Origin of the sequence: Streptomyces typhae, assembly GCF_009755605.1 — a bacterium.
In the GTDB taxonomy this organism is placed as follows: domain Bacteria; phylum Actinomycetota; class Actinomycetes; order Streptomycetales; family Streptomycetaceae; genus Streptomyces; species Streptomyces typhae.
The window spans coordinates 115,343-171,607 of record NZ_WPNZ01000003.1; the positions used below are offsets into that span (position 1 = coordinate 115,343).

Annotated in this window: 53 protein-coding genes, 1 tRNA gene and 3 pseudogenes (2 of these 57 only partly in view); 35 read left to right on the forward strand and 22 right to left on the reverse strand. The window is 69.4% G+C overall.

The window, feature by feature from the left end; genetic code table 11:
- A protein-coding gene (gene tgmC / locus GPA10_RS07040; RefSeq protein ID WP_058851050.1) for an ATP-grasp peptide maturase system methyltransferase crosses the window boundary here: on the forward strand, positions 1 to 303 show its end. 840 nt of this gene lie to the left of the window's left edge; only the last 303 of its 1,143 coding nucleotides appear in the window; its start codon lies beyond the left edge, outside the window; the stop codon is at positions 301 to 303.
- Between the two features lie 1,235 nt (positions 304 to 1,538).
- Here tgmC and GPA10_RS07045 read toward each other — a convergent pair.
- Positions 1,539 to 2,933, reverse strand: a complete 1,395-nt coding sequence (locus tag GPA10_RS07045) for a tyrosine-type recombinase/integrase (protein ID WP_058851051.1) — start codon at positions 2,931 to 2,933, stop codon at positions 1,539 to 1,541.
- Positions 2,933 to 3,130 (reverse strand): helix-turn-helix transcriptional regulator, encoded by a 198-nt coding sequence (locus tag GPA10_RS07050; RefSeq protein ID WP_079086828.1) that lies wholly within the window; start codon positions 3,128 to 3,130, stop codon positions 2,933 to 2,935. The genes GPA10_RS07045 and GPA10_RS07050 overlap by 1 nt, the downstream gene beginning before the upstream one ends.
- Before the next feature lie 319 nt (positions 3,131 to 3,449).
- Here GPA10_RS07050 and GPA10_RS07055 point away from each other — a divergent pair, with 319 nt between their 5' ends.
- Positions 3,450 to 3,746, forward strand: coding sequence for a hypothetical protein (locus tag GPA10_RS07055; protein WP_157164740.1), 297 nt, complete (start codon positions 3,450 to 3,452; stop codon positions 3,744 to 3,746).
- Between the two features lie 359 nt (positions 3,747 to 4,105).
- On the opposite strand, the gene GPA10_RS07060 is transcribed toward GPA10_RS07055, so the two are convergent.
- Positions 4,106 to 4,420: a DUF6087 family protein gene (locus GPA10_RS07060; protein WP_058851053.1), complete on the reverse strand. Its 315-nt coding sequence runs from the start codon at positions 4,418 to 4,420 to the stop codon at positions 4,106 to 4,108.
- A gap of 1,011 nt (positions 4,421 to 5,431) precedes the next feature.
- Here GPA10_RS07060 and GPA10_RS07065 point away from each other — a divergent pair.
- Entirely contained in the window at positions 5,432 to 5,593 is a 162-nt protein-coding gene (locus GPA10_RS07065) for a hypothetical protein (RefSeq protein ID WP_157164741.1), read from the forward strand.
- Positions 5,594 to 5,648: 55 nt separating this feature from the next.
- On the opposite strand, the gene GPA10_RS41635 is transcribed toward GPA10_RS07065, so the two are convergent.
- Both GPA10_RS41635 and GPA10_RS07075 read right to left on the reverse strand, forming a co-directional pair.
- Entirely contained in the window at positions 5,649 to 6,173 is a 525-nt protein-coding gene (locus GPA10_RS41635) for a hypothetical protein (protein WP_063803674.1), read from the reverse strand.
- A 55-nt stretch (positions 6,174 to 6,228) separates the two neighbouring features.
- Positions 6,229 to 7,518, reverse strand: coding sequence for a helix-turn-helix domain-containing protein (locus tag GPA10_RS07075; RefSeq protein ID WP_058851057.1), 1,290 nt, complete (start codon positions 7,516 to 7,518; stop codon positions 6,229 to 6,231).
- A 195-nt stretch (positions 7,519 to 7,713) separates the two neighbouring features.
- On the opposite strand from GPA10_RS07075, the gene GPA10_RS07080 reads away from it, so the two are divergent.
- On the forward strand, positions 7,714 to 8,154 hold the full coding sequence (locus GPA10_RS07080; RefSeq protein WP_058851058.1) for a glycine-rich domain-containing protein: 441 nt from the start codon (positions 7,714 to 7,716) through the stop codon (positions 8,152 to 8,154).
- Positions 8,155 to 8,310: 156 nt separating this feature from the next.
- On the forward strand, positions 8,311 to 8,985 hold the full coding sequence (locus GPA10_RS07085; protein WP_343040470.1) for a class I SAM-dependent methyltransferase: 675 nt from the start codon (positions 8,311 to 8,313) through the stop codon (positions 8,983 to 8,985).
- Positions 8,986 to 9,127: 142 nt separating this feature from the next.
- Here GPA10_RS07085 and GPA10_RS07090 read toward each other — a convergent pair whose 3' ends face one another.
- From GPA10_RS07090 to GPA10_RS07100, 3 genes are read right to left on the reverse strand one after another with little or no spacing between them, the layout of a single operon-like run.
- Positions 9,128 to 9,286 carry a hypothetical protein gene (locus tag GPA10_RS07090; RefSeq protein ID WP_157164742.1) on the reverse strand — a complete coding sequence of 53 codons (159 nt, stop codon included), beginning with the start codon at positions 9,284 to 9,286 and terminating at the stop codon, positions 9,128 to 9,130.
- Positions 9,287 to 9,291: 5 nt separating this feature from the next.
- On the reverse strand, positions 9,292 to 9,816 hold the full coding sequence (locus tag GPA10_RS07095) for a GNAT family N-acetyltransferase (RefSeq protein ID WP_157164743.1): 525 nt from the start codon (positions 9,814 to 9,816) through the stop codon (positions 9,292 to 9,294).
- Entirely contained in the window at positions 9,813 to 11,078 is a 1,266-nt protein-coding gene (locus tag GPA10_RS07100) for an NsdA family TPR-like regulatory protein (protein WP_484600343.1), read from the reverse strand. The genes GPA10_RS07095 and GPA10_RS07100 overlap by 4 nt, the downstream gene beginning before the upstream one ends.
- Positions 11,079 to 11,484: 406 nt before the next feature.
- On the opposite strand from GPA10_RS07100, the gene GPA10_RS07105 reads away from it, so the two are divergent.
- The 9 genes from GPA10_RS07105 to GPA10_RS07145 all read left to right on the forward strand — a co-directional run bounded on the left by GPA10_RS07105 (position 11,485) and on the right by GPA10_RS07145 (position 18,453).
- Positions 11,485 to 11,877 carry a hypothetical protein gene (locus GPA10_RS07105; RefSeq protein WP_246258884.1) on the forward strand — a complete coding sequence of 131 codons (393 nt, stop codon included), beginning with the start codon at positions 11,485 to 11,487 and terminating at the stop codon, positions 11,875 to 11,877.
- Between the two features lie 6 nt (positions 11,878 to 11,883).
- Entirely contained in the window at positions 11,884 to 12,363 is a 480-nt protein-coding gene (locus GPA10_RS07110; RefSeq protein WP_058851061.1) for a hypothetical protein, read from the forward strand.
- On the forward strand, positions 12,360 to 12,665 hold the full coding sequence (locus tag GPA10_RS07115) for a hypothetical protein (RefSeq protein WP_058851062.1): 306 nt from the start codon (positions 12,360 to 12,362) through the stop codon (positions 12,663 to 12,665). Before GPA10_RS07110 ends, GPA10_RS07115 begins: the two co-directional genes overlap by 4 nt.
- Positions 12,662 to 13,132 (forward strand): hypothetical protein, encoded by a 471-nt coding sequence (locus GPA10_RS07120; protein WP_058851063.1) that lies wholly within the window; start codon positions 12,662 to 12,664, stop codon positions 13,130 to 13,132. The genes GPA10_RS07115 and GPA10_RS07120 overlap by 4 nt, the downstream gene beginning before the upstream one ends.
- A complete protein-coding gene (locus tag GPA10_RS07125; protein WP_157164744.1) occupies positions 13,129 to 14,013 on the forward strand; it encodes a hypothetical protein in 885 nt (294 codons plus the stop codon). Before GPA10_RS07120 ends, GPA10_RS07125 begins: the two co-directional genes overlap by 4 nt.
- A gap of 129 nt (positions 14,014 to 14,142) precedes the next feature.
- Positions 14,143 to 15,435 carry a tetratricopeptide repeat protein gene (locus tag GPA10_RS07130; protein WP_157164745.1) on the forward strand — a complete coding sequence of 431 codons (1,293 nt, stop codon included), beginning with the start codon at positions 14,143 to 14,145 and terminating at the stop codon, positions 15,433 to 15,435.
- 580 nt (positions 15,436 to 16,015) lie between these two features.
- Entirely contained in the window at positions 16,016 to 16,309 is a 294-nt protein-coding gene (locus tag GPA10_RS07135; RefSeq protein ID WP_058848590.1) for a hypothetical protein, read from the forward strand.
- Positions 16,310 to 16,321: 12 nt separating this feature from the next.
- Entirely contained in the window at positions 16,322 to 17,305 is a 984-nt protein-coding gene (gene tgmB / locus GPA10_RS07140) for an ATP-grasp ribosomal peptide maturase (RefSeq protein WP_058848589.1), read from the forward strand.
- Positions 17,302 to 18,453, forward strand: a complete 1,152-nt coding sequence (locus GPA10_RS07145; RefSeq protein ID WP_157164746.1) for a methyltransferase domain-containing protein — start codon at positions 17,302 to 17,304, stop codon at positions 18,451 to 18,453. The genes tgmB and GPA10_RS07145 overlap by 4 nt, the downstream gene beginning before the upstream one ends.
- Positions 18,454 to 18,640: 187 nt before the next feature.
- On the opposite strand, the gene GPA10_RS07150 is transcribed toward GPA10_RS07145, so the two are convergent.
- Entirely contained in the window at positions 18,641 to 19,393 is a 753-nt protein-coding gene (locus GPA10_RS07150; RefSeq protein WP_343040472.1) for a transposase family protein, read from the reverse strand.
- 138 nt (positions 19,394 to 19,531) lie between these two features.
- Between GPA10_RS07150 and GPA10_RS07155 the strand changes: the two genes are divergently transcribed.
- From GPA10_RS07155 to GPA10_RS07190, 9 genes and pseudogenes are all read left to right on the forward strand, one after another.
- Positions 19,532 to 20,434, forward strand: coding sequence for a hypothetical protein (locus GPA10_RS07155; RefSeq protein ID WP_157164747.1), 903 nt, complete (start codon positions 19,532 to 19,534; stop codon positions 20,432 to 20,434).
- Between the two features lie 1,401 nt (positions 20,435 to 21,835).
- The gene (locus GPA10_RS42225) at positions 21,836 to 22,918 is read left to right on the forward strand and encodes a hypothetical protein (protein ID WP_246258885.1); all 1,083 of its coding nucleotides are present in this window, start codon (positions 21,836 to 21,838) and stop codon (positions 22,916 to 22,918) included.
- On the forward strand, positions 22,915 to 23,670 hold the full coding sequence (locus GPA10_RS07165; protein ID WP_058848584.1) for an ATP-binding protein: 756 nt from the start codon (positions 22,915 to 22,917) through the stop codon (positions 23,668 to 23,670). The genes GPA10_RS42225 and GPA10_RS07165 overlap by 4 nt, the downstream gene beginning before the upstream one ends.
- Before the next feature lie 134 nt (positions 23,671 to 23,804).
- The gene (locus GPA10_RS07170; protein ID WP_079086435.1) at positions 23,805 to 24,425 is read left to right on the forward strand and encodes a WhiB family transcriptional regulator; all 621 of its coding nucleotides are present in this window, start codon (positions 23,805 to 23,807) and stop codon (positions 24,423 to 24,425) included.
- A gap of 113 nt (positions 24,426 to 24,538) precedes the next feature.
- Positions 24,539 to 24,772 (forward strand): annotated as a pseudogene (locus GPA10_RS43970) (DUF2637 domain-containing protein); the annotation flags it as partial.
- Positions 24,773 to 25,433: 661 nt separating this feature from the next.
- Positions 25,434 to 25,844 carry a hypothetical protein gene (locus tag GPA10_RS42235; RefSeq protein ID WP_246258955.1) on the forward strand — a complete coding sequence of 137 codons (411 nt, stop codon included), beginning with the start codon at positions 25,434 to 25,436 and terminating at the stop codon, positions 25,842 to 25,844.
- Complete coding sequence (locus GPA10_RS07180; RefSeq protein WP_058848582.1) at positions 25,841 to 26,032, forward strand: hypothetical protein; 192 nt, start codon at positions 25,841 to 25,843, stop codon at positions 26,030 to 26,032. Before GPA10_RS42235 ends, GPA10_RS07180 begins: the two co-directional genes overlap by 4 nt.
- A 327-nt stretch (positions 26,033 to 26,359) precedes the next feature.
- The gene (locus tag GPA10_RS43975; protein WP_425505682.1) at positions 26,360 to 26,992 is read left to right on the forward strand and encodes a plasmid mobilization protein; all 633 of its coding nucleotides are present in this window, start codon (positions 26,360 to 26,362) and stop codon (positions 26,990 to 26,992) included.
- Entirely contained in the window at positions 26,989 to 28,704 is a 1,716-nt protein-coding gene (locus GPA10_RS07190; RefSeq protein ID WP_157164748.1) for a relaxase family protein, read from the forward strand. Before GPA10_RS43975 ends, GPA10_RS07190 begins: the two co-directional genes overlap by 4 nt.
- Positions 28,705 to 29,448: 744 nt before the next feature.
- On the opposite strand, the gene GPA10_RS07195 is transcribed toward GPA10_RS07190, so the two are convergent.
- From GPA10_RS07195 to GPA10_RS07230, 9 genes and pseudogenes are all read right to left on the reverse strand, one after another.
- Positions 29,449 to 29,802: a hypothetical protein gene (locus tag GPA10_RS07195; RefSeq protein ID WP_157164749.1), complete on the reverse strand. Its 354-nt coding sequence runs from the start codon at positions 29,800 to 29,802 to the stop codon at positions 29,449 to 29,451.
- 105 nt (positions 29,803 to 29,907) lie between these two features.
- The gene (locus GPA10_RS07200) at positions 29,908 to 30,594 is read right to left on the reverse strand and encodes an SPDY domain-containing protein (RefSeq protein WP_425505683.1); all 687 of its coding nucleotides are present in this window, start codon (positions 30,592 to 30,594) and stop codon (positions 29,908 to 29,910) included.
- A 78-nt stretch (positions 30,595 to 30,672) separates the two neighbouring features.
- The gene (locus GPA10_RS43600) at positions 30,673 to 31,155 is read right to left on the reverse strand and encodes a hypothetical protein (RefSeq protein WP_343040474.1); all 483 of its coding nucleotides are present in this window, start codon (positions 31,153 to 31,155) and stop codon (positions 30,673 to 30,675) included.
- Positions 31,156 to 31,260: 105 nt separating this feature from the next.
- The gene (locus GPA10_RS07210) at positions 31,261 to 31,458 is read right to left on the reverse strand and encodes a hypothetical protein (protein ID WP_157164750.1); all 198 of its coding nucleotides are present in this window, start codon (positions 31,456 to 31,458) and stop codon (positions 31,261 to 31,263) included.
- A gap of 294 nt (positions 31,459 to 31,752) precedes the next feature.
- Positions 31,753 to 32,115, reverse strand: coding sequence for a type I-E CRISPR-associated endoribonuclease Cas2e (cas2e, locus tag GPA10_RS07215; RefSeq protein WP_058848578.1), 363 nt, complete (start codon positions 32,113 to 32,115; stop codon positions 31,753 to 31,755).
- Positions 32,112 to 33,098 carry a type I-E CRISPR-associated endonuclease Cas1e gene (cas1e, locus tag GPA10_RS07220; protein WP_058848577.1) on the reverse strand — a complete coding sequence of 329 codons (987 nt, stop codon included), beginning with the start codon at positions 33,096 to 33,098 and terminating at the stop codon, positions 32,112 to 32,114. The genes cas2e (GPA10_RS07215) and cas1e (GPA10_RS07220) overlap by 4 nt, the downstream gene beginning before the upstream one ends.
- A pseudogene (gene cas6e / locus GPA10_RS07225) lies at positions 33,095 to 33,649 on the reverse strand (type I-E CRISPR-associated protein Cas6/Cse3/CasE); the annotation flags it as partial. The gene cas1e (GPA10_RS07220) and the pseudogene cas6e (GPA10_RS07225), both read right to left, overlap by 4 nt.
- 745 nt (positions 33,650 to 34,394) lie before the next feature.
- Positions 34,395 to 34,514 (reverse strand): hypothetical protein, encoded by a 120-nt coding sequence (locus GPA10_RS43980; protein WP_277819666.1) that lies wholly within the window; start codon positions 34,512 to 34,514, stop codon positions 34,395 to 34,397.
- Positions 34,475 to 35,827: a hypothetical protein gene (locus tag GPA10_RS07230; protein WP_157164751.1), complete on the reverse strand. Its 1,353-nt coding sequence runs from the start codon at positions 35,825 to 35,827 to the stop codon at positions 34,475 to 34,477. Before GPA10_RS07230 ends, GPA10_RS43980 begins: the two co-directional genes overlap by 40 nt.
- Before the next feature lie 381 nt (positions 35,828 to 36,208).
- Between GPA10_RS07230 and GPA10_RS07235 the strand changes: the two genes are divergently transcribed.
- Genes GPA10_RS07235 through GPA10_RS07255 form a run of 5 tightly spaced genes read left to right on the forward strand, consistent with a single transcriptional unit; the run spans position 36,209 to position 41,313 of the window.
- Complete coding sequence (locus GPA10_RS07235; protein ID WP_343040476.1) at positions 36,209 to 37,822, forward strand: type I-E CRISPR-associated protein Cse1/CasA; 1,614 nt, start codon at positions 36,209 to 36,211, stop codon at positions 37,820 to 37,822.
- Positions 37,819 to 38,403, forward strand: a complete 585-nt coding sequence (gene casB / locus GPA10_RS07240; protein ID WP_157164752.1) for a type I-E CRISPR-associated protein Cse2/CasB — start codon at positions 37,819 to 37,821, stop codon at positions 38,401 to 38,403. The genes GPA10_RS07235 and casB overlap by 4 nt, the downstream gene beginning before the upstream one ends.
- Positions 38,400 to 39,749, forward strand: a complete 1,350-nt coding sequence (locus GPA10_RS07245) for a type I-E CRISPR-associated protein Cas7/Cse4/CasC (protein WP_343040477.1) — start codon at positions 38,400 to 38,402, stop codon at positions 39,747 to 39,749. Before casB ends, GPA10_RS07245 begins: the two co-directional genes overlap by 4 nt.
- Entirely contained in the window at positions 39,746 to 40,594 is an 849-nt protein-coding gene (cas5e, locus tag GPA10_RS07250; protein ID WP_058848573.1) for a type I-E CRISPR-associated protein Cas5/CasD, read from the forward strand. Before GPA10_RS07245 ends, cas5e begins: the two co-directional genes overlap by 4 nt.
- Entirely contained in the window at positions 40,591 to 41,313 is a 723-nt protein-coding gene (locus GPA10_RS07255) for a type I-E CRISPR-associated protein Cas6/Cse3/CasE (RefSeq protein WP_343040478.1), read from the forward strand. The genes cas5e and GPA10_RS07255 overlap by 4 nt, the downstream gene beginning before the upstream one ends.
- A gap of 265 nt (positions 41,314 to 41,578) precedes the next feature.
- Here GPA10_RS07255 and GPA10_RS07260 read toward each other — a convergent pair whose 3' ends face one another.
- Positions 41,579 to 41,770, reverse strand: coding sequence for a hypothetical protein (locus GPA10_RS07260; protein WP_157164754.1), 192 nt, complete (start codon positions 41,768 to 41,770; stop codon positions 41,579 to 41,581).
- Positions 41,771 to 41,971: 201 nt separating this feature from the next.
- Here GPA10_RS07260 and GPA10_RS41640 point away from each other — a divergent pair, with 201 nt between their 5' ends.
- From GPA10_RS41640 to GPA10_RS07285, 5 genes are all read left to right on the forward strand, one after another.
- On the forward strand, positions 41,972 to 45,811 hold the full coding sequence (locus GPA10_RS41640) for a P-loop domain-containing protein (RefSeq protein ID WP_198351530.1): 3,840 nt from the start codon (positions 41,972 to 41,974) through the stop codon (positions 45,809 to 45,811).
- Positions 45,780 to 46,619, forward strand: a complete 840-nt coding sequence (cas6e, locus tag GPA10_RS07270) for a type I-E CRISPR-associated protein Cas6/Cse3/CasE (RefSeq protein ID WP_241845040.1) — start codon at positions 45,780 to 45,782, stop codon at positions 46,617 to 46,619. Before GPA10_RS41640 ends, cas6e (GPA10_RS07270) begins: the two co-directional genes overlap by 32 nt.
- Positions 46,616 to 47,554, forward strand: coding sequence for a type I-E CRISPR-associated endonuclease Cas1e (gene cas1e, locus GPA10_RS07275; RefSeq protein ID WP_058848568.1), 939 nt, complete (start codon positions 46,616 to 46,618; stop codon positions 47,552 to 47,554). Before cas6e (GPA10_RS07270) ends, cas1e (GPA10_RS07275) begins: the two co-directional genes overlap by 4 nt.
- The gene (cas2e, locus tag GPA10_RS07280; protein ID WP_058848724.1) at positions 47,551 to 47,916 is read left to right on the forward strand and encodes a type I-E CRISPR-associated endoribonuclease Cas2e; all 366 of its coding nucleotides are present in this window, start codon (positions 47,551 to 47,553) and stop codon (positions 47,914 to 47,916) included. The genes cas1e (GPA10_RS07275) and cas2e (GPA10_RS07280) overlap by 4 nt, the downstream gene beginning before the upstream one ends.
- A gap of 967 nt (positions 47,917 to 48,883) precedes the next feature.
- Positions 48,884 to 48,953: transfer RNA gene (locus GPA10_RS07285), tRNA-Arg, on the forward strand.
- 97 nt (positions 48,954 to 49,050) lie between these two features.
- Here the strand turns inward: GPA10_RS07285 and GPA10_RS42245 are convergent.
- Together GPA10_RS42245 and GPA10_RS07295 are read right to left on the reverse strand one after the other, a co-directional pair.
- Positions 49,051 to 49,488 (reverse strand): annotated as a pseudogene (locus GPA10_RS42245) (FAD-linked oxidase C-terminal domain-containing protein); the annotation flags it as partial.
- A 218-nt stretch (positions 49,489 to 49,706) separates the two neighbouring features.
- Entirely contained in the window at positions 49,707 to 51,623 is a 1,917-nt protein-coding gene (locus tag GPA10_RS07295; RefSeq protein ID WP_157164755.1) for an AMP-dependent synthetase/ligase, read from the reverse strand.
- A 172-nt stretch (positions 51,624 to 51,795) separates the two neighbouring features.
- Between GPA10_RS07295 and GPA10_RS07300 the strand changes: the two genes are divergently transcribed.
- Together GPA10_RS07300 and GPA10_RS07305 are read left to right on the forward strand one after the other, a co-directional pair.
- Positions 51,796 to 52,572 (forward strand): class I SAM-dependent methyltransferase, encoded by a 777-nt coding sequence (locus GPA10_RS07300; protein WP_157164756.1) that lies wholly within the window; start codon positions 51,796 to 51,798, stop codon positions 52,570 to 52,572.
- A gap of 103 nt (positions 52,573 to 52,675) precedes the next feature.
- On the forward strand, positions 52,676 to 54,490 hold the full coding sequence (locus GPA10_RS07305) for an arabinofuranosyltransferase AftB family protein (protein WP_157164757.1): 1,815 nt from the start codon (positions 52,676 to 52,678) through the stop codon (positions 54,488 to 54,490).
- 115 nt (positions 54,491 to 54,605) lie between these two features.
- Here the strand turns inward: GPA10_RS07305 and GPA10_RS07310 are convergent, their stop codons facing one another.
- On the reverse strand, positions 54,606 to 56,265 hold the 3' portion of the coding sequence (locus tag GPA10_RS07310) for a vWA domain-containing protein (protein WP_157164758.1). It continues 2 nt past the right edge of the window; 1,660 of the gene's 1,662 nt are visible here — the last part of the coding sequence; its start codon straddles the right edge of the window (only 1 of its three bases is visible, at position 56,265); it ends in the stop codon at positions 54,606 to 54,608.

Consider the following 56,265-nt stretch of genomic DNA (forward strand, 5'->3'; position numbering starts at 1 on the left):
GGACGGTTCGTCGCCCAGCTCGCGGCCCCCTCCGCCGAGCTGATGACCACCCACTTGGGCATCATCCTGCGCGACGTGGCGACCGGCTCCCAGGCATGGACCGAACCCGCACCCGGCGGTGAGGGATGGACCGTGCACCAGCACGGACCGCTGCGCTTGTGGGACCAGGTCGAAACAGCCCTCGGGCACTGGCAGGACGCAGGAGCACCCGACCTCACAGGCTTCGGAATGACCGCAACCCCCTTCGAGCAGACCGTCTGGATCGACTCCCCCACCGGACCGAGCTGGCCACTGCCCATCTGACAAACCCACCCCCGCCTTCCACCTCTCAGCACAGCCGCCCGCCAGGACCGACTCCCCCCGGAAACCGCGGCCCACCCGAGCAACAAGGCCGACGCCCACGTCGGCGACCGACGGGGCCATCCCCGCGTGCGCGGGGAGCAGGGCTCGCCGATCAGCGTTCCCGCCGCCGCCATGGGACCATCCCCGCGTGCGCGGGGAGCAGCCGTTGGTGTCGTACGAGGTGTCGTCCTCCAGGGGACCATCCCCCGCGTGCGCGGGGAGCAGTCAGAGGGCCGTACTGCCCGAGACGGTCAGTTGGGACCATCCCCACGTGCGCGGGGAGCAGACCGGATGACCTGCGGTGTTCCTAAGCCCAGACCCTGTTTCTGACCACTTTCCCCGACTCCGACATATAAATTGAAAAGGAACATCTCTCGCATTGCTCAGGCTGCAATGCCAATGGCGGACCGACGGCCTCTGCGGACATCTTCACGGACAACAGATGTTGGGCAGTTGGCAAGAACGATGACCATCACCAGAATTCACCCTCGCCTCAACCTACCCGCTACCCGAAAGGGCTGGCCGCCACGAGTCGAGCGGCCTCATCGCCTCCGCACCGCACCTCCAGCCATCTACTCGGCAAGCGGCGACTGCCGCGCCGCTCGTGGCTACAGCGGTCCTCCAGGGGCATGATCCGGTCCACCCATGGGCCAGCGTCACGAGTGATCGAAGAAGCATCACGGCCTGCGCAGGTCAGGCACCATACACAGGCTGTACCAGCAATAGACGAGGAATCTGGTGGGACCATCTCCCGCGGCTGCGGGGAGCAACAGCGTCGCGACCAGCAAGCAGTTCGGCAGCAGGACCGTCCTAGGCGACCAGGAAAGTAGACGGCGGGGCCGCAGGGCTGGAACTGGTGGCGGGGCCAGCCCCGCAGGCACGGGGGGGGGCGGTTGATGACCTGGGGCTCCTGCAAGCGCTTGGCCGCAGGCTCGAGCCTGCCGAGGGCGCCACTGGCACTCTGCCAAGAGCCACGTTCTGGCAGGTCAGATCATGACCGACTGGCCACCGAGACGTACTGGACGCCTGCCCACCGCCGAGGGGGTCCGGCTGGCACCGGCCAGAACCGGGGGTCCACGAGCGTCCGCCCCGCATACGTTCCACAAAACCGAGCGCATGCGAAGGCACCCCGACCGCTCACCCCACCCAGCGAAGCGGCCCCGAAGCCCCCACTTGCAAGGCTCCGATGCAGCTCATCACTCCGCGACCTTTGGCAGGTCTTGGACGCCTTCAACACGTTTCAGGTAGTCGGCCAGCTGCCCGATGATGCATCGCGCATAGATGGCCAGTAGGACCGGCACACTATTGCCCGCCCATTCGGCGACCTGGGCCGGCGGGATGCCACTGTTGAGCCAGGTGGTCAGGCAGGTGTGGCGCAGGTCGTACACACGCTTGCCAGTCGGTGTCCTGCATTCGTGCTCGGAGAGGACCTCCTTGCGCGCCTTGGCCCAGACACGCCGGAACACTGAACCCGCGAGCATGTCCCCCTTCTCACCGGGGAAGAGGAGACCCTCTGGTCTGAGGTCGTACTCCTTGATGGTCTCTCGGAGAATCGCGACGAGGGAGGGGTGGATGGGGACGGTGCGCGTGTCCCCCTCACCCCGGCCTTTGAGGTCTCGTTCCTCATGGACCTCGCCGGTGTCCGTCCACTGGCTGCCGACTTCGGGCTGGGCCTCGTGGATGAGGAACTCCCCCCAGCCGGATTCCGGCAGCGCGGCGTCCCCGACCCGGAGGGCGACGGCTTCCTCGGGGCGCAGCCCCGCATAGTAGAGAGTTGCGAAGAAGGCGCGGTAGAGGCGTCCGCGTCGCGGACGCTCCCCTATCCAGTCCAGCATCTTCGCGACCAGGTCGCGGTTCAGGAGGCATCGCTTGTCGATGGCCTGGGCGACCTTCGGAGCGGTGCGCTCGCCCTTGTCCTTCGAAAGGGGGTTGGCCTTCAGGTAGTTGTGCCTGATGGCATAGCCCATGACCAGGTTCATAATCCGGTCGTTGCGGATGACCGAGCTGGCTGCCGCTGCGCTACCGTCCAGGAGGGTGCCGAGCGCTGTGACGACCTTGTCGACATTCTCGGTCTTCTCCCAGGCACGCATCGGCGGAGAGTTGCGCTTGACCCAGTCGAGGATCGTCTGGACCTCGTCCGGTGCGGGCTTGTCGGGATCGCTTCGCCGGTTGACGTTGAAGGCGTACTCCCGCAGGGCCCTGCGGACCATCACCGGCTCGAAGTGAGCCGGCGGCGGCGTACGCAGCAATGCGATGGTCGCGGATGTCAGCGCCTTGGCCATGTTCTTACGGGTGTTGCCGGAGGCGCGCGGCCACTTCCAGTCGACGTACTTGACGGCGAACTGGAACCAGTTCACCTCGTCCGCCTTGGACGACCACGAAACCGGCAGGCCCAGCTCTATATCGAAGGGATCACGCTGCCGGTGGGCGGCCATGAGCTTCGAACGTTCGTCATCGGCAACGGCGGACTTCCTATAAGTCTTGCTGTGCTTCTTGTGGGCGACCTTCCAACGGACGGTGTAGCTCTTGCCCTTGGCTCGCTTGTTCGTCTCGATTGGATAGAAACGAACGTCCAACGAGCTGGTGTCCATCAAGAAGGATCCTCGCAATCAATCAACCAGTTTTCGAGATCTCTGCGCCGTATCCGAAGAGATCCGTTCGGGAGTCGGATGCAGCGCGGTCCCCGACCTTTCTGCCGCCAGTCGTAGAAGGTGCTTCGCGCGACGCCGAGTTCGCTGCACACTTCATCGACGGTGAGATTCACCCCAGGTCGAACTGCTACCGCCATGAGGTCACCCCGCCGTCACTGTGGACGTCGAGGAAGCATCGAGTAGCCGCCCCACGGTGAAGAGAGCCAGGGGGTATCGCAAATCGGCGCATACAGATGAGATTCCTTGCAGAAAGGGCAGACAGACGGTTACAGCGACAATATGGAGACAGCAAAAGGCGCTGCGCTTCAGGGCAACAGCCGCCGCGCGCTGGTTGTTATCTCCCCCATGAATGTGCGGCGCGATCTCCTGTGTCCGGCCCGGCTCCACCACCAAGCACAGCCGGGCGCGAACTCCCTCAATGGTCCGCACGACCACCGGTTTCGCTAACCGGGAACCGTGGCCTATATTGCGCCCGCAGGCGAGGACGAGGGGCAGCCGATAGGACCTGAGCGCGGGGTGCACGTCCTCGTCAACCAGAACCACGAGCCCGTCTTCGGCAAGTCGGCTGCGGTTTCGATCCGCGACGGGTTCCGGGGAGCCGACATCGCAGGCGATGCCACGGGCCTCAGCATCCGGGTGGGCCACAACGTGCGCGAACACCACGAGGTGTTTGCGATGCTCGTGCTACAACAAGTCCTCGCCGCCAAGCCCGACGGCGCAGACGTAGAGACAGCAGAGACAGAGGACCGTTGAGAGGGCGGCGTGGGCGGCTTTCGTCTGGCCAATCCATGCGTTCATGGCTCCGAGCGCCATGAGGATCGGTGGAGCGGGTTGATCGAAGTGCGGATTTCGGCAGATGGGCCTCCTTGCTAAGAGTCATGGTCCGAGACCCGGGACGGGGGCCAGCACGGCACGCTGGCACCTGCACTACTGAGACCGTCCCTGACCTGGTGTTTCCGGGAGGTGTTGTACGTTGACATGCTCCCCGGAGTACTTCCAGTCCCTCGGGGCTCTTCCTCGTCTGCCGTGAGCGAATCCGCCCTTGCACGGTCCGGCAGTCGATCACCCCTGGGTGCTCTGCAGCACTGTCCCCGGCGGAGCAGCCTTGACCGTTACTCGCTGTTGCGGTACTCCCCAACCGGGCCGTCGGTCGAGCCGCTCGCCTGTTCGCTCACCCACCGCCGAGCCTCCGCGAGGTTCGCGGCAGTGCCCGCGGGCTCGTACAAAAATCCGTTCCACTCCTCCAGCACCCTCGGTCCCTCGGGCCGGAGGTGACCGCCGCCGCCGTGCAGCGGGCGGTGCCGGCGCCAGACGTCCAGCGGCGGGCGGCGCCGCTTGTGGTACGCCGCGAGCGGGTCGCCGTCGTCGGTGCGCGGGATCGCGCGGGAAGGCTGGTTCGGCGGTCCGGGTCGGGAGTGCTTGCCCATGCGCTCGATGGTCGCAGGCGGCGGCCGTGGTCGGCGGGTTGCGGCAGGATCCGCCGCGCGGGAGCGGAACTCGTCCACCGGGTCCGGAAGGGAGCGAACGGCTTTCAGCAGCGTGTTAAGCCGGGAGGCAACGAGCCTGGAGTCGACGCGTCGGGCGTACGTAAGCGCCTGGTGAAGCCGGGCCTGCGCAGCCGCAAGGTGTCCGTGAAGTACACGCTGGCAGGCAGACGGTCGTCGTGAAGCTCGGCGAGATCGCGGGCGGAGACCCCGCGGGCGCCGACGTGCTCGGCGGCGTCGAAGTACGCCACCTATTCCGGCGCCTCGTCCAGGCCATCTGCGACCAGCTCGCTAGCGGCGCCAAGGTACCGCTCGGCACCTTGCCTGTCACCAAGGGCCACGTGCACTTGCCCGGCCTGGGAAGGCGACCAGCATCCTGGAGGCGGGCATGGTCGTCTTCTTCCCGGCGATATCCAGGAGACCAACGGCCTGCTGAGGATGCCCGAGGTAGACCATCTGGTGAGACATGCGGGTGACGATCCCACCCCGCGGTCCGGCTGCCCGGCCTCGGAGGCCGCGTAGATGCCGTACGAAGACCAGTACCGCTGGGCGATGGCGTACCGGCCGCAGTCGTGACTGACCCACCCTGCCGAAGTGGCGAGATCGGCGGTCGCCGCGAACACCCGGGCCTTCAGCGAGGAGGACGCCGTCCTGGATACGGCGGGCGATTTCGGCGAGCTGGGCGACGATCGCGGAGCGGTAGAGGCCGCGCCCCTTGGAGGCGTCGGCCTTCGTGAAGAGGGCGGTCACCTCCTCCTGCGCGGTGGTGGCGTCCCGTGTTGAAGCCCTTGCTGGCGCGGTTCACTCGGCGGGCGGTGCCGCCCACCATCTGCTCGGCCACGAGGGCAAGCTTGAGGGTGTCCCGGCGGTCGAGGAAAAGATTCGGTCCATCCGGCCAGGGTCGGTGCCGCTGCCTCGGTCAGCAGCGACAGCGACCTCAGCGCGCTCCTCGGCATGGCAGCACGGGTACGGCCTCTCTATCGCGTACCTGGAGACTCCGGCGAGCGCGTCGACACCACATACAAGCTGTGGCACGACCTGATCAGCGACATCAAGGCACTGTGTCCGGACTCCTTCGAGGCCGCGGGCCGACTACGGGCGATGCGAATGACCTAGGTGCGCTGTCCCGGAGGTTGGTCTTACGGCCGGGATCGTTCTTCCTCTACGAAATCTACGAAGACAAGTCGAGGAGAGCCCAGACCTGTCGGCCCTCCTTGGTCGTCTCTTCGCCGCAGCTCACCGCACCCAGCTTCTGGAGGCACGGCAGGACCGTACTGTCGAGTTCGGGTGGCTCCGGCTGGTGGCTGAAGGCGAGGACGAGCACCTGGCCATCCTGTTCAGCAAGGTGGAGGCTGATATGCCGACCGCCGTCCGCCACCACCGTCTCCACAAGGTGACGGACCAGACCTTCCAGTGCAGCGGGTGACTTGAGCCCCCACCGTGTCAGACGACTGCTCACCTCGGTGAATGCCTTCCCCGGGGCCCATGGTTGCGCTTCCAGTGACCAGTTGGCGCCCGCCCGGTTCTTCATCACCGGACGGACGCCGCGGCCGCGGGGCTGCAGGGCCGGCGGCGAGGGGGCAAGCCGGGTCTGCGGCGGGGGCGGGGACGGCGGCTTTTTCGGCGGCGGGGGCGACTTCGGCGGATAGTCGGGGCGCGGCTTGATGGCTTCGGGGTCCGTGTGCGGCAGCTCCATGTCGGTCTCCCCAGCGGCTCAAGGGCAGTTGTCCAGCACGTTGTCGCAGACGAGGTCAGGCAGCGATCCCGGCGACGGTCGCCAGCTCTCGTACGCCCGTCACCCGCGGGTGCCGACGGTGGATCTCGGCGACGGTCTTCCTGATCGACGGGCGGTCTCGAATTTCGCCCACGGAGATGCGGGCCGCGGCGAGGAAGGAGCGCGCCGCCTGCTCCGGCTTCCCCGCCATCCACTGGACGCGGCCGAGGTCGGTGTGGACGCGGCACTGGCGCTCAGCCGTCGTGAACTGTCCGGCGTGCAGCCCTCGGCCGGCCTCCATCGCGGCGCCGGGGTCGGCGAGAGCCCAGTGCACGCCCACGGTGTACAGGCGAACGGATGCCGGGGTGATGGGGAACAAGCGGCCCGCGGGCGCCAGAGAGGGCAGGTCGCGAGCGGCTCGCCGCGCTTCCCGGATCATCGAGGCAGCCTGATCGCGGTCGCCCGCGCGCGCCGCGGTGTAGGAGGTGGTGCAGAGCATTTGCGCGTAGGCCGCGGCCTGCGCGTCCGTCGTCAGCCCGGTGGCCTCGATCGCGGAGACCGCGTCGTGAATGTGGCGCTCGGCTGCGGCGGGCTGGTCCAGATGGCGGAGCACGATGCTCATCTCCCGGGCCGCCGCTGCGGCCACGATCGGCGAGTTCGACCACTCGGCGTACAGCGTCGCGCGATCCGCGGCCAGCCGGGACTGCTCGTAGTGGCCGAGCTTCGTGAGGACCTGACTCGCCAGGCTGTACGTCGCCGAGAGGCGGGCGAGTGCGGCCTCCTCGCGGGATCGGGTGGCATGGTGAGCATCGGCCAACAAGCTTGGCATGCGCTTCAGCAGCTCAGTGTTCTTACCGCCGTCGAAGAGGACGCGGGCCTGCGCGAGACGGCGATCCAGCGGCACCGGGGAGCCGGTGGGATCGGGCATGCTCGCGAAGGCGTCCTCCACACCCGTCAGAAGCGCGGCCGGGGCCGCGAGGCCAGCGACGGCGAGCAGCGTGCGGCGGCGCATCCGATCCTCCTCGGCACAGTGTGGCCATTCCGGCGCCACTTTAGACCTCTGGGGGCCGGTCAGCCCGAGAGACGCCACTAAGACATTTGTCGGCACGCCCACCTCTTTGGCGGCGTGTCGCAGCAGGGTCAGGTCAGCGTGTCTTCCGCACTGCTCCAGGCGCGAGACCGTGGATGCCGAACAGCCGATGCGGGCTCCGAGGTCCGCTTGGCGCCACCCGAGCCCCTGCCGTCCGATGCGGATGAGGCCGCCCGGGTCGAGGTCGGCGATGAGGGAATGCACTGTGCCTGAGTTCCAGAACTGATCGGCGCGCATTCGGCCTCCCGCTCGCCAGTTCCCGGCAGAACTGCCTACCCACGGTATGCGGCGGCGAGTGATGCGTATACGGCGTGTGCAGGGCGTGCACACGGTTTGCACAGCCTGACAGCCGATCACCACAGCGCCCTGCCGAGCCGTTCCCTGGGGTGTGAAGCCCGCTGTGGAGCGGGGCGAGACACCACGGAGGACAGCATGGCGACAGCAGTCGAGACTCAGGTCCGTGACCCACGGGCCTTCGTGACACCGGAAGTATGGAACCGCGAGATCCAGCTCCTCATGCGCGACTACCCGTTCGACGAGGTCATGGCGACCCGGCTGTTCGGTGCCGCCGTCTCCTACCTGATCACCGCCATCGAGAAGTGGGGCCAGGGCCTGGAGATGTGCTGCGGCCGCACCGTCGACATCGCGGTGCACGTCTTCATCCTGGACACGAAAAACTACCGGGACTTCTGCCACCAGCACTTCGACGGAAAGTTCCTGGAACACATCCCCGAGATCGCCTTCAAGTACGACGGCTCCGTCGAGCGCACCGCACAGATCATCGCCGACAACGGCTTCGCGGTCGACTGGAAGCTCTGGGAGGCCGACTACGGCAAGTGCGGCCCGTGCCGGCCGGGCGAGAACTGCCACTGAAACCGGCACCAGCCGAACGGGCCCGCAAGCGCAGCGAGCGCTTGCGGGCTCCTGCACATGCCCATCTGACCGAGTCGCGTCTTCGGCGGGTGCTCGGGCGGGTGCCCCGGTACGGTGGCCAACTCCACCGGCCTCACCGCCCTCCCGAGGAGTTCCGTGCCCCTTGCGCCACAGACCCCTGCCGAGTACTGGGACACCTACAAACCGAACCGCGGAGACGGGCCCGCCGCACGGCCGCAGGCCACGGTGTTCGAGTGGACGCAGTACCCCGGCCACGGCCCCGGTGCCGAATTCCTCGGCGCCCCCCTGCCCCAGCGTGCCCTGGACCTGGGGCCCGCGGAGGGCGCCGAGGCCGCGTACCTCGCTCGCCAGGGGGTGCACGTGACCGGGGTGGACCTGTCCGCCGTCCAGGTGGCGCGCGCCCGCACCTGGTGGCAGGACACCGCACGGCTGGAGTTCGTACACGCCGACGCCGTGGAGTACCTGGCCTCCACCACCGCGGAGTTCGATGCGGTCTACAGCGTGTGGGGGGCCTGTTGGTTCATCGACCCCGACCTGCTTCTGCCCCTGATCGCCCGCCGTCTGGCACCCGGTGGCGTCCTGGCCTTCTCCCACGCCGAGCCGACCGGCGGCGCCTACGGGCCTCAGCCCATGCGCGGCAAGTGGCTGGAGGGCCGCGAACGCGAACTGATCGTGCTGCGCTGGCAGTACAGCCCGCCGACCTGGGCCGACATCCTGAAACGGCACGGCTTCACCGACATCGACGCCCGCGTCCTGCCTGCCCCCGACGGCCAGCCAGTCGGCACCCTGCTGGTCCGCGCCACGCAGTGAAGCCTTGTCCGCGGGGCCTCAATGCTGGCCGTTCCCCTGGTCCTCCTGACGGTCCGCTGGACCGTCCACCGACCCGACCTCACACCCGGCCGGGCACTGGACCGTGACGCCGCCCACCGTGATCGTTCCTGCGTCGTTGCAGTCAGCGCACGTCGCCATCGGCTCGGCGCTGGGCGATGAGCTGATGCATACGCTGAGCAAGGCGCCTCTGCCACGCCTTGCGTTCGAGGAGCTGGAGCAGGCGCGTGTACCGCCCGTCGCGCTGTAGATCGGCGATCCATTCGTGGTCGACGACGCCCATGCAATTCACCCCAGCCCCTTCACCATCACTGCATACAACGGGGAGTCAGCGAACGGGCGTCGTTCGCCTACTTTTTCGTAGCCCCATGTCTCGTACAGATTCTGGACCTTCGGGTGGGTGACGTCGACCAGCAGGACGGAGAGATCCTCGTTTCGCTCCTTCAGTAGTTCTTCGTGTAGTTGGTGTGCTATTCCCAGCTTGCGCCACGGTGGGCGCACCATCACTTCCGAGACTGCGAATGTGCCTGTGTGGCCGTTGTTCGGTTCGAAGTCGGTATCACGCCACCATTCACGTCCTGGGGCCAGTGGAGCGCCGTAGGCGAAGCCGGTCGGTTCGGCTCCGTCGAAGGCGACTACACAAGTGAAGTCTTTTCTGTCCGACCAATGGTCGACGAACCAGGGGAACCGCTGGTTGAACTCTTCATGTATGACGTCACTATAGGAATCTGCGTGCACATCGATCAGCATTTTCTTGAAACCCTCAGGGAGGCTTCCACCGTGGTAGTGTCGCACGTCAATCACCTTGGTCATACTCGGCTCCATTCGTCTCTCATTCGTTCTACCCATTCGCGGGTGCACGTCGTGGAGGGGGCAATCCTGAGCAGGTCTCGGTGGAAGTCTCCAACCAGGGTGCGTATCCGTTGAGGCAGAGGCGCGCCATTCATGATCGAGAACACGGCGACCGCAGTCTGCGTAGCCTGCTCTGGTTCCCCTTGTCGCAGTTGGGCGCTCGCAAGCTGGCACGTTGCCAGGGCTCGGTTGCGTTGGAACTCGCGCGGGATCTTGGCCAGGGCCCGGTGCGCCATGGCTTCCGCGGCGGCATGCTCACCGATGCGGAAGCAAGTGATCGCCGAGATGTGGTTGAGCTCAGCCGGCCCATAAAAGGAAGTCCAGCGGGGCCGAGCGTCCTGAGTTGCTTTCGAGAGGGCGTCTTGGGCCGACCCGAGCGCCTTCTTGGCAGCTCTGCGATCCCCTAGTGCGGCGTGGGACAGCGCAAGACGTGCGCGTGCCAGGGAGCTGAAAAAAGGGTCGTTGCGGGCGGCTTTGGTGGCCACCGCTGCGTGAGCTGACGCACGATGCTCTGCCCAGTTCTTCCGCTGGGAGGAGAGCAACCCAATATTGATCCAGAAATGTATCCCTGCGAACGGATCCTGAGAAAGCCCGGAAAAGGTCCCTGCCTCGTTCAAGTACCTTTGCGCTGCGTCTAGGTCACGCAGGTCGATGTACGAAAATGCTGCGAGGTTGGTGTACTCGGCGGCCAGCGCGTATAGAGCGCGCCGTACCCTTTCGCTAGCGTTCCGTTGTTGAAGGTCCAGCACCTTCTTGCGGGCGCTGAGGGCGCGTATCGCCAGGGAAGCGTTCCCGCCCTGGCGGTCATCGACCTCCACGAGTGTTTCCATGTCGGCAGCAGCGCGGTCGACATCCGACATACCCACTGTTCCTCTGCGTCTGAGCACGGGAACGGTTGCGGCTGCGGTGCCAGTGGTCGAAAGCATGAAAGCACGACGCCTCATAGGGTCCTCCTGCAAGGAGTGGGGTGCACTTAGCCCCAAATCCGTCACAGGGCAGCCGAACACACGCTCCAGTGCGACGCAAGTACGCCCGATTGGGCGTTGGCTTGACCCGTCAAGCAGATTGCGGACCGTGCGCGAGGACATATTCCCCGGACGGCCAGTGATCGCCAGCAACGCGTCATTGCAGCGATCGGCCAACTGGTCCTGACTCAGGCCGAGTTGTTGGAGGCGGGCCTGAAGGACGACGTTCGCTCCCATGCACCGAACGTATCGCCACATCTACGGCGCCACCAGAGACAAGGTAATGAGACAGCAAAGTCTTCCGGGTGGCGGGCAACGGAAGCCTGGAACCTTTCCTGTCGCGTCCGCCTCGGCGCTCGTTGACTAGTCACCTGCCCTCAGGCCGGGTTTGACGCGCCAAGCAGTGAGCAACGCCCGGCTGCCCCAGTCGCGAGCTTGGGACACCGAGCCGGAGGGACTGGACCGTGACCGTCACCATGGAGGTGCTGGCATGACCGCCACGCTGCCCCAGCGCGCAATGGGATCAGTACGAGCAGTTCCTTCCGCTGGGCCCCCTGCCTTCGAGACTGCGCAGGGGATGGCCCCGCGCTCAGTGGTGGACACGGACATGCAGGATCTCGCGGCCCGCGTCCGCAGCCTCATGGACTTGATCAACGGTCGGCCAATGTGTCTGCCACTGGGCGGGCAGTTCTTCGACATCGTGACAACGGCCAACGGGGATGCGGCGCGGGCTGTCGTCCGGCTTCTGGACGAGCAGCAGGTCGACGGCTGCGGGCCCGTGATAGACGATCCCGCGCACGGGCGGTTCCACTGGCTCGTGCCGCCCGGCTCCAGCACGCGATGGGCGCCGCACCGGTACGCCATCTGCCTCGGACGGCCGCATGAGATCACGCTGCCGCCCCTGGACCAGCTGGAGCCGCCCGGCTCGTACTGGCTGCGTCCCCTGACGGCCAGTCGGCTCGTGCCCACGGCTCCTCTGCGGGACTTCCTCGACCGCTTCCAGCCGACACCGCCGCCACACGAAGCACTGCTGGCCGCCGAACTGAAGGCGGTGTGAGGCGACATGGATCTCGCCAGTCCCTTCCTGTGCGGCATGTATCCGTACGAGGAAGCACCCCGCATCCCCGGGAACCGGACTGCCCGGCTCGCCGGCCGAAGGACCGACTTCCTGAAGCAGATGCTTCAGGAGCACGCCGACACCGACCGCCGCGTGACCGTCGTTCCGTACGTGGCGGGAGCGCACGGCGGTGAGCGGCACGATGTGCTGGCACGACTGAGGCATTTCGCCGCACATGAGGCTGGCTGGGATGTCGCGCGGACCTCCTTCTCCGACTCCGACCCGGCCATGCCCGTCGAACGCCGGAAAGCCTTCGCCGCGGCCTGCCGGTACGCCGGCGCGGGGCACGCCAGCGGCTTGCTCACGGTGGGCCGTACCGCCGTGACCGCGGACGATGCCGCGTACGAGCGCGTCCTGACCTTCCTCCACGAGCGTCGCGTGTTCCTCGCCTACCTGCCCCTTCTCGGTGAAGGGGCGGTGCAATGACTCTGGTGCGGCTTCCGGTGGATGCGATCCGGAAGACGATCGCCGCAGTGTTCCAGCCCGGCGTGGCGATGCCGCCCGTGGAGACCCTCGCTGCGCAGGTGGCCGCGCTCGTCGCCGGCATGCAGGCGCTGCTGCCCGCCGTCTCGGCCGCCCATCCAGCACACCAGCATGCCCAGGCCCTCCTTCGGCCTGCGCTCCGGGATGCCCCGAGGAGTCACTACGAGCTGTGGCAGCACACCCTCATCCTCGCCCGCTGCGCTCAGGCCCTGCTGGACCTGACTCGTGAAAGCAGAACACCATGACCGACCCCGAGCAGCCCAGCAAGCAGTGGCGGGCAGGCGACCCTCTGGACTTCGCGTCCCTGCGCCGCAACGTGGACGACGCCTTGACCGCGCTCCCGCCGCCGAGCGGGGACGACATCCTGTTCACCTTCAGGGACCCCGAGCCCACCCCGACGCCGAAGCTGATCGACATGCTCCTGGCTGACCTGGCCGGTCTCCTGGTCCCCTGCCAGGACGCGGTGAGGTCCTGGGAGCCGGAGCCCAAGGCCATGGTCACGACCATGATCACAGAGGCGTACGCGCTCATCGAACGGCGCCCGGTAGCCCCGAAAGTCGACCAGGCATACGACTACCTCCAGAAACTCGCCCATGCCACCCGGGCCCTAGCCGTCGTTGCCTACTCCGGCCGATCACCCGAGGTCCCGGCGCGCGACGCTCCCCTTCCTCACCCGCACACACCTACCGATGGAGAGGCACGACACACGTGAGCACCTGCGACATTCGCTACGAGACAGAGCTGCATCCCGAAATCGTCGGGCTGATCGAGCCGCTGTCGGAGAAGGTCCTGCCGCTCGTGGCGGAGGTGACCAGGCTGCCGCTCGGCGATCGTCCGGTGATCCGCGTGGTCGGTCACGAACAGCTCATCGCCAACGTGATGGAGGCGCGGCGGCGGGCGTTCGTCCGCGATGAGCGGCAGCTCGACATGCCCGTCGAGGAAGTCAGCGCCCTGCGCGCCCGGCTGGAGACCGAGGAGGAGCAGCTGCGGCTGTCCTGGATGGGGGGACCTGCCGCCACGGTCACCAGGGTGTCCGGCAGGCCGGAGATCTTCATCGTTCCTGAGGCCATCCACCACATAGGTGGCGGGGAGGCGTTGATCGCCAAGGGGCTCGCGCACGAGCTCGCTCACGTGGGCCAGCACTGGGCAAGCGGTGGTGAGGCGTTGCTCGCCTACAGCACCAGTCGGCCCGACCTGCGCGACCTCGCGGACGTGGCGGTGGGGCCGGTGCTGCACGGTCATTCCGAGTGGACCGATCACCAGGTCACCACCCGCCTGCTCGGCCACATCGTGGAAGCGGGCCCCACGGGCCGGGAGACACCCGAGTTCCTGGCCCAGATGCAGCAGTACTACGAGCGCATGCAGGACCCCGCCACCGCGCCAGCGCACCCCGCGCCGTCGGGGAACCCCTACCAGGTCGGTCTCCTCTGGGTGAGCGGCATCATCAACCGCCTGGGCGTCGAGGCGTTCAACGAGGTCTGGAGCGACCTGCGGCTCTTTCCCACCAGCCGAGAACTCAAGGACCCGGACGGGTGGGTGCGGCGGGTGTACCCCGATGCCCGCACTCTGCACCAGGAGCAGGAGGGCGCGTGAGCTGGTGGTTCCTGTCGTCGTTCCTCAAACCGCCCGCCCTGATGAGGCGGCACACCGCGAAACCGGTGGATGACCCCCGCTCCCCGCAATCTGGCCCATCCCGCGACCTCCGAAAGGACCCGCGCCCGCATGTCCGTCCTTGAGCGCCGCTACACCGGCTTACCCGACGACACCACACGCCGGGCCTACCGATTGCTAAGCGTGGTCCCGCTCAGCGCCCTCGACGCCGACGCCACCGCCAACGCGTGCAGCGTCTCCCACGAGGACGCGGCGGCAATCCTCCGGCAGCTCGACGACGCCCACCTGTTGAAGCGCCTGGGGCCGCAGCCCGGCCGGGAAGTGGCCTACCGCTTCACCGAAGCGGGCCGCGAGCACGCCCACCAGCACGCGCGGACCGAGGACAGCGTGGATGTCGTCGACGACGCGGTACGCCGTGCAGGGTCCTGGCTGCTGGCGACCTTCACGCGTGCGGAGCGGATCCTGACCCCCCACCATCGCCAGCTCGACCGCGACCTCCACCACCAGGTCCCGGCCTACGCCTTCGCCGACGACAACCCCGCTGCCGCTCTGCTGTGGGTCGAAGCCCACCTGCCCGACGTGAAACTGATGGCCCGGGAAGCGCGCCGACGAGACTGGCACGAGATGGCGTGGCAGCTCGTGCACGCAGCCTGGCCCGCCTTCCACCACCTGCGCCCGCTGGAGCTTTCCTGGGAGCTGCACAGCCTGGGAGTGCAGGCCGCGGAAGCGTGCGGGAACCGTGTGGCGCTCCGGGAGATGCTGACCACCGGCGCCATCGCGCTGCGCGGGCTGCGCCGCGTCCAAGTGGCGTTCGCGTGGGCCGAGCGTGCTTCGGTCCTCGCCCTGGAGGACGGCGACCTGCGAGGCCGGGCCCAGGCCAACCACGAGCTGGGGGTCTGCTCCCGTGAACTGGGACTGCGGGAGGCCGCTGTGCAGTACCTGTACGACGCTCGCGTGTGGCGCGAGGATTCCGGGGACCGCCGGGGCGCAGCCCTGACCCGCATCGTCCAGGGCCAGATCCACCTCGACGATGGGAGGCCGCAGAAAGCGATCGACCGCGTCGGCCCCGCCCACACCGATCTGCGAGACGTGAACGACCCCATCAACGCCGGCCGGGCCTGCCTCGTCCTCGCCGAGGCTCACGCACACCTCGATCGTCTGCCCAGGACCCTTGGTCTCCTTGACGAAGCGCACACCTACTTCGAGCGCGCCGGACACCCCCCGGGGCAGGCCCGCGTACTGAAGGCGCGCGGACGCCTCGCCCAGAAGGCAGGCCGCATCGACGAGGCCCGCACGTGCTACACCGCCGCCCTCAACCTCTACCCGCAGAGCAGCCCGGACGCCGCCGACATCGCCGCCCTTCTCAAGGGTCTGCCTGAACAGCGCGCTTCACCCTCCGCCTGAGGAGCCGCGCCCGCCAGCGCCGCCCGGCGCCGCGACGTGACCAACCGCGGCCCCGGGCGGCCCCAGCCGGGCTTCCTTCCCTGCTCCCCCGAGCCTCCGGCCATGCCGCACGGCCCCCCGTTCGCGGACACGTTGGAGAGGCGGGAAGGAAGTGGCGTCCGTCGGCTTCAGGTCCGACACCAGGACGCCCCGGTTGCTCCACCGCTCGCACTGGCGGTGAGCAACCGGCCCGCGCCCCTCTCCACCGGCCCGTGGGGGACCGGACAACCGGTGGAGAGGGTCCGAGGCTCCACACCCGGGACCGCGCCACCTGTTCCGCACGAGCTCGGGCACGGTGCGACGCCTGAGGCCGGGACGGTCCCGGCCCGGCCTCAGGCCAGAGGCGGCCCAACGTCACAGGAGCCGCACGTCGCCGTACGGCCAGCCTGGCACGGGCATCGTCAATCGCCAGCTCCGCGTGCTGTCGTGGAGAGAAGCAAGCGGACTCGGCAAGCACCTCGCCCCACCCGATAACGCACCCCACTCCAGGCCCGGACCCCGTAGGAGACCGGCGCTACCCAGACGGAATGAGGAGACCGCAGTGTCCACACCGCTGACCAACCCCCGCGTAGCCGACGTCGACCTCGTCACCCACTCCCCCGACGGCGAGTCTCGCGGCCTGTTCGAACGGACCGGGGACCTGTTCCCGCTCAATCCCATGGGCCACATCCTGACCGCGATCGCCGACGCGCCTTCTTCGGCCCGCCCGTGGGGACTGCGGTTCGCTGAGATCCCCCGCCCGTCCTGCGGCAAGCATGAAGGGGGAAGCAAGACGACCACCGGCGACACCCCCGACGGCAAAGGACCGCACACCGAAGAGACCCAGACCGACTGAGGGCGGCCGAAGATGAAGAGCACCGTTCTCATCCTCACCGACAAGACCGACATCACCGCCGGCCGCGTCGCCGCCGAACTCGCCATCCGCGGCGTACCGCTCGTGCGCCTGGACCCGGCCGAATTTCCCACGCGCCTGAGCATGTCTGCCGAGATCACCACCGGCGCGCCGTGGACGGGCGCCCTCAACAGCCGAGCCGACAGCAGCCCCGTCGTCGACCTGGCCTCCATCAGCGCCGTCTACTACCGTCGCCCTACCCAGTTCCGGTTACCCGACGGCATGAACCGCGCCGAGCAGACCTTCGCCTACGGCGAGGCCCGGCGCGGTTTCGGCGGCGTCCTCGGCGCACTGGACTCCGCCCGGTGGGTCAACGACCGGGTCGCCGCCGCCCAAGCCGAGTACAAGCCCCTGCAACTCGCCACCGCAACCCGCGTCGGCCTGACCGTCCCCGACACCCTGATCACATCCGAGCCCGATCACGCCTACCAGTGGGCCAAGCAACAAGACGGTCCGATCATCTACAAGCCGCTCTCGGGCATCTGGCACGCCGACGGCGGCACCGTACGCGTGATCTACACCAACGCAGTCCAAGACCTCGACTCACTCCTCGACCCGAGCCTGGGCCACACCGCCCATCTGCTCCAGCGGCAGGTACCCAAAGATCACGAAGCACGGGCCATCGTCGTGGGACAGAAGGTCTTCACCGTCGCCATCGACGCGAGTACCTCTCGCGGGCGCAACGACTGGCGATCGGACTACGACCACCTGGCCTACCGCGTCATCACGCTCCCCCAAACCATCGCCGACAAGCTCGTCGCGCTGCACCACGAACTCGGGCTCGTCTTCGGCGCCGTCGACCTCATCCACCGGCCCGACGGGGAATGGGTGTTCCTCGAAACGAACCAGACCGGCGAATGGGACTGGCTCGCCGGAGAAACCGGCATCCCCGTAGCCGCAGCCCTGGCCGACGAGCTCACCGTAAAGGCCCCCGCATGAGCGAAGACCACGCCACCGCCCTCGCCTCCCACCTCACCGCAACCGGCAGCCTCACGCCCTCATGGCACCAGTACTACAACGCCGTACCGCGACACCACTTCATCCCCGATGTGGCATGGGCGGTCCCAGACGGAACAGGCCCCGGCTACCCCATCGACCGCAACCACGACGCACCCGGGTGGCTGCGCGCCGTCTACTCCAACGCCTCCATCGTGACCCAGCTCGACGCCGGCACCGGCGACCTCCGCACCGGCAAAGGAACACCCACATCGAGCTGCTCCTCACCAGCCATCGTCTTTCCGATGCTCCAAGCACTCGACGTGCTCGACGGGCACAGAGTCCTGGAAATCGGCACAGGAAGCGGCTGGACAGCAGCACTGCTGTCCGCGCGCCTCGGCTCGCAGCACGTGACATCGGTCGAGGTCGACGAGGACATCGCCGCCCGCGCCGCCGAGTCCGTCACACGCGCCGGATACGCGCCCCACCTGATCGTCGCCGACGGGACGGACGGCTACGAGCCGAACGCACCGTTCGACCGTGTGCACGCCACCTGCGCGGTAGAGCACGTCCCGTACGCGTGGGTGCGCGACACCCGTCCCGGCGGCGTCATCGTCCTGCCCTGGCGCCCCACCTACGGCCACGGAATGCTCGCCCGTCTCGTCGTCGACGGCGACGGCCAGGCCATCGGCCGCTTCGAACGCACGGCATCCTTCATGATGCTGCGATCACAACAGCGAACCATCGGCTGGACACCCCACCACACGGACAACGCCCACACCGAGCAAACGACCCTCGACCCCCGCACGATCATCAACGCCCCCGACGGAGCGGCACTCACCATCGCAGCACACTCACCCGGTATCACCCAGACAGTGATCGCCGACCCCGACGGCGACGTATCACTGCTGCTGTCCGAAGCCGACACTCCCGACGGGGCATGGGCCGCGGTCGACTACTCCGCCGGACGCAACACCTACACAGTCACCTGGTGGGGCGAACGCAACCTATGGGCACAGGTGTCCCACGCTCATCTGCGGTGGGTGTCCTGGGGGCAACCTGAACGTGCCCGGTTCGGCATCACCGTCACTCCCGACGAACAAGTCCTCTGGCTGGACCATCCCCGGCATCGCGTACTGCCGAACACCTGAACGCCAGGGCTGCCGACCGCGATCCCTCGGCGACACCACGCAGAACGGCACGGTCCTTGAACAACCGCCCGCTCGATCCCCCGGGGCCCGCCCGTGACGACGGCCGTCATGCCTTTGCGTACTCTTCTTCGACGCGACGAGAACAAGGTGTAGGACCTTCGAACGTACTGAGCCTTTTCCATCGTGATCAGGCGGCGAGTTCGAGTGCGACGACGGCACGGACGACGGCGGTGATCCGGGTGGTGCTGCAGCGGAGCTTCCTCAGGAGGCGCCAACATTTGAGGGTGGCTGTAGCGCGTTCGCCGCGGCTACGAATCTTGGCGTGATCGCGGTTGTGACGACGACGCCGGCCGCGCAGGTTTTTGCCCCGGAACGGGACGCGGACAGCAGGGCCTGCGCCCTGATGCGCCCTGTCGGCCCAGCATTTGACGTGGTCAGCGGCGAGAGCGGCGGGTGTGCCGTGGGTCCGGGCCGCGGTCAGATCGTGCACGGCTGCGGGTAGCGCGCCCGGGGCCCGGACCAGGCGGCCGGCTGGATCCGCGAGGACCTGCACGTTCATCCCGTGGTGATTCTTCTTCCCCGAGTGGTAGGGGCGGTAGGCGGCGATGCGGTCGATCGGCAGTACGGTGCCGTCGAGGATCACGTATGCCTTCTTCCGCACCGTCGCTATGGCCTGTTCCCGCGTGGGCGCGAGAGCGGCCAGGACGTCCACGGCCTCGCGTATGTACCGGTGGACCGTCGCGATTCCGGCGCGGAAACCTGCTGCGAGGCGGGTGTAGGTGTCGCCGCATCGCAGGTGGGCCAGGACGGGCACGGCCTGCCGGCCACACGTCGGGCGACGCCAGCGGGAGCCGATCTGTCGACGGTGGCCTGCGAGGAGAGGGGACAGGTGCTGCAGAGAGCGGCTGGACAGGTCGATGGCGGACGGGGAGACAAGCACGCGGAAGCTCCTGACAGACTGGTGATCTTGGTCGAAAACCCGCCTACCAGGAGCTTCATCCTGTTGTCAGCCCAACGGCGTACTGCTGATGCAGGTTGAGAAGGCTCAATGTCTGTGCCGTGCTGTTCACTTGGCCGCGTGGATGCCTCAGCTCTGCGCGCCCGTCTGAACGACGCCTGGCGTGCGCCCGAATTGCACTGCCCGCTGCCCGTTCATGGGGCAGGGCATGTCTGTGTGCCCAGTGACGCGGAGGATCTGGCCGAGTTGGAGCGCGTCGCTGCGGACGTGGTTGACGGGGCGGGCCGGCCGGTACGTGCCTGGGTCGTCGGGGGCAGGGCAGCAGGGGTGCCCGACGGTCCGCCGGTGGGCGGGCAGGGCGGGCTCCCCATCGGCGGGGAGGGCGGGCTGCTGGAGCTGCGCGGGTGGGTGCTGGCCGAGCACTGGTTCGGATACGGCGTGACGGCCACCGCCGACGGCCCGCGCCGCGTCGTGATCCTCGCCCGGCGCGCGTTCACCCGCCCGCCCGGGGCCGGGTGGGTGGCGTTGCTGCGGCAGGCCACCGGGCGGACGGAGCCCGATCGGTGCGGCGTCGACTGGGCCGCGACGGAAGCCGCGCTGGGCACCGCGCTGCCCGGTGACTACAAGGACATCGTCGACGCCTTCGGCGCGGGCAGCTTCGACAAGTACCTGGACCTGCTGGTGCCGGGTGCGCCGGGCACGGACCTCGTCTCCTGGGGCCAGGACATGGAGCGGTACGCCGACCTGTACCGGCCATACCCGGTCCACCCCGCGCCCGGCGGCGTGCTCATATGGGCGACCTCCGAGCAGGAGCTGACCTTCCACTGGCTGACCGGACCGGCCGATCCCGACGACTGGCCGGTCATGGTGCAGTACCTGGACGGTGAGTGGCAGCGCTTCGACTGCGGCACCGGCGAGTTCGTGCTGCGCCTGCTCACCGACCGCACCTCGCAGTTCGCCTTCCCGCCCTCCGCCGGACCGTTCCCCCACTGGTTCGCCTCATGGGAGCTGCCGGAGGGCTGAGCCCCTGCTAACCCGGCTGTCAGCGCCGCTGACCATGCTCGGCGAAGCGTCTCGGCCGCCGGGACAGACTGCGGATCTGCTGGTCACGACCTCGCTACAGATCGGTTCAGTCGTCAGCAGGCCGATGAGCAGTACAGGGATGAGGTTGGAAAAGGCTCAGTGCCTGAGCATGCCACCCAGCCCCATGAATTGACCGGCGAGATGCCCACCCTCCCCTTTCGTGACGCTCGCGTCGCCGCCACGCGCGTCGCTGTCGACGGAGTACTGCGACACCCTTTCCACTACGGCGTTTCCCTCTCCTGTGGCGTCTTCGTTGATGGCGGTCGGTCGGCGTACGGCCACAATGTCCTCCGCATCTGCTTCGTTCCAGGAGCCAGCCGCAGCGGCATAGAGGCGAAACGAAATAGTCGCCTCCCCTCGCTCCCGGCATGACCATACGCAATCGCCCCGCACACTTTGAAGGCTGTGTGGCATCGCCCACACGCCGCCTGAAAGCACTCCCTCCGTTCATGATCGAAATTGAGCATGCGAGAGCAGCCTTCCCTCTCGGCGAATCGGGCATCTCGCCCCATGGAACGAGACCTTCTCAAGAAACCGGCAAATATTTGCCGGTTTCCATTACGGGCCGACGATCGCGGTCTAGACCATGGAGACGAATTCCACGAGCACCCACCAAGCACGCTCATCCCCCATGCGTGGCCCACGAGTTGCGGCACGGCAGGCATCCCAAGGAGGTTGAACGCCAGCCGAAACACATCCCCTCAAACCGGGCAATTGATCGCCGTTGACGGCCTGGAGGGACTGTGGCTTAAATCCTCTGACCAGCAGGTTCAACAGGATGCGGCAGCGACTCAGGGGGCGCGGTGCAGATCATCGTTGCGATGCACACAAGCATTCCGACGCTGCCCGCGCCATGCTCTGCGTTCTGCCACCGTAAGCGCACTGGTGAGCACCCTCCCCGTGCGACTTGTACCGCGGCCGTGAATAGAGTCTGGATCTTGTCGCGGTGTGCGCATATGTTCGTCGTCCCCCCACCGGGCACCTCGCCCGGCGGCTGAGACGAGAAGGAGCGGCGTGAACTTCATGCGGGCCGGCCGGGCCGGGTAACCCGGGAAACAGCGGCGGCGCCTGCGGGAGGCACCCCTCAGACGCCGACCGCCAGATGAAACTCCCGCCCGTGCAAAGGCCGGAGATTTACCCACCATCACCGCACCGGGCTGTATTCCCATAGCCCCGGAAGCGGCATCACTTCAGAGGAGAGTGTTGCATGCGCGCTGCCCTGCGCAAAAGGCCGGACGACCCGGTTGGCGCGGCTGGCTGCCCCCTGCCCCTGTCCCCCGCCGGTGACCGTGTGCCGGTCGAGAGGGAACCGCTCCGGCGTCGTAGCGGGGGTGGGGTCTGATGGCGCGGATCCGCACGATCAAGCCGGAGGCGTTCGAGTCGGAGGACCTGGCCTCGGTGAGCGTCACCGCGGAGCGGACCTTCTTCGGGCTGCTGACCCAGGCCGACGACTCCGGCCGGCACCGCGATCACCCCGCGATCATCGCCGGGCGGCTGTGGGCTCTGCGTCCCGAGCACTCCGCCACGCATGTCGCGCAGGACCTGGAGGAGCTGGCCGCCGCCGGGCTGATCTGCCGCTACACCGGCTGCGACGGGCGCAACTGGCTGCACATCGTCACCTGGGAGCGGCACCAGAAGATCGACCGTCCCTCCGCCTCCCGGCTGCCGCGGTGCCCACAGCACCAGGCGGGCCACAAATGCGGTGGATGCGGCGCCGCCTCCTGCCCCGACACCACCACGCCGTTCATGGTCCAGGCGGTCTCGGTGACTGCTCGACGAGCCCTCGGCGAGGACTCGTCGAAGGCTCGTGAAGCCCTCGCCCGGCCCCCGGAGGCCGGTATCGGCGACACGTCCGGCCCGTCTGCGCCCCCGCCTGTCCCAGCTCAGCCCGTGGCTGCCCGTACGCGCAACGCCCCCGGACCTCCTTCCCACCGCCCCATCGTTTCCGCAGGTCAGAGCGATTTCATCGAGGGTTCGGTGAGTCCTCGAGGAAACCTCGACGAGGCTTCCTCGTCTGGATCTAGGATCTTGGATCCTGGATCTTTCCTTACGGGGCGCGAGGCGCCCGCGCCCGACGCCTGCCCGGGAGTTTCGGCCAAGCAACTGGTGGCCGAGTACGTCCGGGACTGCCGGCGGCGCCCGCCGGAGGACTTCCTGGGCCATCTGGGCCGGAAGATCAACGCGCTGCTCGACGAGCGGTTCGAGGCCGACGACATCCGCGCCGCCCTCGAGCGGCTGCGGGCCAAGGGCCTCAACCCCAGCGTCCTGCCGAGCCTGGTGAACGAGCTGGTCAACGCACCACCGCAGCCGACCGACGGGCTGTCGTCCGCCTCCGGCGCGGGGCCCTGGGCCCACACCGCCAGCCCCTACACGCCCTACCTCAACCCCGCCCCCGGACCGACGACGTTCGGAGGCCGCCTGTGACCCGCGCCCGCTACGCCGACCCCCAGCCCGCGATCCCCGACCGGCTGCGGGAGCGCCTGGAGACCAGGCTCGCCCAGCGCGGCCTGGACCTGAAGCGCCCGCTGCCGGAGACCCCGGAGCCGATCCCGGCGCTTCAGGCCGCGCAGGCGCGGATCCCGGTCGACTACCGCGCCGCCCTGCCCGAGCACCCCGACGTCACCGCCTGGGTCCGCGCCATCTCCGCCAACGCCGCAGCCCCGAATGTTGAGGGCGTCAACCCGCACTACGGCACTGCTGGACGGCGTCAGGTCACGCACGGGCCCAGCCTGCTGCTGTGGGGGGCCACCGGCACCGGCAAGACCCACCAGGCATACGGGGCGATCCGCGCGCTGACCGCCGCCGGATGCGGGGTGGCCTGGCACGCCACCACCGCCGCCGACCTCTACGCCGCCCTGCGCCCGCGCCCCGGAGTGGACCCCGAGGTCCTGCTGCGGCGGCTGATGCGGATCCCGGTGCTGCTGCTCGACGACTTCGGCGCGGCCAAGCCCAGCGAGTGGACCGAGGAGATCACCTTCCGGCTGGTCAACTGGCGCTGCCAGAACCGGCTGCCCACGCTCTTCAGCAGCAACATGCCGCCCCTGCGCACCGACCAAGTGCCCGCGCGGCAGGCGGTCCTGCGCGACAAGGTCGGCGACCGCGTCCTGTCCCGCCTGTCCGGCATGTGCACCGCCATCGAATTCACCGGGCCTGATCGCCGCTACCAGCGCCGCTGACCTTCCTCCAGGGGTCACCGTTCCCGCCGTGCGGCCCTCGTCCACCACGCCCTGCCCTGTCTCGCCGCACTTCGCCGCCACCGCGATGGTGCCCTGCCCGCCCGCCCTCCTGTGAGGCGATCTCGGAGACTTCCTTGCGCTACCAGACCACCAACGACTCCCCCGCACCCGCCTTGCGGGGAACCGGCGACCACAGCTGGCATCCACGGGCCGCCTGCCACGGCATGGACCCCGCCCGCGCCGACAAGCTGTTCTTCCACACCCTCCGCGACCGCAAGGCCATCGCCGAAGCGAAACGACTCTGCGCCACCTGCCCGGTGAAGAAGGACTGCTTCACCTACGCCATCGACCACCAGATCACCTTCGGCCTGTGGGGCGGCCTGTCCGACAAGGAGCGCCGGCAGTGGTCCGGCAAGCGCGGTGAGCGCCTGGACTACGACCGCATACGCGCCACTCTCCAGGGCCGCGACGTGCCCCTGAGCAGCGCGGAGCGCAGCACGATCATCCACCACCTGTTCCTGCGTGGCTGGAGCCCGCAGCGCGTGGCCCACCGCCTGAACGCCGACCCCGACTGGACCCGCGACCTCATGCGCGAAGCCGCCCGCGTCACCGACGAGCGTGACCTGTGCTGGGGCCTTGTCGAGGAACCCGACGGCACCCTGCGCGAGCCCCGCGCGGACGAGGAGCACACGGCGACAGAAGGTCGCGACCTGCAGTCCCATGCCCTGATCGCCTCGCTCGGAAAGGCTGCATGATCCACCCCGCCACTGCACATCCCTCCGTCGCGCCCATCGGCCTGTGGGACCGTCTGGCCATCGTGGTCCTGGGCCTGGCCGGGTGCGCCCTGAGTTACGACGCCCTGCAGCAGATGGCCGTGGCCATCCACATCCGCGGCCACCTCACCTACCTCTTCCCCCTCGTGATCGACGGCTTCATCGCCTACGGCGTACGCGCCCTGCTCGTCCTCTCCCAAGCCCCGCTGCGCGCCCGGCTCTACGTCTGGGTGCTCTTCGCCACCGCCACCGCCGCCAGCATCTGGGCCAACGCCCTGCACGCCCTCCGCCTCAACCAGCAGACCACCCACCCCGGCCTGCGCCTGAGCGACACCGTCGTCGCCATCCTCTCCACCCTCGCCCCACTCGCCCTCGCCGGCGCCGTCCACCTGTACATCCTCATCACCCGCCACCACCCCGGCGGCGCGCCCCAAGCGGACCAGCCAGAGACAAGGCCGACCCGGCACATCCGGACCACACAGCGTTTCAAGAGCACGCGCAGGAGGGGCGCTGCGGGCCTCAACCCGCGGACCACGGATCACTCGTCCGCCGCGCCCGACCAACAGGCCAGTCCCGCAGACGCCTCGCACGGCGAGCACGGACCAGCCCGAGGGTCTGCCCCGCACCGCGCGGACCACAGCAGCACTGCGGTCCGCAGCCCCTCGCGGACCACTGACCACCGGGGCGTCCGCGCCCGTGCGGACCAGCGGACCAACACCACCCCAGACCGTCGGGCCCGGGGTGCGGACCAGAACGCGGACCGTGGTCTGCCCGCCGCGGACCAACAGTTTGCCGATGGTCCTCATGAGGCCCGCAGCGGGCGGTGCACTAGCAACGACGCAGGTCCGGCCTCCGGACCGCATGGTCCGGCGGACCACGAGCGGGCAGGCCACGCACACGGACCGGCCGAAGAGCCTGCTCCAGTGAGCGCGGACCAGGGCGCCCCGGCGGACCGGATGCCGGACCGCGAGTACCCGCAGACCGCGGACCATGACCACCGGACCGCGGACCCAGCCGACCGACGCCGCCCCCGCGGACCAGCGGACCAACACCGCACCGGACCACCCGGACCGCGGAGTGGACCAGGTCACGGACCAACCTGCGGACCAGGACGAGGACGGCTCGCCGGGCGGACCACAAGGGGCCCGGAGCCATGGCGCCCCGGCAGCGGACCAGCGGACCAAGCCCACGGACCAGGACGAGGCCCCCTGGGAGGCGAAGGTCGCGGTCGCACGCCAAGCCGCCCTCGCCGAGGGCCGGATGACCCGCCGGGCCATCCGACCGCACCTGCGCAACGCCAACATCTCCGTCAGCAACGAACTGTTCAGCGACCTCCAGGCCGCCCTGTACGCGGACCCGGCACTCGCCCACCTACCCCGCGACACAAGGAGAACCCGATGAAGACCTGCGAGCGCTTCGCGCGCATCAAGAGCGGCTATGAGCGGGACATCACCTACCTGCGCAACCACTCCCAGCGCAGCGCGCGAACCAAGGCCGCCAAGACGAGCGCGGCCAACGCCCTTGACCTGAAGTCCCGCATGGCCAGAGCCCTGGACCGACACTTCGAAGCCTGCCCCATATGCGGATGAATAGGTTATAGCGCCAGGTGAAGCGCCCTATCCTCCCGTCGTGCGGTAGCCCGGCCCGAGGCCAGGTCTCCACTCGGCCCCAAAGGGCCCGGCACCCGCTCCCGCCACTCCCATACCTCACCCCTGACCATGACTGAGGCGAGCGCCTGAGCCGGGGCCTTGGTCCATCACCGACTCCTGCACGCCGCCGTCGTGGCCCCGGAGGGTGCAGTGGCACGTGCAGAGCACACCTCAGCCCCCCGTCCGCGTCCTGGACAGAGCTGCCGCCACGGTCAAACCCGCCGCCCACATCCAGCACCACACCCGCACCACGAGGAACCCCACTCGATGACACACCAGAACGAACCCCACCCCCACACCCCCAGCCCATCGGAGAACAACCCAGCGTCGCGGGGAGCAAGTTGGGGCGGAAGCGTAGCTTCCGCCGACCCCGCCCCGGAGGGAGCGGGAGCGGGCCGGCACCAGGGGGCGCAGGTCCGAAAGGCTTCGACCGGGGGCGGACCGAAGCCAGAGGGGAATACCGAAGCCAGCAGCCGCCGTCGCCGCACGTCCGCCGTACCGCGTGCTCGTCAGCGTCCGCGCCAGCCGCGCGAGACCAAGCGTCTGCACCAGCCCAACGCACGCTTCAACGACGAAGAGTTCGATCTGATCAAGTCCGCCGCCGCCCAGGCCAACCTGTCCGTCGCCGGGTTCCTTGCCCGCTCCGCACTGCGCGCTGCCCGCGATCGTGATCGCACCGCCGCCGAGATCGCCGACGACCGCGAAGTGATCACCGCACTCTTCGACTCCCGCCGCCGCCTCGGCTGGGCGGGCAGCAACCTCAACCAGGCCGTCAAAGCCCTCAACTCCGGCTCCGAAGCACCCCAGATCGAGGCAGCCATTACCGCCGTCCGTACGGCGGCCGACCGCGTCCACGAGGCCGCCTCCCGGCTCATCGCCCGCGAGCAGAACCCGGCATGATTCCCAGCATCAACCGCTCCGGCGACCGCACCGCCGGCCTGCTCCACTACCTGTACAGTCCCGGCCGCGCCGAGGAGCACACCGACCCGCACCTCGTAGCCTCCTTCGACGGAATGGCCCCCGATCCCGGCCGCACCACCAGCTTCGACGCAGCCATCAAGGATCTGGCCCTCCTGCTCGACCAGCCCGTCGAAGCCCTGTCCGCGCACGCCCGGCCCGCCAAACACGTCTGGCACACCTCGGTGCGTGCCGCTCCCGACGACCGCATCCTGACCGACGACGAGTGGGGGGACATCGCCCGCCGGGTTGTCGCCGCCACCGGCATCGATCCCGGCGACGGCGAGCCCGGCTGCCGCTGGGCAGCCGTACGGCATGCAGATGACCACATCCACATCGTGGCCACCCTCGTGTGCGAGGACGGCAGCCGCCCCGACGACTTCCGCTCCGGCAAACGCGCCCAGACGGAATGCCGCATCATCGAGGCGGAGATGGGCTTGGTGCGGGTCAATGCGGGAGATGGCACTGCCGCCAAACGCCCCACCAGTGCCGAGCGCCATAAGGCCGAGCGGCAGGGCCGACAGCGGACCGCCCGGGAGGAACTGCGTGAGACGGTCCGGCGCGCCGTGGCCGGCGCGCAGAGTGAGGAGGAGTTCTTCGACCGGCTGGCCGCCGCCGGCCTGCTCATCCGTAAGCGCGCCGCGCCCTCCGGTGACCTCCTGGGCTACACCGTGGCCCTGGTCGATGACCGCAACGAGAACAACGAACCGGTCTACTTCGCAGGTTCCACACTCGCCCCTGACCTGTCCTTGCCCCGGATCCGTGAACGCTGGCCCGCCCAGATCGAGGCGGGCACCGCTACCGCTGCGGACCGCACCTCGGCGGTGAGCGGTCCCGCATACGCGCGGCGCCACGCGGCTGGCGTCGCCTGGCAGGCGATCCTGTCCATCGACCACGGCGACGACGGCCAGGCCGCCGCCCACATCGCGGCGGCCGGGGAGGTCCTGGACGCGCTCGCCAAGACCTCCGCCGCCCACACCCGCACACAACTAACCGAGGCGGCATGGGCGTTCGAGCGGGCCTCCCGCTCCCACGTGCGGGCCGAGCGCGGCCACGACCGCGCGCTGCGCCAAGCAGCCCGCGACCTCATCCACGGCGGGCCCGCGCTGGGCCGCGGGGAAGACGGCGCAACCACCGCCATGCTCATCGACATGGCCTTCTTCCTGGTCACCGCCGCCGCCCACTGGCACAGCCGCAAGAACCACGCGCAGCAGGCCACCGCCGCCCAGCAGGCCGCCGAGCACCTGCGCGCCGCCTACCGGGCCGCAGCCGCCCACCCCATGGCAGTCCTGCACCACCGCGGGAGACGCCTCGCCCAGCCGCTGCTGCACCGACAGGCGACCCACCTGCGCCAGGCGCTACCCGAGCTGGCCGAGCAGATCTTCAACGAACCGGGCTGGCACGCGCTCGCCGCCACCCTCACCGACGCCGAAACCACCGGCCACGACGTAACCTCGCTGCTGGCCGAAGCCGCCGAACACCGCGAACTGGACACCGCCGACTCCCTCAGCGACGTCCTTATCTGGCGCCTGCGCCGGATGGCCAACCTGCCCGCCGACGCCTCCGCCATGCCCGACACCGACACTGCCACGCCGCGCCGTACCGGGCGACCGGTGTCCCGTCCCGTTTCGCGTTCCCGCCGGGCGCCTCGATGACCAGGGCGAGCGATGGCCAAGGCCACCGCTGGCCAGCCCTCAGGACGATGAGGCTGCACACTTCCCCCTGGGGGCGTGCAGAGGCCGTTCGAGCCGTGGTGGCAGTCAGCAAGCGCGCTACCGCAAGCTCACGCGAACGGGTACCAGAGCGTTCCTCAGGTCAGGCCCAAAGCGTTCACCGAGCGAACAGCAAGATTGTTCATCCAGCGAACACCCGGTCCTGTTCGCTCGATGAACAGGACCGCGGCTTTCACGGCCGAGTGACAGGGCGCTCCGCGGGCGAGGCCCAGATCCGTTTACTGAGTGAACAGCAAGAATGTTCACTGAGTGAACATTCGACCTGTTTACTGAGTGAACGGGTCTGTCAAGCCGCACTCGGGTCCGCCAAGGTATCGACCGCAACTCTGCAAGCGCGTGCTTGCAGGGCTGATTGCTGTTGGCCGAGTAGCGGTCTTCCGTTACGCAGCAGCAGGGCGTACCCGGACCGTCGTACGCAGCACCGTGCCGGGCACCCGCCGCTGCTCGGCGCTTTGGTCGGCGAAGAGAGTAGCCGGGATGCGCTACCCGTGCCTTGGTCCCACGTTCGCGGATGGCGATGCGCGTGCCCGTGCTGTGGAGTCAGGATCGGCCGCCCGACACAGTGGTGGTACAGCGAGAAGCCCTGTGACCCAGCCAGCAGAGTCGGCACCAGGCGTGATGTCGGCTGGAGCAGCACGTTGGCTACGTGCAAAGGGCGTTGCAGAGTCACCAGGCAGTCATGTGTATCCGCACGTCGGTGAACTGGTTCTCGCCCGTCAGGTCGACGTCGAGGCCCGCGCGACTGCGGCCCAACAGGGGTACGACATGGCGGGTCCCAGCGCACCACGACGGCGTGTACAGGTCGCAGGTCGGAAGCACCGGCCCTGTCGTCGCCGACGTCGAGCCGCCTTTGTCCCGCTGCATGGCGGGGGCGCGGCCGTCCTCGCAGGCGTGGTCCGCGCGGGCCGGGGCGGTGACGGCGCGCTCGTGGCAGTCGATGCACCAAGCGGGCGCCTCGGCGAGATCGCGGTTGCGGCAGGGAGCCAGCGGACCCCCGTCCCGCGCATCGCAGTGGCTCACCAGCATGGGACTGGCTAGTGACGGGCACCTCTTCCGAAGGTACGGGACGTGCACGCGGCACGCGCACGACGCGGCATGGCCCGGCACGATGGCCGGACCCCGCTGTCAGGCGCGGTTCACGATGGTGAGGCGCTTCATGGCGCTCTGGGGCAGGCGGTGGCGTGCCACTGGTGCCGGGGAGGCGAGCGAGCCGGCGAAGACGGCGACCAGCTCGTTGGGGACGCTGGGGCTGAAGTTCGCGCACCAGAGGTAGGGGGCGCCGAAGGTGGGCTCGGCCCATGCCTGCCAGCCCAGCAGGTCCTCCCGCAGGTCGGCGTCCGCGATCAGGTCCGGCAGCATCTCCAGCGAGACGTGCGAGGCGAACCCGGGATCCGTGGCCGCGGTGCGAGGGCGGTCCACGTCGGGGATCCATCCCTGCGCGCTCAGCGCCGCCACCACCACCTCGGGCTCCGCGAAACCGGTGTCGGGCACCGCGCCGGCGTCGAGCGCGAGGAGGAAGTCGTGCAGGACCTCGTGCGGCACGCCGGTGGTGAAGTACGCGTTCCACTGCGCCACGGCGCTGGCGGCGATGGTGCGGGCGGAGATCTGCAGGGCCACGGGTAGGCCGCCGAGCGTGAACGGGCTGGCGGCCAGGATCCATTCGGCGCCGCGCAGTGCGTCCGGACTCACATACAGCAGGGTGTCGCGGGCGGTTGGCCACATGCGCCAGCCCAGTGCGGTCAGCGTTTCGCCGATCCGCTCGGCGAGAACGTCATCGTCCCCCGCCAGATGGCGCGGGGTGACCCAGCGCACCGGATCCGGCGAGAGCGGGTGGGAGGAGTCAGAGGGAGGGTGCGGGTGCAGGGGCGCCTCCGTAGGTTTGGGGGTGGTTCACTGTCCGCCGTCGGGGCGGGCAGCGCGCCGCAAGCGCGGCGGGGCCTGGGTGGGTGCGTGCCAGCCCAGCGCGACCGCGACCTCGGGCAGAAGCGGGCCGAACTGCTCGGCCTCCTCCGGCTCGGTGAGCAACAGCACCAGACGGCCCTGCTCATCGCGGACAGCAACCACAGGGCCCGCGCGGTGGGCCATCGGAAAACCAGGGTTCACGGCTAGTTGCACGACCGCGTCACGGTCGCAGACCGACAGCCGGTCGAGCAGGTCACCGACGGACAGCTCCGGCAGGGTGGCGAGCAGCTCGGTGGCCTTGGCTTCAGCCACGAACACCACCGGCCGATCGGCATCGTCACGCGTGGCGACCACGCCGCCGATGCGGCGGGACGTGCGGGCGAAGGGGTTGATCCACAAACGAATCATCGCGTCGCGATCGCCGGCGGACAGGCCATTCAGCAAGTCGCCGACGGTCAGCTCCGGGGCCAAAAGGCATCTCCTTGCAGTAACGGGCGCCCCTCAAGGGGGGCGAGGGCAGGGTGTGTGCCGTACGTGCGCGCCTCGGCATCACGCGAGTAGGGACGACGTCTCGCCTCAGCGGAAACGGGCCGCGCTACTCTCCACAAGCGCGTCGCTGGCCAAACGGGTGCGGTAGCCGGACACGTCCACGACCACCGGTGCCACCTCTTTGAACTGCAGTTCTCGGGGAAGGCCGTCTACGTTTACATGCCCCTGCGGCGTCCACCAGCCCTTCAGCGATCTTTCCTGTCTGCCACTGGCGAACTGCTGCACTTTGTCATTCAACCGAGTCACTTGACAGCGCCCCCCACCGCTTTGACTGCACTGGGGACCATCCCTGCGGACGCGGGGAGCAGTGGTTGCCGACCGGCCGGTTCCGGCGACGACAGGGACCATCCCCGCGGGCGGGGAGCAGAGCTCGTCCCCGCCTTCGAGCGCGGGCAGGTTGGGACCATCCCCGCGGGCGCGGGGAGCAGACTGAATGACCTGGGGGTCTTCTAAGCGCAGGCCCCGTTTCTGATGACTTTCTCCAACTCGGGCATTTTCACCAAAGGGGACACCCTCGCTTTACTGGCGTCCGTAGCGTCGGCGCTTGGAAGCTTTGCTCCAGCCCGCCGGCGGACCTGATGAGGACGGCTGGCTGACGGCCGGGGCGTTGGGGTCGGGACGGCGGATGAGGATGGTTCCTTCGTGGTCGGTCGGGTGCCATGCGTGGTCGTGTGTGCGGAAGGTGAAACCTTGCTCGTTGTTGGTGGTGTGGGCCATGAGGGCGCGGCCCTGACCGGCGTACTGCTGGACCTCGTTCCACAGGGTGTCGCGGATGCGGGCCGAGGGATTGCCGATGAACACCCCTGCAGAGATCTCCAACAGCCAGCGGGTGAGGAACCCACGCAGACCGGCGCGGCAGTTGGTGAGAACGATGACAGTCACCAGAGTTCGTTTCCGTAATCGTCCTCGGCCCCGTTACTGCCCGCGTAGTTGACTCCGGAGGCGACCTGCTGGCCTGCGTCGCTCTGGAGGGTGACCACGTCCCGGTCAGCGTCGGACGCGGAAGCGGACAGGGCTGCTTCGGGTGGCAGGAGCAGGCGTTGGATGTCGTCCACGCACCGTTCGAGGAGCGACAGTTCGTTGATGCGGTCGCGCACGGCGCGGCGGGTGCGGGGGCCGACGTCCTCCTCGCTCTCGGCGGCTACGTCGAAGGCGAGCGGGATGCCGATCTCCGTCTTGTAGAGGTCGGCGATGTCCAGGACGAAAGAGAGTTCGTGGCCGGAGTGGACGAAGCCGAGGGCCGGGCTGCATCCCAGGGAGGTGACCACGGCGTGGGCGATGCCGTACATGCACTGGGCGGCGGCCGTCACGGCCTGGTTGACCGCGTCGCCGCTGCTGAAGTCGCCGGGCACGTAGCGGCGGCCGCGCCAGGCGATGCCGGTGCGCTGGGCCTGCGCGCGGTAACAGTCCTTGACGCGCCGTCCTTCCCGACCCAGAAGTTCCTGGCGGGTGAGCCCTTCCGGGTCCTCGTCGGGAAAGCGCAGCCGGTACATCGCGCGGGCCACCGCAAGGCGGCTGCGCGGGTTCGCCCACTGACGCGCCTGTGCCTCCATCAGGGCCGAGGAGCGGCTGAGAGCGCGGCCGGAGGCGTAGTAGCGCACACCGTGTTCGCCCACCCAGCAGACGGCCGCGCCCGTCTCGCCGAGCACGGTCATGGCTTGGTGGGTGACGCGTGTTCCCGGGCCCAAAAGCAGCGTGCCAATCGTCGCCGCCGGGATGTGTTTCGTGCCTTGCGCGTCTTGTGCCGTGATGGCGTTGGCATCGCGGTGCACGATGCAACGTTCGAGGTAGAGGAAGGACACGCGCTCACTGGTGCGGGTGAGCTGCCGGGGCGTGAGGTGCGGCCGCTTCGCGACGGACGTCATGCCGGAGTCCGGTCCCTGGTGAGAGGGGCCAGGGTGAGCAGTCCGCATCCGTAAGCTCGGGCCTTGCCGATGCCCTGGGTGAGGGTGCGGCGCAGGGCATGAGGGTCGGTGACCTCCAGCCGTCCGTCGAAGGTGACGGTGACGACGGTTACCGGCCCGCTGCGGCGGGCGCCCTCTCCTGCGCGGGACTTGGCGAAGGAAAGGGTGCGGGTGTCGGTGACCGAAAGTTCGTAGCGGTCGCCGGTGTGGGGTCGGCCCTTGTGGGTCGTGCCGTCGGGCAGCAGGCGGCGCTCTTCGGGCTTTTCGAGGATGCGGAAGCCGCAGCGCTGCTGGCGTTGCTCATCGAGCAGCCAGCCCATCTGGTGCACGAGGGTGACGTGAGCGGTGATCTTGCGGGGCTCGTCCTTGGTACGGCGGATGGTGTGCACGGGGTTCGCGGTCAGCCGGAAGGACCATCGGCCGCCTGCGCTCAGGCGGTCGAGAAGCGGCGTGTAGGGGCGGGTCTGCCAGCCGGGACGGTCCGGGTCGGCTGGTGCTGCGACCGGCCATCCGACGCAGCTCCCCAGCCCGCGCGAACACCTCGCGCAAGGACTGTTTCCCCTGCGAGCTATCGCGCTCCACGACTCCGCTCCAGGGCCGACTGGTCAGGTTGAAGGACCGATGACTGCTGCGCTCATCCAGTTCAGTCACGCATCATCTCCGGGCTCGAAGTTGGCTCTGGCCTGTGACGGCAGCTGCCTCTCATCCACGGCGCGAAGGGGTCAACGGTGCTTGCACGCTGGGGACTTGACAGCCCCTGTCCCCTGCCGCCACAGTGCTGCCGAAAGCATTGGAACGATTTAAGAGGAGGATGTCAATTGACCCAGTGGTTACGTTGGGCGTTAGTGATCATCGGTGTTGTCGTCACGTACTGGTTAGCCCTCCTGTTGGGGCAATGGCTGCCCCTCGCAGGCCCAGAGGACGGCCAGACCAAGTGGGCAACCGCCACAACGCTGGCTGGCACGATCTCCGGCGTTGCGTGCCTGCCGATGGCCAGATGGGCGTGCAACGAACGCCGCCCGCAATGGAGTTCGCAAGACGCTGCTGACTGAGTGAACCGCGAAGCACACAGTCTCGGTTACGCTCATGCACCGCAGTGGCGCTCCTCGGGATGCGCTCGGCAGAACTGAATTCCTGTTCCCCACACTTGTAGGGATGGCCCCGATTTAAGGGGCGGCAATACCCTGCTCCCCGCTCCCGCGGGGATCTCCCTGACGGGGCATACCGTGCCCCGTCAGGGTCGATGTCAGCCACGAGTCACTCCAAGCCGTTCTCGGGGCTGTAGCCAAGTTCGAAGCCTGCCAGCCGGGTTTGACAATCCTCATTGAGCGCGAGGATCAGCTGGTCAGACAGCCACGCGCCTCCTTGCCCTGCCAAGCGGGCACATACAGCTGCTCCAGGTCCGCGATCGCCGCTTCCAGCGTCTGGGCGTAGAAGAACTGCATCGGCAGCCGCAGCCCGCAACTTGCGGCCACCCGCCCGGCGAAGGGCGACGGTGCCTGGTCCTGCGGCAGAGCGATGCCGCCGCGCTGTCGACCCTTTCCGTCCTTCGCCAGCCACGGAAGGGTCATCAGAAAGCCGTCCGCGCGCTGCTGTACGACCACGACCTCCAAGCCCTCCCGGCTGTCTCGGACCTGCGCCCGTCCCGCCCGGGTGTCATCGACTTCACCGACTCCCGCCGCCCCCCATCCGATCAACGGCCGCCCCAGACAACCCACTTCGCCGAGCCGGAACGCCGACGCCCACTCGGCCTGATCCTCGGTGTGCCTCGAACAGGCCCTTCGCCTTCTCCATCGCCGCCTGCCACGACGGGGCCCGACCGGTTCCTGCCCATAGGCATCCTGAACGAGCGGGCTGATATCCGTCGGCAGCCGCACCGGAGACCGCTGGTCGTTCAGATGAGGCAGCAGCACCGCCGCCGACCGCAGCAGCGCATACGCCCCGTACACCGCGCCCCCCCGCACGGGGTCCGGTACCGCCGCGTCCCAGTCCATTCCGGTCAGCCAGCACCGGGCGGTGCGCAGCCGCTCGGGCCGCTGCTCCTGGCCTGTGCCGCGCTGGCGGTGGTGGAGTCGGCCCATCCGCTGCAGCAGCAGGTCGATCGGGCACACGTCGCTGACCAGTAGGTCGAAGTCCACGTCGAGGGGCTGTTCGGCCACCTGGCTGGCCACCACGATGTGGAGTGCGTCCGGCCGCCCCTCCGCTTTGCCGGGCGGTCCGAAGCGGCGCAGTAGGTCACGGTCCTTCTCCGCACGTTCCACATCAACGAACGCGGAGTGCGCCATCGTCACAGCATCGCTGTCGAACCGCCCGCGCACGAGGCTGCCGGTCTCCAGCACACCCCGGACGGTGTTGCGGATCACGAGGACACATCCCACGCCATGCCTCTCCCGCTCTAGTCGGTCGGCCAGAACGTCCACGCCGTCGCCGAGCCGGCCCACGCATACGTCCGTGCCCCGGCCCGACGGCTCAGGACATCGCACCACCCGTGTGCCGCCGGGCGCGACCGCCGTCAGCCGCAGGTACGCGCCCTCGCCTACCGCGGCGCCGTCCTCCTGTGGAGCCGACTTGCCCGCGTACGCCGCGGCCAGCTCCTGCTGTCGCCCGGTCGGCAGCGTCGCATGCAGCACGACAACCGGCACCTGGTACGCACTCAGCCGGGCCAGCACCCGGCCCAGGTAGACACTCATGTAGGCGTCGTAGGCGTGTGCCTCATCCCCGAGAACCCGATATGCGTCGTGGGACCATCCCCGCGGGTGCGGGAGCAGCCAGTGACTGTGCGGTGCTCGAAGAGGGAGCGGGGACGACCATCCCCGCGGGCGCGGCAAGCAGCTCGGACCGGGGCTGCCCCTCACCAAGTGAGCCGGAACCCTACCCGCGCGTGCGAAGAGCAGTCCGGCGAGGAGCCCAGCTCGGCCCGCAGCCGGGGCCCCAGGCGCGGTACACAACTACCCACATCTACACCGGGGTTCATAGATCTAGAGAATCCGCCCTCTAGGGCACTCCGGCCTGCTAACGTCCTGTCCCGTTCAAGCAGCCAACCGTTATGAGCACTGGAGCGATGACGGAACGTGCCTGACTCAAGAGCCGCGCCTGCACGCCGGTTTCAGCCCAGATGGGATCCTCGAGAGGTCCCGTGCATCCCGGTACTGACTCTGGATGACCGGCTCATCGATGTGAGTTTGGTGGACCTGCTCCACGATGCCGACGAGCTGCGGACTGTGGAAGGCGGCACGCCGGGTGAGAAGGTCGCGGTCATCGAGTTCCTGCTGGCCATCTGCTACGCGTCCGGTACGTATCCGCGGTCGGCTGCGCAGTGGCCTGCATGGGTGGATCAAAAGGATGCTCTCCAGCCGGCTGCACAGTGGCTCGCCCAGCGGCCGGAGAGCGAGGTCTGGGATTTGTTCCATCCCTCGGAGCCGCTGGGACAGAACTCTCTGCTCGCACCGTTCCTCGACGAGTACGGCGCCGGACCGGCGCAACTGGTGATCGAACGGGTCGGTGACTACAACCAGTTCTTCGACCATCATCACCTGGAGCACCCCAGCCCGCTGCCGGTCGCCGCTGCCTTCCGGGCCATGCTCACCCAGCACGTGTATGGACCGGCCGGGCGCGCCAGGATCTCGGGCAAGGAGACGCTGGGTGCCACCATCACCAACCTGGCCGCCGCCCGCCTGGGCACGCGCATCCGGGTCATCGCGCTCGGGGACACCCTGGGCGAGACGCTGCGCCTCAACCTGGCACCGGTCAACGGGCCCTCCGGGGAGCTGAACCGTACGTGGACCGTCGGTACGGAGCGACGGGGATTCACAACCAAGCCAAAGGGCCGGGCGGTGGCGGGCCCGGCCGATCTGCACAGCTATCTCGGCCGGTCGATCCTGCTGCGCCCGACCCCTGATGGCGAGTTCGTGGACCGGGTGCTGCTTGGTGCCGGTGAGCTCCTGTCGTTGTCGGACGAGCACATGCAGGATGCGGTGTACGCCACGCGGGCGGACGGCAGCAGCAAACCGCTGTGGGCGTCGGCGAACCGGGCGGTCTGGCGGCAGGCCCATGCCCTCTACGCCGCGGTGGCCGAGGCCCGTTCGCAGGCCGGGAGCAACGACGGTGGCACCTTGTACCGGAGGCTGGCGCTTTTTCCGGCCGCGGATGTGGCTCCCGAGCCCGGCCAGCAGCCCGCGCGCCGCGTCGACTTGTGGGCGGTCGGGCTGGTCGCCAGGCAGACGACCGCCATCGCTTGGGTCGATGGGACGTTCCCGTTCGCCCCCGGACTGGAGGCCCGCCTCTACCTCGCGTCTTACCGGGGTTCACAGATCGCCGAGTTCGTGGCGGGCGCTCTGTACAAGGCGGCGTACACGGCGTGGCGCGTGACGTACCCGAACCCCAAACCGGCCGACAAAAGCAGTCAGATCGCGCGGTTCGACGTGGGCGGCCTGCACTGGGCTGCGACGGAGGAACCGTTCGATGTGCTGATGGAGGAGACCACGCTGGGCGAGGACGTGCGGGCCCTGCTGTTGGAGTATGCGGAGACCGTCAGACTCACCGCGTGCAGGTTCCTGGCCGAAAGGCTCGATTCGCTGCCCAGAAGTGCTCAGGGATCCAAGGCCCGGGCCGCCGCCCTGAGACGGTTCGACGACGAGTTGGCCCAGCCGAAGGCTCCGGCCGAACTCCGAGGGGAGTCCGCATGACCACCAGGCCCGGCGCCGAACCGGAACCCAGTGAAAGCGCCGTCGCGCTCACGAAGTGGCTCGCCAGCCTCGTCCACAACCACGACTACGCCAGCCTCGCCGAGCTTCGACGTCCCCGCATCCAGCGGGAGCCTTACTTCCGGGCCTTGTGGCACAGCCCCGACGAAGCGCAGCGTGAGGTCTACACCCAGGTCGCCTTTCTCTTCGCGGTCTACCACCAGGGGCGCTCCCAGCCCGCCTACGGCTACGGCAGTCTCGGTGACGCGGCGCGCCGTATCGGCAGCGGCAACGGGCGCGGCCCCGATGACCCGGGCGCCGCCCGTCTGATCGACCGCATCGTCTCCAGTCGCCGCATCCCGTGGCGTCATCTGCAGCACGCCGTCGCACGGCTTCGGGCCTGCGACCGGCAACCGCCCTCCTGGTCCCGGCTGGTCGACGACCTCAACCGGTGGCACGACCGCAGAGCCCGTGTCCCCTACGAGTGGGGCGTGGCCTTCCACATCCCTGCGGCTCGGGCTGCCGCCGTGCCCTCCACTGCCGCGCCTGCCGCCTCCTCTCCCGAGAAGGACTCCACTACGTGAACGACAACTCGCCACCCACCGGCGCCCAGTTCCTCTCTCTGCACCTGCTGGAGACCCTGGTGGCTGTGCTCCCCGTACGGGACGAGAACGGCGCGCCCAAGTCCATCGTCTACGGCGGCGTGGAACGCCACATGATCACCAGCCAAGCGCGGCGCCGGGCCGAGCGGATCCACTCCCGCGACCGTGCCAACGCCGGGCGCGGCGCCCTGGCCGGTCGAGCCACCGGCATCCGCACGCGCGAGTGGGCGCTGCTCACCGCACGTGAGCTCGCCTCGGAACACGGCTGGCAGCAGGATGAGGCGATCCGCACCGCACGCGCGGTGATCGAGGCCACCGGCCTCAAGTTCGGGGAGCCCGACAAGAAGACCGTCGCCAATCTGACCCGGGTGCTGCTGTTCGCGCCGGCAGACGCGGGCACCCGCATCGCCGCCCACATCGCCGAGCACGCTGAGACTGTGCGGGCGTGGACCGAGGAATACGTGGCGGCACAGACCGCCGCGGCGGCAGCGGCGGCCAAGAAGAAGAGGGGCCGCAAGGAAAAGGAAGCCGTGCCGGAAGAGCCGGAGCAGGACCCCGCGGAGACGAAGCTGCCCGCGGTGCCGGGCGAGACCCGCGCCGCGGTCCTCACCGCGCTCGCACCGCGCGACGCCATCGACATCGCTCTGTACGGGCGCTTCCTCGCCGAGATCGCCGACTCACCGAACGTCGACGGAGCGGTCCAGAGCAGCCACGCCTTCACTGTCCACGAAGCGGAGCAGGTCGACGACTTCTACGCCGCTGCCGACGACGCAAAGCTGGACCGCAAGAAGAACGCGCTGGACTTTCTCGAAGCGGCCGACGACGCGGGCGCCGGAATGACGGGCTACCAGTCCCTGATCTCGGGCACGTTCTACCGCCACGCGGTGCTCGACCGCCGGAGGCTGCGCCGCAACCTCCAGGCAGCCGGAATGAGCGAGCAGGAAGCGGAGGAGGTATCGGTGGCGGCGGAGGCGGAGTTCGTCACCGCCTTCGTCGAAGCCTTCCCCGAGGCGAAGAAGAACTCCACCGCCTCCACCGGCTCCCTGCCTGTGCTGGTCCTCGCCTTCGACGGCGAGCGCCCGTACAACTACGCGGCCGTCTTCCAGGCCCCCATCGACGAAAGCCCCCTCGACAAGAGCGGCGAAGGACCCGCCGGGCCGGCCGCGGTCAAACGGTTGCTGAAGCACCACGCCTTCGTCAGCCGACGCCGGCCCGACATCAGCGCCGGACGTGTGCTGACCTACGACCCGCAGATCGACGAACTCCTCCACACCCTCGACGACACCAGTGTGACGGCCGTGACCGGCATCGAGGAGCTCACGGCGTGACCGGACACGTCCTGCTCGTACGCCTGGCCGCCCCCCTGCAGTCCTGGGGGGTGGCCTCCCGGTTCTCGCACCGCGACACCCACAGCCGCCCCACCAAGTCCGCCGTCATCGGCCTGTGCGCGGCAGCTCTCGGCCGGGAACGGACGGATCCGGTGGACGACCTCGCCGCCCTCACCTTCGGGGTCCGGGCCGACCACCCCGGCACCCCGGTGCGCGACTATCACACGGTCGGCGCCGGGCGGTTCCCGCTGCGGCCACGTGACGTCATCACCGACCACCGCCGGGCCGCCGCCCTCGCGGGGAGCATGGAGAGCGCCGAAGGACCCGGCTTCGGCCACCACGAACTCGCCCGGTGGTACGGAGCGCCGAAGAAGATCACCCAGGATCCCGTCTCCGGAACCCTCGTCTCCGCCGAACTGGCCCGCACCGCGATGATCACCGAACGCTGGTACCTGTCGGACGCCGCGTTCGTCGCCGCCCTGCACCACCCCGACCGGAGTCTGCTGGAGGACATCGCCCACGCCCTGGAGCACCCCAAGCGGCTGCTGTGGCTCGGCCGCAAGTCCTGCCCGCCCTCCGGCACCCTGGCCGCGGAGATCCTGCCCGGCACCATCGCCACGGCGTTCGCCGGCAAACGCCTGCTGCCCGGCCCGCAGGGCGAAGACACCTCGGGCCGACGCCCCTGGGCGTGGATCCAGGCCCCCTCCGGCACCCGTGGCGCCCTGCAGATCAACGACCAGCCCGTCAGTTTCGACCCTGACCGCCGCTCGCACGCCACCCGCTGGGAGACCCGTACGCGCATCACCATCGCACCGACCGCCACCGAATGGGACATCATCCCGTGACCAGCACCCGGGCCTCGACGGCCCGCTTCGTCGCCACCCACTCCGTCCTCTCCCTCGACGCCCGTCATCCGCTGGTCGCCAAGTCCCTGATCGACGCCCAGGAGATGCACCGGACCGTCATGAGCGGGTTCCGCGGCTGGGTCGAGGACGGCGCCCCAGGCGCGCGCGCCGACATGGGTGTCCTGTCCACCTGGTCGGTGGATCTGAAAGCCGCCGCACTCGTCCTGGTCGTCCAGTCCCGGGTCCCCGGGGACTGGTCTCGTATCCCGCGCGCGGCTTTCACCACCGCGCCGCACCTCATCACCGTCGACCGCACCTTCACCGCGGGCGAGCCCGTAGCCTTCAGGACGGTCGTCAACCCCACGCGCAGCAAGCCGCCGGGCAAGCCCGTCTCCGAAGGGGTCCGGGGCACCCGCACCGCGCACACCACGCCCGAGCATGTGAAACGGTGGTTCACCCGGCGCCTTCAGCCCGCCGGCGAGCCCAAGACGGCCCAGGGTGGCGTCGTCCGCATCGGCGCGACCGCCGACCCCGCGACCCTCGGGATCCGCATGCTGCCGACCGTCTCCAGCGCCCACCGCAACAAACGCGTCCGTATCGGCCGGGCCGAGATCCGCGGCACGCTCACGGTCACCGACCCCGACACCCTCGTCGAGGCCCTGGCCAACGGCCTCGGCCATGCCCGCGCCTACAGCTGCGGCCTCATCCTGACCCGCTGACCCGACACCATCGACACCGCCGACAGCAGCGCCGCAGCGCGCGGGCACACCGCAGCTTGCTTCATGACCCGTACGGGTTGCTTCATGACCCGTACGGGAACGGTGCGTGCGGCGAGCCGGGCTCCCGGCTCGCCGGCCATCCCCGCACACGCAGGAGGAGAAGGACGCAGTGCTCCTAACGGGAGCCATCCCCGCAGGTCTGCGGGAAGCCCAACAGAGGCCGAGGCTACGCCCTGCGTCCTCGTCAGGACCAGCCCGATACACCTCACCGCCCTCCACGACGCCGCATCAGGATGCGCAGGGTCGCCCGGGCATCGCGCCGACGCTGCGGGGTGCGAAAGAGGACGGACGAAGCCGCCACCGTCACGACCGCCACGCAGTAGACGAAAGCCGTGACGGCGGAAAGAACGACACCCGCCCGGAAGACGGGCTCGACGGCAATGTGCAGAACGGACATGCAAGTCCCCCTCGGGGTCGGCAGCCAGAGGTCTTCTCCCCCGGCGCGGTCCCACAGGTATCCACCTTCCCGAGGGCGTTCAGCAGACTTCGCGAAGCCGGGAAAGCCGCATAGAACCTGGTCAGGGGGCAAATGAAGATGCGTTCAGCGAACTCTTCCGCAGACGATGAGGATGGCGGTGCCGGGGAGGTACCGACGTTCATGAGCGATTTGAAGGCGCTGTACGAGGCCGCGGGTGGTCACAGAAAGCTGGGCTACCCGAAGTTGATTCGTGACGCCGCCGCAAGCGGTATCACCTTGATCAAACCCACGCTCACGGCCTGGCTGAACAAGAACCCCCCGGTGAAGCGGGAATACGTCGAGTACGTGATGAAGAGGCTCATCCCCGATCTGAAGGAAAAGGCGGCCAGTCGATCGCCGCACTACCACCAGATCCCGGAGGCATCCTGGGCTGCCCGGCTCACAGCCGCGCAGAAGGTCAGCCAGAGCAACAAGGGAGGCCGCGGCTCCCGTGTGGGCGCGGCCTCCCGAGGCCGTCTGCTGCGCGGGGCCTCCCAGGCACTCCTCGATGTCCTGCCCGTCGACTTCGTCGGGCGCGATGAGGAACTGGACAGCCTGGAGAACTTCGTCACTGCTTCAAAGGGTTCTCCCAACTACTTGTGGTTGCAGGCGGGGCCGTGGGCCGGTAAAACAGGGCTCCTCTCCTGGTTCATCGCCCGTCGCCTGCCCGCCGGAGTCGATGTCGCGCACTACTTCATCGCCGGACGTCTGGGCACCGACCGCCGTGACGGCTTCGTCCGCGCAGTCACGAGTCAGCTGGCCGCCGCCGTCGATGGCAAATGGCGCCCGCGCATGGACCTGGAGCAACCGAACCTGGACCCGCTGTATAAAGCAGCGGCCCAGGCATGCGCCAATCATGATCGTCGTCTCATCCTGATCGTCGACGGACTCGATGAGGACGCCGACGCGGGTCCCGGTTCGGTCGGCATCGCCGGGCTCCTGCCCAAGGACCCGCCTTGCGAGATGCGCGTCATCGTCGCAGGGCGCCCCCATCCGCGCGTGCCGCGGTTGCTGGCGACGGACCACCCACTGCGCACCCCTGCCATCGTCCGGCCGCTGACCGAATCCCCTGACGCGCGCGTCATCCGGGATGCCGCGCTGACCGAGTTGCGCGCTCTTTTGACCGATCCCGGCCTCGGACAGCATCTGCTGGGCCTACTCGTTGCGGCGCGCGGCGCCCTCACGGGGGCGGACCTCGCCGAACTTGCGGGGGTTACGCCCTCTGAGGTGCGCGGCAAACTCTCGGGTGTCACCGGCCGTTCCCTGGCTCCCACCCGCATCGATCTGCTGCCCCTGGACGTACGCACCGAAGCAGAGGCAGCGGCGGGACGTCAGACATTCGTGCTGGCCCACCAAGAACTCCATGACACCGCACACCAGGAACTCGGCCGCAGCTTTCGCGCCACATGCACCACTGCCCTGCACGATTGGGCCCGCCGATACGGCGACGAAGGCTGGCCCCACGACACCCCGAACTACCTGCTCACCGGCTATGCCCGCCTCCTGCACGCGCAAGGTGACGCCGAACACCTCACAGCCCTGGCTCTCGACGCCCGCCGCCAACTCCGCCTCCTTCACCGCTCCGGGCCGGACATTGCCCTTCTCCACCTCGACCTCGCCGCTTCAGCTCACACGGCCCGAGTGCCACCGCTGGGCACTACCGCGGCGATCGCCGCCTCCTGGGAGATGCTGCTGCCGCACGTGCGACCGCTGCCCCCAGCGGTGGCACAGACCCTCGCCCGGCTCGGCGACGCGCCACGGGCCCGCGCCCTGATCAACAGCGCCGGGCGCGCCGTCGACAAGGCGCTGAACCTGGCCGGCGTGGCACGCGTCCTGCACACCATGGGTGACACCCAAGCCGCTGCCACCGCCCAGGAGGCAGCCAGGTGTGCTCATCAGGCGCTGCGTGAGGCGGGCAGGTTCGGTGACAGCGTCGACGAGGCGGAAGGCGCCGCAGGGCAAGCGGCTCTCGCCCTGCTGGAATCAGCTCTACCGGCGACCGACGACCCGACGCATGAGGTGAACGTTCCTCGCCGATCGGCCGCAGAGTACTGGGCCGCGCCCGCCGACACGGTCCGTGCTGCGGGCGGCAGCCGCGCCCGCCAGAGCCTCCTGGATGAGGCCCTGGCCCTGCTCCGCCGCACCCGCGGGGTGGGGACGGCCCGCCTGGAAGCATGGGCGCAGGCCGCCCGCCTGCTGGCAGCGGACCACCCTGAGCAGGCCGACGAACTCCTGGACACACTGGAAGAACAAGCCGAAACCCTCGCCTGCGACGATCCAGCCGAAACAGACTCCGCAACCTGCGCGATCCAGCTCTGGCAGACGGTGGCCTGCGCGGCCCCCGACCGCGCCGAACGCCTCGTGGACCGCATCCTGGCCCACGCGCACGAGGTCTTCACCGATGCGCCCACCCTGGAAAACGTCGCCACGCTCGCCATCGCCGTCCAATGCGCCGCGCCCTCCCGGCCCGAGCCAGCTGCGCGCCTTGTGTCCGCCGCCTGCCGCCATCTCGAGCACGTCCTGGGCCCGGACGCTGCCCCCATGACGCCGGCGGACACCTTCCACGTCGAGTTCGGCTTCCGGCACACCCTCGCCCTCCTTACGCAGGCACTCGGCGACATCGGTGCACCACCGGATCGGATCACCCACGTACGGCAACTCGCCGACAGACACCTCCCAGCAGAGCCGCAAGAGCGGGCGGAACCGTCATCGGCCGAGGACGAGCTCGCCAAGCAATCCCACGAACTCTTCGGAACCGCCCTTCGCCTGGCCGAGAACGCCAACAGCGATGAGGCCGAGCATTACCTGGAGCAGGGCCTGGCACTCCAGCCCACCAGCATTCCCGGAAGCGGCCGCAGCCCCATGTGGCTCCCCGACCTGGCAGCCGCCCTCATCCGCGCTGACACCGCCGCGGACATCCAACCCCTCACCGACCTGGCCCAGCACCCCGCCGACCGCGTCCGTCTTCACGCCGCTCTAGCCCTGGCGTACAGCGACACACACCACCTCGCCACGGCCCGCCGCCACGCGCAGGAAGCAGCCCACGCGGCCACCACCAGCCATCACTGGCCTTTTGCGGCGCAGGCGCTGGCAAGCGCCGGCGAGGTACAGGCCGCCGTCCGCCTCATCGAAAAGCACCCGCAGCCGCGCAGAGCCGCAGCGCGGGCGGCATGGCGCACCACCGATCGCGCGGTGCGCGTCGCCGTCGCCACGGAGCTGTCCACCCATGCCCCCGACGAGGCCGGCGAACTGCTCCTCCCGCTTCTCAAGCGCCTCGATGCCACCAGCCATGCCGTCCGAAGCACCGGCCTGCTGTCTCCCCTGGCCGGAATCCTGCCCGCCGCAGAGCACTTACCGCCCGCGCCACGAGAGCTCCTTGAAACCTTGCTGGAGCGAGCACGCGACCAGTCATCCCGCCACAGCCCCCACTCCTGGCACCCCGAAGACGTCCTCGTGCGCGCATTCCTGCGCGTCAAGGCCGGCGAATACCCCGAGTGGGAACTGACGTGGCTGACACAGGACCTCACCGGCCGTGGGCCCGAACACTTCCCCACCCCCGCCCTCGCGGTCCTCCACGCAACCCTCGGAGACAGCCACACTGCCCTGCGGGTAGCAAATCAGCCCACCGGACCACTCCTCCGAGCTTCCGCACTCACCGCGGTCGCCACCCACTGGGCGCGTCTCCCGGCCCACCCTCACCCCGTGTCGGACCCCACCACAAAGACCCACTTCACCCGAGCCATTCAGCACCTGGCGCAAAGCGCCTCATCAGCGACTCCTCATCCCGAAGCGTCCGCCAAAGCGCTTCACCACGTCCTGACCACGCCGGTCTGGCACCACGCCATACAGATCTTGTACAAGCTCGCCCCGGAGGCAATCACCGCCATCCGCGCTATCGCGCTGACACACCTCGACGAGCCCGCGCGCCGCAACTCCGCTGAGCCTAGGCATGGGATCGACGGTGAACACAGACTCCTTTAACCCCCGCGGAGAAACCCTGCCGCTACAGGTCTCGCCAACAGCGCACCGCCGTTTACGGTGCTTTGCCGTACGTGAGCCAAGGCACCTTTTACGGCGCCTTGCTGTACGTGGGGCAAGGCCATCACGCCGGGCGACCGAGTCGCACCCGAAGGGGTGCGCGTGCCGTCAGTATGGGCTTCCCCGACCGCCCGCCCCGCGACGGCCAAGGCCCACGCATCCTGTGGCGCGTCGACCGCACCACTGCCCCGGAAACCGCCCCCTTCATCGTCAGCCCCACCCGCCTGGACCTAACTCACCTCATCGAACAAGCCGACTGACCCACCCTGGGAAGGCCCAGGTGGACCACGTTCGCCTACGGACAGTTCCTAGACGCCCTGGCCTGGCAGCCGGGGACATCTGGGGTAGCCAGCTGATCGCCAACCCCGTCCGCCACATCCGCCTGCCCCAGGACGCACCGGGTGCCCGGACCAAACGCGCTGCTCACGTCTCCCCGCGCTACCAGATGCAGTGGCTCCTCAAGCGCCAGGAGAAGGCAGGCTTCAAAGTGCTCCCCAAGCCCGCCGACCGCCAACTGACGCAGTATGGAGACGCGTACGAGCTGATCGTGCGCGACCAGCAGCCGCTCCAGTTCCGCCGCCCCCCGGCCCAGCAGGCCGGGCAGGACGTCTGCTTCACCCGGGTCGCCTTCGACGGCCGCCTGCGCATCACCAACACCGACGCCTTCCGCCGCACCCTCACCCACGGCCTGGACAAATCCAAAGCGTACGGCTGCGGCCTCATGACGCTGGCCGCGGCAGGCGGACGATGAGCACCGTCAGCCGCCGCAGTACCTCGACCCCCCGAGAGCTGGCCCGCGTCGGCGACCGGCTCTCTTTCATCTACCTGGAGCGGTGCACCGTACACCGCGACGACAACGCCATCACCACGACCGACGCGGACGGCACCACGCACATCCCCGCCGCCACCATCGGCACCCTCCTGCTCGGCCCCGGCACCCGCGTCACCCACCAGGCCATGTCCGTGCTGGGCGAGTGCGGAGCCGGCGTGGCCTGGGTGGGCGAGCACGGCGTGCGCTACTACGCAGGCGGCCGCGCCCTGACCCGCTCCTCCGCCCTGGCCGAAGCCCAGGCCAGCACCTGGGCCAACCGACGCACCCGGCTGAAGGTGGCCCGGGCCATGCACCGCCTGCGCTTCCCCGACGAAGACCCCGCCGGACGCACCCGTCAGGACATGCTGTCCATGGAAGGCCGCCGTCTCAAGGACTGCTACCGCCGCGAATCCGCCCGCACCGGCGTCCCCTGGAAGCGCCGCGACTACCACCGCGACAACTTCGCCGCAGGCGACGCCCCCAACCAGGCCGTCACCGCTGCCGCGCAGTGTATGTACGGCATCGCCCATGCCGTCGTGACCGCCCTGGGCTGCTCCCCCGCCCTGGGCTTCGTCCACTCCGGCCACGAACGCTCCTTCGTCCTGGACATCGCCGACCTCTACAAAACCGACATCGCTATCCCCGCAGCCTTCGACGCCGCCGCCGACGGCCCCGACGACGTGGCCTCCCGCACCCGCCGAGCCCTGCGCAATCGCATCAAGGACACCAACCTCCTCGACCGCTGCGTCAACGACATCAAAACCCTCCTCCACCACGACGACACCAGCGACCACCAGGACCGCGTGGCCCTGCAGTCCGACGGAGACGCCCACCTCGAAAGCGGCCGAAACTACAGTGACGAGGCGCTGTGGTGACCGTCATCATCCTCGCTAACTGCCCCGCCGGCCTGCGCGGATTCCTCACTCGCTGGCTCCTGGAAATCTCCCCCGGCGTCTTCCTCGGCTCCCCCAGCGCCCGCATCCGCGACCACCTGTGGGACGAAGTCCGCCAGTACGCCAACCAAGGCCGCGCCCTCCTCGTCCACCAAACCGACACCGAACAAGGCTTCACCTTCCGCACTCACAACCACGCCTGGCATCCCACCGACCACGAAGGACTCACCCTCCTCCACCGCCCAGCCCCTCAAACCACCCACCCGGGAACCGACCGCCAGCCCAAGCCTCCGAAACAGAACTGGAGCAAGGCCGCTCAACGCCGTAAGTACGGCCGTCGCTAACCGATCAAGCCCACACCCGCACAGACAGATCGGCGCCATCCATGCGTGAAGAGATACGAGTTATGTCGGAGTTCTGGGAAGTAAGTAAAAACCACCATCTCGCCTGACAAAGCCGCTGGTCACGGCCTGTCGTCCCCGCGCCTGCGGGGCTGTTCCCTCGCGGTCGCTGTCGTCATCGAGTACCCATGCGTCGTCCCCGCGCCTGCGGGGCTGTTCCCGTCGCCCGCGCCGCGGTGTCCCCGCGCAGCAGGTCGTCCCCGCGCCTGCGGGGCTGTAGCGACTGTCGCCCCTGCGTCTTTGGGGCTGTTCCAACTTGGGTGCCCGGGCCATCAGCAGTGCGGCGTGGTCCCGGCACATGTGAGGCTGTTATCTTCCTCCCTCAGCAGTTGAGTTGAAGGACGGTGCCCGCACAGGGGGAGCCACTCCCGGTTCCGGCCATGAGCATGATCTGCGTACTCTGATCCCAGCTCTTGAGCGGCTGTGCCATCGCCTTCGCTAGCTACCGTCCGCTTCGAGATGGTCCCCGCGCATGCGGGGGTGGCCCCTGGGCCTTGTGTCTAACCAAGCGGATAGCGCAGTGCTCCCCGCGCATGCAGGGATAGACGCAAGTCGTGGTTGGCGGCTAGTTCCCGCTCGTGTGTCCCCTGGCTGCTCCCCGTGCCCAACGAAGAAAGCACTACCGCAATGCTTCGCACATGCCAGTCTAGCTGGGCACGGCCACATTACAGCGGCAAACGACTGCAGGAATTTAGCACTCTCCGCCAGACACAGCAGTTTCAGTTTCGGCCCTCTCCTCACCTCGGCTCGAAGCTCTGCGCAGGGCTTCTCACCCATGCGGATGGTGTAGGAGATCGTCGGAAGCCTTGGAGACGCCAAGGCTTCTCGCACTTCTAGGGCTGGTATCCCACATACGTCCCACAGCTTGAAGAGGTACGGCCACGAGCTCCCGGGTTTGCGCAGGTCAGCTGCCGTAGCGCAGAAAGCAGAGCAGGCGCCTTCTAAGCGCTTGGCCGCAGGTTCGAGTCCTGCCGGGGGCGCTCTTCGTAGATCCTCCTTCGGGAGGGCTCCTTTTCGTCCGCTGGTCGGCGGAGGAAGAGGGGCAGGCCGGGGGGAGGCGAAGGTCTTTTCCGGGTTCGGGATTTCGTGTGGGGCCAGGGCCTGCTTGACCGTCTGGTGGAGGGCCAGGGCCTCCGGGTCGAGTTCCGTCGTCATGTCGCGGTGCTTCAGGAGGCCCATGCCGTGTTCGCCGGTGATGGTGCCGCCCAGGGGCCGGGTGTCGTCCAGGATGGCCTCGAATGTGCGTTCGGTGCGGACGCGTTGGGGGCGTCGGACGGGGGCGTGATGATCAGGAGGTGGAGGTTGCCGTTGTCGGCACTCCGGTGGCGACGACCGCCCTGACGGCCTACCCCGCAGCCACCACCGAGTCGAAGTGGCCGGCGATCGTCCGCTCCGGAGGGCGCCCCGGAGGAAGCCCCGGAGGGAGCCCCGGAGGGAGAGCGCCAGAGGGCACCCCGGACGCAGGCGCAGCGTGACCGCCGCGATCACGTCCAGCCTGCCCTCGGAGCCGACCATCAGGCCGCCGCACAGGTCGTAGCCCGCCACGCCCAGGGCCGTGCGGCGGCCCAGGGACCCCCTCTCCCCGCGGCCCGTCACCGCCCCCCCCCCCCCCGAGGCCCAGGACGTCGTCGCGCGTCACGCGTGCTTCACGCAGCACATGCCGCCCGCGTTCGTGGCCACGTCGCCGCCGATCGTGGACCACATCGTGGACCACGGGGAGCTCGCCGGGACCGTCAGCCGTAGAGCCCCTCGATCTCCCCCGCGAACGCCTCCGCCGCAGCCCCGCGCTTGATCTTCATCGACGGGGTCAAGAGCCCGTTCTCCTCCGTGAACTCCCCCTCGACCACGACGAACCGGCGGATGGATTCGGCCCGCGACACCGCCTGGTTCGTGTAGTCCACGGCCTTCTGTATGTCGGCGAGCAGGTCCGGGTCCCGGCACAGTTCGGACAGCGGGGTGTCCTCGGGGCGCTTGCGGACGGCGAGCCAGTGCGCGGTGGCCTCCGGTTCTAGGGTGATGACCGCGGCGACGTAGGGGCGGTTGTCGCCGACGACGAGGCACTGGCCGACGAGCGGCCGGCCGCGCAGCCGGTCCTCCAGGACGGCCGGTGAGACGTTCTTGCCGCCGGACGTGACCAGGATGTCCTTCTTGCGCCCGGTGATGGTGAGATAGCCGTCCCCGTCCAGGGAACCGAGGTCTCCGGTGGCCAGCCACTCGCCCGTCAGGACGGCGTCGGTGGCCTCCTTGTTGTTCCAGTACGAGGTGAAGACGATGCCGCCCTTGACGAGCACCTCGCCGTCGTCCGCGATGCGTACCGCCGTACCCGGCACGGGCACGCCGACCGTGCCGGGGCGCGGTCCGAGGGGCGGCACGATGGTGGCGGCCGCGGTCGTCTCCGTCAATCCGTAGCCTTCGTAGATGACGATTCCGGCTCCGTAGAAGAACAGGTTGAGGCGTTTGTCGAGCGGGGAGCCACCGCTGATCGCGTAGCGCAGACGGCCGCCGACCTCCTTGCGGATGCGGCGGTAGACGAGCACTTCGTAGAGGGCCCACGCGGCGTAGCGGCCGAGGGAGGGCCCCGGGCCCCGCCCGAGGAACTTGTCCAGGTACGCCTCCGCGAAGCCCACACCGACCCGCTCGGCGCGGTCGAAGGACGCGCCGCGGCCGATCTTCTCGGCGGTCGCCCGCCCCGTGTCGTGGGTACGCTCGAAGAGGTACGGCACGCCCACGAGGAACGTCGGCCTGAAGGACCGCAGTTCGGGACGGAGCTCGTCCGGTTTGATGCTCGGGCAGTGGCCGAACTCGATCCGCGCCCGCATGCAGGCGATCTGGATGCTGCGGCCCAGGATGTGGGCGAGCGGCAGGAAGAGCAGCGTCGACGCGGTCTGCCCGGTGATCGCCTTGAAGACCGGATGCATGAGTTCGACGGTGTTGGCCGCCTCGGCGTGCAGATTGCCGTGCGTGAGGGCACAGCCCTTGGGCCTGCCGGTGGTGCCGGAGGTGTAGCAGAGCGTGGCCACGGAGTCGGGGCCGAGAGCCGCGCGGCGCTCGGTGACCTCCTGGTCGCTCACCCCGTGCCCCCGCTCGGCGAGTTCGAGGACCGCGCCGTCGTCGATGACCGACACGGCGGGGGGCGCGTCGAGTCCGGCGACCGCGCGCCGCGCCGTATCCGCGTTCTCGGTGCTCTCGGCGATCAGGAGGCGGGCGCCGGAGTCCCGTACGATCCACTCGATCTGTTCGGCGGACGACGTCGCGTAGACGGGTACGGTCTGGCCGCCCGCCGCCCATGTCGCGAAGTCGAGCACCGCCCACTCGTAGCGCGTACGGGACATCAGGGCGACCCGCCCGCCCGGTTCGAGGCCCGCCGCGATCAGGCCCTTGGCGGTCGCGGTGACCTCGCGGGCGAAGACGGCTGCCGTGACGGGGCGCCACCGGCCCGCCTCCTTGCGGCGCAGCACGACGGCGTCCGGGGCCTCGGCCGCGTTGGTGTACGGGATGTCGGCGGTGCTGCCGCGGACCGCAGGCGCCGCGAGCGCGGGCGTGCGGGCCTCCCGTACGACGCCGTGCTCGTCCCTGACGGTCTCGACCTCGGCGCGGTCCGCCAGATCCGTGCGGCGGCGCGCCTGCTTCAGGTCCTTGCGTACGCCCATGACGGCTCCCGGTTCGTCCACATGACACGGGTACGGCGAACATCTCCTAACTTCGGAGTCAACTTACCGACGCGTAGGGGAAATTCAATGGTTCGCGCAGAAGAACGCCGAAGCCCTCCGGGACCGGGACGCCCTCTGGCCACGCCCGTACCCGCTCGCTACCGTCCGGCGCATGGTCAATTCCTATGCGGAACTCTCAGGTCACTACGACCGGATCATGACCTCGGGCTACTACGACTACGACGACTACGCCCGCACCCTGCTCGCCCTCCTGCCGGACCGCCCGCACCTCCTCGAACTGGGCACCGGCACCGGCCTCGTGGTCGAGAAGGTCCTGGAACTCGCGGACGCCGCACCCGGCGCCCCTGCCGCCGCGCCGCACATCACCGGCATCGACCACACGGAGAGCATGCTGGCCCAGGCCCGCGCCCGCGTGGGCGAGCGCGCCCGCTTCGTACGGCAGGACATCCTGCACCTGGACATGCCCGCCCAGTTCGACGCCGCGTTCTCGGTGGGCGGCGTCTGGTACCACACCCCGAGCCCGGAACCGGAACCGGAACCGAACCCTGCGGATGGCACCACGCACGACGGCACCCTGCTGTGCAGCCACCTCCTGGAGGACGAGGACAACATCCGGGCGCTCAGGAACGTGCACGCCGCCCTCCGCCCCGGCGGCGTCCTCGTCCTGGCCCGCCAGGCCGCCCACCACGACTACGAACGCGACCTGCCGGACGGCCTGGTGTACGCGCAGGCGATCCGGCGGACGGGGGCCGGCCGGTACGTGAAGGATTACTACGTCAAGCGGGGCTCCGGGGAGGTCGTGGCGCATCAGCGGTGCCAGTACCGCACCTATCCGGAGGCGCGGGCCATCGGTCTGCTCAAGGACTGCGGCTTCCGGGCGGAGCGCGTCAGCGACAACGGGCTGCTGCATCTCTACACGCGCGTGTAGCGCCCCGCGGCCGCGCGCCCCGCACCCCTTGCCTCCCTCCCACCTCGTCTCTCTCGTACCTCCACCGTTCAAGCCGTCACTGACCTGCGCCGAAGTACGGTGCATGACGTTTACGCGCACTCCCGTCCGACAAGCCCGCCCCGGGGGCGCCGCCGCCGGGGCGGGCGCCGTGCGCTCGGGCGGCCGGTTCGACACCGTCCGGTCGCCCTTGCGGTGGGCGCTGCGCCTGGCGCCCGCGGTGCTGATCCTCGTCGCCGGGTACCAGCGGCGCTGGATGTCCGACGACGGCCACATCTACGTCCGTACGGTCCGGCAGGTCCTCGCGGGCAACGGGCCCGTGTTCAACGCGGGCGAGCGCGCCGAGTCGTCCACCGGGACGCTGTGGCAGTGGCTGCTCGTGCTCGCCGGGCTGCCGGGCGCCGACATCGCCGCCGCGGCCGTGTACGGCGGGCTGCTGCTCACCGCGGCCGGGTTCGCGCTCGCCGCGTGGGGGGCGGTGCGCCTGCACAACGCCTCGCGCGCCTCCCGCGTACCACGCGCGCCCCGCCTCCTGCTGCCCCTCGGCGCCCTGGTCCTCCTCGCCCTGCCGCCCGTCTGGGACTTCGCCACCTCCGGTCTGGAGACGGGGCTCGCCACCTGCTGGATCGGCGGTGCCTGGCTGCTGCTCGTCGCCCGGCCACGCTCCCTCGGCACGGCCTTCGTCCTCGGCCTCGGCCCCCTGGTCCGCCCCGACCTGGCCCTGGTCTCCTTCGTGTTCCTGGGCGCGCAGTGGGTGAGCGCGCGCCCCTCGTGGCGCGGCGCGCTCGCCGGTGCGGGCGCTGCGGGCGCGCTGCCCGTCGCGTACGAGATCTTCCGCATGGGCTACTACGGCCATCTGATGCCCCTGCCCGGCGTCACCAAGGAGGCCTCGCAGAGTCTGTGGGCGCGCGGTTTCACCTATCTGGGCGACTTCACCGGGCCCTATCTGCTGTGGCTGCCCGCCCTGTTCGTCGCGGCGGCCCTGCTGCCGTCCTGCCTAGGGCGGCTCTTCTCGCGCGGCCGGCTCTCCCCGCCGCCCGCGCCGTCCACCCCGGCGCCCGCGCCCGCACTCGCGCCCGAACTCGCGCCCCTGCTCGCGCCGGTCGTAGCCGGAGTGCTCTGCTGGGTGTACGTCATCAAGGTCGGCGGGGACTTCATGCACGGGCGGATGTTCCTTCCGGGGCTCTTCCTGCTGCTGCTCCCGGTGTTCCTGGTGCCTGCCACGCGCGCGTGGGCGACGGCCGCCGTCGGCGTGGGCGTGTGGGCCCTGGTGTGCGCGGGCGGGCTGCGGATCGGTTACGAGGGGCTCATCGGGCCCGGCGGCATCGCCGACGAACGCGGTGTGTACGTCCGGCAGAACGCCTCGGCGCACCCCGTGCACCACACCTTCGGCGGCTACCGGGAGAACGCGGCGTTCGCACGCGAGGTGCGGGCCGCGGGGCGCGCGGACGCGCCCGCGCTGTTCCTCGCCCGTAACAGGGTGGACGCCGACTCGCCCTCCGTGACCGCCTATTACGCCACCCTCGGCCTCAACGGCACCGTCGTCCCCCTCGACGGCGCGGCGCTCGACCCGATCGGCCTCGCCTATCCCCTTGCCGCCCACTCGGAACGCATCCCCGGGCGCCGCGTCGGCCACGACAAGTGGCTGCCCGACGAGTGGATCCTCGCCGACCGCGGGGCCGGTGCCCTGCCGGCCGGGTTCCGCGAGGAGCGGGTGGCGGCGGCGCGGCGCGCCCTGCGGTGCGGGGCGTTGGCCGAGCTTCGCTCCGCCACGCGGGGGGCGCTCACGCCTGGCCGGTTCTTCCGCAATGTCGTCGGGGCTCCGGGGCGGACGTCCTTCCGGTTCCCGAACGACCCCCTGCGGGCGGAGCGTCAACTCTGCGGCGCCAAGGCCCCCTGAGGGGCGCGGGGAACTGCGCGCTCAGCGCGCGACGAGCCGCAGACGCGTCTGCCGAGCAACTGTGCAGACGCGTCTGCGGCTTTTTCGTGGCTGAGCGCGCAGTTCCCCGCGCCCCTCAGAAGCGCAGCTCGTTAGCGCGGCGGACGCCGTCCGCCAGCTCCCTCACCGCCTTGTCGCGCGTCACGAAGGCCAAGGCCTCGGCCCAGTCCTCCAACCCGGCCGGGGACGGCGCCCCGGGAAGCGACGACGTACCGCGGAGGCCCTCCGCGAAGTACGCCGCGGCGGCGGCCACCTGGAGGCCGGAGCCGGACTCGGTCAGCGGGCCGTCGAGGTCGGCGGCGGCCACGCCGGCGGACTCCTCGCGCGGCGCACGGCTGCGCGGGTCGAGCCAGCGGACGCGCGCCGTGGCCACGGGCCCGTCCGCCCCGGGCCGGGTGCGCACCGCGTACAGGGCCGTCACGGTGTGCCCGGTCCCGACCTCCCCGCCGTCGACCCGGTCGTCCCGGAAGTCCTCGTCGGCGACGCGCCGGTTGTCGTACCCGATGAGCCGGAACCGCTCGACGGTCCCCGCGTCGAACGCCACCTGCGCCTTGGCGTCCCGCGCGCGCAGGTCGATCTGCGCGGGCAGCCGCTCGCAGAACACCTCACGGGCGTCCGCCTCGTCCGCCACGTACGTGGTGTGGCCGTCGCCGCGGTCCGCGAGCCGCTCCATCAGGGCGTCCCCGTAGTCGCTGCCCACGCCGACGCCGAACAGCGTGATGCCGTGGGCGCGGCGGGCCTCCTCGACGCGGCGCAGGATGCCGTCGGCGGTGGTGTCACCGGTGTTGGCGAGGGCGTCCGAGAGGAGCACGACACGGTTGGTGGCGCCTGCACGCAGGCCGCGGGAGGCGGTGTCGTAGCCGGTGGTGATGCCTGCCTCCACGTTCGTCGAGCTGGTGGGGCGGAGCCGGTCGACCGCCGCGTGCACCCGGTCGCGGCCGTCGTCCAGGCGGGTCATCGGCAGGACGGTCTCGGCGCGGTCGCTGAAGGTGACGAGGGCCACGGAGTCGTCGTCGCGCAGCTGGTCGGTCATGACGCCGAGCGACTTCCTGACCAGGTCGAGGCGGCCCGGTTCGGCCATGGAGCCGGAGATGTCGACGACGAAGGTGAGGGCGGCGGGCGGGCGTGCGCGGCGCTCGTCGTCCGCCCGGGTGGCGAGGCCGACGCGCATCAGGGACCAGCCGTCGGCGCCGGTGCGGGCGCCGTCCACCGTCACGGAGAAGCCGTCGCCGTCCGGCCGCGGGTAGTCCTGCCGGAAGCTGTTCACGAACTCCTCGGGGCGCACCGCCGCCGGGTCGGGCAGGCGGCCCCGGTCGAGGGCGCGGCGCGCGTAGCCGTAGGAGGCGGTGTCCACGTCCAGGGCGAAGGTGGAGAGCAGGTCGGCGGGGGCGGGGCCGGGGGCGATGTCTCGGTCGCCGCCCTCCGTCCGGTCCTCCCGCCCGTCCTCCGGCCGGTCCTCCCACCGGTCCTGCGTCCGGCCGCCGTCCGGTGCGCCGGGAGCGGGGGCGCCGTAACCAGGGGCGTGCGGCGCGGGCTGCGCCCCCGACGCGCGCTTCTCGCCGGTTCGCGGGCGGTTGTCGTCACCGCCCCCGCCGTCGCACCCTGCCAGCAGCAGGCCGCCCGCCAGGACTGCGGCGACCGCTCCGAGTCCGGTACTTCGTGCACTTCGTGTACTTAGTGCGTGGGTACGCGGGAACGGCGCAAGTCGTGGGGCAGGCAGCTCGTCTCGTCGGCTC

What these genes read in the sequence shown, in the direction of transcription:
- GPA10_RS07100 (WP_484600343.1), bottom strand. Translation starts at nt 11,078, where the DNA reads ATGTGGCGATACGTTCGGTGCATGGGAGCGAACGTCGTCCTTCAGGCC.
- GPA10_RS07080 (WP_058851058.1), top strand. Translation starts at nt 7,714, where the DNA reads ATGGCGACAGCAGTCGAGACTCAGGTCCGTGACCCACGGGCCTTCGTG.
- GPA10_RS07075 (WP_058851057.1), bottom strand. Translation starts at nt 7,518, where the DNA reads ATGCGCGCCGATCAGTTCTGGAACTCAGGCACAGTGCATTCCCTCATC.
- GPA10_RS07095 (WP_157164743.1), bottom strand. Translation starts at nt 9,816, where the DNA reads ATGACCAAGGTGATTGACGTGCGACACTACCACGGTGGAAGCCTCCCT.
- GPA10_RS41635 (WP_063803674.1), bottom strand. Translation starts at nt 6,173, where the DNA reads ATGGAGCTGCCGCACACGGACCCCGAAGCCATCAAGCCGCGCCCCGAC.
- GPA10_RS42225 (WP_246258885.1), top strand. Translation starts at nt 21,836, where the DNA reads ATGGCGCGGATCCGCACGATCAAGCCGGAGGCGTTCGAGTCGGAGGAC.
- GPA10_RS07305 (WP_157164757.1), top strand. Translation starts at nt 52,676, where the DNA reads ATGACGTTTACGCGCACTCCCGTCCGACAAGCCCGCCCCGGGGGCGCC.
- GPA10_RS07190 (WP_157164748.1), top strand. Translation starts at nt 26,989, where the DNA reads ATGATTCCCAGCATCAACCGCTCCGGCGACCGCACCGCCGGCCTGCTC.
- GPA10_RS07115 (WP_058851062.1), top strand. Translation starts at nt 12,360, where the DNA reads ATGACTCTGGTGCGGCTTCCGGTGGATGCGATCCGGAAGACGATCGCC.
- GPA10_RS41640 (WP_198351530.1), top strand. Translation starts at nt 41,972, where the DNA reads ATGAGCGATTTGAAGGCGCTGTACGAGGCCGCGGGTGGTCACAGAAAG.
- GPA10_RS07050 (WP_079086828.1), bottom strand. Translation starts at nt 3,130, where the DNA reads ATGGCGGTAGCAGTTCGACCTGGGGTGAATCTCACCGTCGATGAAGTG.
- cas1e (WP_058848577.1), bottom strand. Translation starts at nt 33,098, where the DNA reads ATGACGTCCGTCGCGAAGCGGCCGCACCTCACGCCCCGGCAGCTCACC.
- casB (WP_157164752.1), top strand. Translation starts at nt 37,819, where the DNA reads ATGACCACCAGGCCCGGCGCCGAACCGGAACCCAGTGAAAGCGCCGTC.
- GPA10_RS43975 (WP_425505682.1), top strand. Translation starts at nt 26,360, where the DNA reads ATGACACACCAGAACGAACCCCACCCCCACACCCCCAGCCCATCGGAG.
- GPA10_RS07065 (WP_157164741.1), top strand. Translation starts at nt 5,432, where the DNA reads ATGGCAGCACGGGTACGGCCTCTCTATCGCGTACCTGGAGACTCCGGC.
- GPA10_RS07260 (WP_157164754.1), bottom strand. Translation starts at nt 41,770, where the DNA reads ATGTCCGTTCTGCACATTGCCGTCGAGCCCGTCTTCCGGGCGGGTGTC.
- GPA10_RS07180 (WP_058848582.1), top strand. Translation starts at nt 25,841, where the DNA reads ATGAAGACCTGCGAGCGCTTCGCGCGCATCAAGAGCGGCTATGAGCGG.
- GPA10_RS07120 (WP_058851063.1), top strand. Translation starts at nt 12,662, where the DNA reads ATGACCGACCCCGAGCAGCCCAGCAAGCAGTGGCGGGCAGGCGACCCT.
- GPA10_RS42235 (WP_246258955.1), top strand. Translation starts at nt 25,434, where the DNA reads ATGACCACCGGACCGCGGACCCAGCCGACCGACGCCGCCCCCGCGGAC.
- cas1e (WP_058848568.1), top strand. Translation starts at nt 46,616, where the DNA reads ATGAGCACCGTCAGCCGCCGCAGTACCTCGACCCCCCGAGAGCTGGCC.
- GPA10_RS07090 (WP_157164742.1), bottom strand. Translation starts at nt 9,286, where the DNA reads ATGGGCGTCGTCGACCACGAATGGATCGCCGATCTACAGCGCGACGGG.
- GPA10_RS07045 (WP_058851051.1), bottom strand. Translation starts at nt 2,933, where the DNA reads ATGGACACCAGCTCGTTGGACGTTCGTTTCTATCCAATCGAGACGAAC.
- GPA10_RS07295 (WP_157164755.1), bottom strand. Translation starts at nt 51,623, where the DNA reads ATGGGCGTACGCAAGGACCTGAAGCAGGCGCGCCGCCGCACGGATCTG.
- cas6e (WP_241845040.1), top strand. Translation starts at nt 45,780, where the DNA reads ATGGGATCGACGGTGAACACAGACTCCTTTAACCCCCGCGGAGAAACC.
- tgmB (WP_058848589.1), top strand. Translation starts at nt 16,322, where the DNA reads ATGAAGAGCACCGTTCTCATCCTCACCGACAAGACCGACATCACCGCC.
- GPA10_RS07300 (WP_157164756.1), top strand. Translation starts at nt 51,796, where the DNA reads ATGGTCAATTCCTATGCGGAACTCTCAGGTCACTACGACCGGATCATG.
- GPA10_RS07130 (WP_157164745.1), top strand. Translation starts at nt 14,143, where the DNA reads ATGTCCGTCCTTGAGCGCCGCTACACCGGCTTACCCGACGACACCACA.
- GPA10_RS07060 (WP_058851053.1), bottom strand. Translation starts at nt 4,420, where the DNA reads ATGGGCAAGCACTCCCGACCCGGACCGCCGAACCAGCCTTCCCGCGCG.
- GPA10_RS07230 (WP_157164751.1), bottom strand. Translation starts at nt 35,827, where the DNA reads ATGAGTGTCTACCTGGGCCGGGTGCTGGCCCGGCTGAGTGCGTACCAG.
- GPA10_RS07110 (WP_058851061.1), top strand. Translation starts at nt 11,884, where the DNA reads ATGGATCTCGCCAGTCCCTTCCTGTGCGGCATGTATCCGTACGAGGAA.
- GPA10_RS07145 (WP_157164746.1), top strand. Translation starts at nt 17,302, where the DNA reads ATGAGCGAAGACCACGCCACCGCCCTCGCCTCCCACCTCACCGCAACC.
- GPA10_RS07105 (WP_246258884.1), top strand. Translation starts at nt 11,485, where the DNA reads ATGTGTCTGCCACTGGGCGGGCAGTTCTTCGACATCGTGACAACGGCC.